The organism is Sphingobacterium sp. CZ-2, assembly GCF_004526235.1.
GTDB classification, from domain to species: Bacteria; Bacteroidota; Bacteroidia; order Sphingobacteriales; family Sphingobacteriaceae; genus Sphingobacterium; species Sphingobacterium tenebrionis.
On the sequence record NZ_CP038159.1, the window covers coordinates 3,806,319 to 3,863,989 of the forward strand.

Consider the following 57,671-nt stretch of genomic DNA (forward strand, 5'->3'; position numbering starts at 1 on the left):
CGTACATTGGTGATGATTCCCTGCTTTCTAAGGTATTCAGCGAATTGATCGATCTTATCAGCTTCGGCATTTAAGAAGTCTGCCAAGGCGATGGGGTTGTATTCAATGATATTCACCTTACAAGGAACATGTTTACAGAATTTCGCTAACTCTTTGGCATCTTCCAGTTCATCGTTAAAATTGTTGAAAACGATATATTCAAAAGTGATAGGGTTTTTGGTCTTCGCATAGAAGTACTTGAGTGCATCTGCCAACGCTGCCAAACTGTTCTGCTCGTTGATCGGCATGATCTCGTTGCGTTTCTTATCGTTGGCCGCATGTAGGGAGAGCGCCAAATTGAAGCGTACTTCATCATCGCCCAACTTCTTGATCATCTTGGCTATTCCCGCTGTGGATACGGTAATGCGTTTAGCTGCCATGTTCAGCCCATCGGGAGCTGTAATACGCTCTACCGACTTCATCATATTGCTGTAATTCAACAATGGTTCGCCCATTCCCATATACACGATGTTCGTCAATGGGTGGTTATATTTCTCCTGCGCTTGTTTAGCAATCAATACCACCTGATCGTAAATTTCATCTGCATTGAGGTTTCTTTTGCGATCCATATACCCCGTAGCGCAGAATTTGCAGGTTAAGCTACAGCCTACTTGGGAGCTCACACAGGCGGTCATCCGATCGTCTGCAGGAATAAGGACCCCTTCGATAACATTGTTATCATACAAAGTAAAGCTGCTTTTAATGGTTTTATCAGAACTGATTTGTGATTGGCGTACTTTTACGGCATTGATGGCGAATCGTTCCTTCAATTTATCCCGCAAAGGCTTGCTCAAATTGCTCATGTCATCAAAATCGGTACAGGATTTTTGCCAAAGCCATTCATAAATCTGCTTTGCACGAAAGCCCTGCTCGCCCATTTCTACCAGTGCATCTTTGAGTTGTGCCAAACTCAAACTTCTAATATCTACCAATTTAATTGCTTTTTCCACGCTACAAAGATACGTCAAAAATTATTCCTTATTCAAAAACTTGTTTTTTCTGTTCTTGCGGAACTTTTTTATCAAGGCAACGGCTAAACCAACAACGATTAAGACCGGCCATAATCCTACGATACCCAAAGCCAAGGTTTCGATCAGATTCCATCCAAAAACAAAGGAATCCTTCAATCTCGACCAGAAAGAGTTGCTACCCATTGGCAGATTGGCATTATATTCAAATAGATTGATGTTGATGCTGGAATAATCCACCTGACCACTCAGATTCCTTAATAAACCTTCCGAGCTATCGATCTCTTCTTGTAACAAACGGATCTGCTCCTGTATTTCTAACAGGTCCTTCACGGACTTTGCCGATGCTACCATTCCTTGGTACCGCGCTAGGTATGCCCTTTTGCTTTTCAAGCGGGATTCCACATCATAATACTGGATAGAAACATCCTCAGAGGTCATGCTCTTGGAGGTGATTTTGTCCTTCCCATTTTCCAGGTTGCCCATAAAGGCATCCAATTGTTTGGAAGGAACGCGGATCACCAGGTTATATGTGGTCAATTCATCCCGGTTGGATGTGGAGGATTCCTGCTCATAATAGCCACCCATCTTCTTCAACAAAACATCCAGGTTCTTTTTACTTGCTTGAATATCTTTGGATTCTATGGATAGATCACCTCTACGGATGATTTTAAGCTGTTGGTTCACGGGGTTTACAGGGTTTGCTGCAGCATCTACCGCTGCTCCTGCAGCAACATCAGCGGCAGCAACTTCTGGAGCTTCTGCATAATCAGCCTGTTTACTGGTCGATACCTCCGAAACGAGCGCCTCTTCCGAATGCTCCATGCTTCTATTACAGCCTACTGCAAACAGCAACATGCTCAAGGGTAAGATTAAAAATATTTTTTTCATGGCTATGAGTTTAGGCTAGGATGCGTTTCTTCCAACAATTCCATAAAGAATTCTAAAATAAAAAAGCCCTCTAGTCATTTTCATCCTAGAGGGCATTGTTATAACAATGTGATTTGTTTATTTATTTACCGCAGCTCTAACCTTTGGTGCAATCTGATTGCCATAGAATTCGATGGCTTTCATCATTTTGCTATGGTCAGGGCTACCCACATCCATATGGGCAGAAAACCTGGTCAAACCGAAGGTTTCCTGCATCTGAAGGATTTTCTCCACCGATTCATTCACATCGCCTACGATCAGGTGGCCATGTCTTGAACGACCATAATCATACTGCGATTTTTGGTAAGCAGGCCATCCCCTAGAAGCTCCGATCCTATTCATCTGAGCGGAATAGAATGGGTAATACCAATCGGCAATCTCCTTGCTGTCTTCTCCAAAGAAAGAATGCATATGCACACCTACTTGGAAATTCGCCATATCGTGGCCATTATCCTGATAAGCTTGTTCATACACTTCAAACAAAGGTTTGAAATTGATCGGCGAACCACCGATGATGGCAAACATAACAGGTAGACCTAAGCGTCCGGCACGAATAACAGATTCAGTTGTGCCACCTACAGCCACCCAGATTGGCATGCTGTTGTTCACTGGTCTTGGGTATATGGTCTGGTTCACCAGGCTTGCGCGATGTTTTCCGGTCCAATTAACCGTTTCCGATTTATTCAGACGGAGCAAAAGCTCCAATTTTTCTTCAAACAGGGAACTGTAATCTTTCAGATCATAGCCGTAAAGCGGAAAAGATTCGATAAAAGATCCGCGTCCTGCCATGATTTCAGCACGTCCATTGGAGATCAGATCCACTGTTGCGAAATCCTGGAATAATTTCACCGGATCCGCTGAGCTCAATACCGAAACAGCACTTCCCAATTTGATTTTTTTGGTCACGGAAGCTGCCGCTGCCAAAATGATTTCGGGAGATGCCACCGCATAATCGGCACGGTGATGCTCGCCCATTCCAAAGAAATCCAAACCAACCTCATCCATCAATTTGATCTCTTCGATTATTTCCTGCATGCGATCTTGCGCAGCTTGTATTTTTCCTGTCTGTGGATCTATTTGCAAATCCCCAAACATTCCTATTCCTAATTCTAACATAATTTGCTCCTATTTTATACTACAAAAATAGGGAGTATAAACTCCCTATTCCTTGATGTATGATAAGAAAGAATATCCATGGGTAATAAAGATTACCCGTGGATATATTCTTTGGTTCCATAAGATTGGATCAGCTCCCCTTCGAAATCCAACCATTCCTTCCAACGTTTGTCCACATCAACATCCGTGCTGTATTTACGGGCAAAGTTGAGGAAGGTGGTGTAATGATTGGCTTCGGATACCATCAGGTCATGGTAGAAGGTTGCCAATTCCTGGTCTTCAATATTTTTGGACAACACCCGGAACCTTTCGCAGCTGCGCGCTTCGATCATGGCGGCAAACAATAACCGATCGATAAAAGCCATGTTTCTGGATCCATCCTTTTTAGCAAATTTCATCAGTTGACCTACATAATCGTCCTTGCGCTCGCGGCCCAAGGTATAGCCCCTGGCTTTGATGATTTCGATCACCATTTTGAAATGTTCCATTTCTTCGATGGCAATCGCGGTCAGTTCATGCACCAGATCTTCAAATTCAGGGTTCTGGGTGATCAGGGTGATGGCATTTGAGGCCGCCTTTTGTTCACACCAAGCATGATCTGTCAATATTTCGCATAGATTGGATTCTGCAATATTTGCCCAACGGGGATCTGTTAATAGTTTAAGTCCTAACATAGCCTGTTCAATATAAATTACAAAGGTAGTAAATTAAGCTTTATAGAATTAATTTACTCATTTTTGTAGAATGGAAAATCGTTTGCTCGTTATTGGTCTGGTATGGCCAGAACCAGAATCTTCCGCCGCTGGTTGGAGGATCCTCCAATTGATCGAAATATTCCGGGAGCAGGGATTTGAGATCCATTTTGCCTCGGCGGCCAGTAAAAGCGAACATTCCTATCCATTGGAAAAACTGGGAATACAAAAACAGGCGATCCTCTTGAACGACGACTCCTTTGATGCGTATGTACGAGATTTGAAACCTGATTACGTGATGTTCGATCGATTTATGGTGGAAGAACAGTACAGCTGGCGAGTTCGGGAAAATTGTCCGCAAGCGATCCATATCCTGGATACGGAAGATCTCCACTTTTTGAGGCAGGCGAGGCAGGATGCCTTCAAAAAGGAGATGGAATTGAATGAGCTTTCCTTATATTCCGATCTTGCCAAGCGAGAGATCGCAAGCATCTATCGTTCGGATCTTACCATTATCATTTCAGCATACGAAATGAACTTGTTGATTAAGCAGTTTCATATTCAGGAATCCCTATTGGTCTATCTTCCATTATTAAACCGGGATTACATCCCTGACAATGAACTCCCATCTTTCGAGGAAAGGAAGGATTTTATGTTTATTGGGAATTTCATTCATGAGCCGAATTGGCGGACGATTTTGGAATTAAAGCGGATCTGGCCATCGATCAGGAAAAGACTTCCTCAGGCAGAATTGCATATCTATGGGGCGTATCCCAGCCAAAAGGTTTGGGAACTAAATAAACCTTCTTCCGGTTTTATTATTAAGGGAAGGGCAGAATCTGCTTTGGAAACCATGAAAGGTTATCGGGTCTTGTTAGCTCCGATTCCCTTTGGGGCCGGGCAAAAAGGTAAGTTCATGGATGCACTGGCTACCCAGACGCCCATTGTTACGAGTGCGGTTGGTGCGGAAGGCATGCTTATCGAGGGAAATTGGCCAGGGTTTATCTGTGAGGAAGATGATGAATTTGTAGAACGATCCATTGAATTGTATAATCAGGAAGATATTTGGAGAAGTTCGCAGGATCGAGGACAGCATTTAAGTGAGCTATGGAAAGCAAAGCAAGAGAAAAAACAATTGCTAAATGTTTTGCTTCCTATCAAGGATAATCTAGAAATACATCGCGCAAGGAATTTTGTAGGGCAGATACTATGGAGCAATCAATTTGCTGCCAGCAAATACATGTCTCTTTGGATCGAAGCCAAAAATGGGAAGAAAAAATGAAGCCGTATCATTTTAAAATGATACGGCTTACGTTCTCATATTAAGTTTAATCTTAACGTCTTTTAAATTCGTATCTCGTGGTTTTACCATTCGTTACGTTTTCCATGCTGAATTTCACAATGGTAGTGATAATATTTTCCTTGATGGTATAAGTAACGCCATCAAAAATCATAGTTTTCGAGTTTGGCATTTCATATGGATAAGATTTCGCTCCATCTTGACCCATCATGATGTAGGTATACCCATCCTTATTGAAATTCATATACTGTGGATCTTTTACCAAGGTATCTCTAAAGACCTCTTTACCGTCCACAAATTCTGTTCTTACCACATCCTCCCATTGGTTGGAACGGATGATGTTCTGAGCGGTATCTCGGCCGATATTATCAATAGTATCTTCACTACAAGAAGCTAAACCGAAAGCCACTAAACCCAATATCATTAACTTTTTCATAATTATGCTGCTATTTTCTAACATTTATCTATTACTCCAAGCCATACTTTCCAATCATTATGCCAATAAATGTTAAAACGGGAAAATAATCTCTTAATGGAGCTTGCCGAAGGTTACCCGCATTTTTATTATATTTAAACTAATGAAGCCAATAAGATGGCATTAATCACCTTTCTATGGAAAAACTCCTGCATTATTTCATTGTTCTGGTTTGGTTAATCAATGGTCTATATTGTAAAATATTTAACCAGGTGCCACGACATCAGGAGATCGTTGGAGAGATCCTATCAAAGGAACATGCAAGGACTTTAACCATTATTATTGGCTTTATGGAAATCCTATTGGGTATTTGGATTTTTTTCAGAAGATATCCTAAACCTACAGCCATCTTTCAGATCATTTTAGTTCTCGGTATGAATGTAATTGAATTTTTCCTAGCGCCGAATTTGTTGCTATGGGGTAGGTTCAATTTAGTTTTTGCCATACTTTTTGCATGTTTGATATTTTTGGAAGCGTTTGTACTATCGTCTTCCCCACATCAGAAAGGCTATGGGAAACTTCAATAATCAGCAAATTGCCATGCAGGCCAATTTGGAACAGACCCTTGTGCTCACCTTTTCCGTTCCGGCCGAAGAGCTACTTAACTATGTTCCAGAACCGCTGACTTTGGAGATTTACGATAATAAATGGGCTTTTTTGGCGGTTGCTTTAGTAAGGACCAAGCACTTAAGACCAAAGGGATTTCCAAAATTCCTTGGAAGGAATTTTATCTTAGTAGGGTATCGAATTTTTGTCCGGTATACCACGCAAAAGAGGAAAAATCTTAGAGGGCTTTATATCCTTGGATCAGCGACAGATAGCCGCTTAATGGAAATCATGGGAAACGTATTGACCAATTACCATTATAAGCACATGGACATACAATGGGAAGAACAAGCGCATCAAACGCTTGTACAATCCTCAAAACATCGTCTACAGATCGAATTTCCAACGCATATCCATGATCCGAAGCTACCTGTGGATTCTCCCTTCCCAGATTGGAAAACAGCAAGACGCTATGCCGGGCCCCTACCCTTTACTTTTTATATAAACAAAGAAAATAAGGAGATCCATATCGTAGAAGGAAAAAGAACAGATTGGATTCCGAACCCCATCCACATCCAGCATTATCAAATTGGATTTCTAGATGATTACATTTCCGGAAAAAAGATATTGGCCAGTGCGTTCAGCATTACCAATATCCCCTATTATTGGAAGAAAGGAAGGGTTGAAAAATGGGGCTAGAAAGAGGACGATTTCAAGGGATCAAAAACATCATTTATTTCAATTGGCACTTTTATATTATTTTCCTGCTGATAGTATTAGGTGGAATAAATATCCTGCTCATCATACCATTTCCTTACGCGGTCTATTTAAAGGTTTTTTTATGGATATCCACCTTATCCACTTTGGTATCATTGATTGTTTCTTGGTTGCTGTATGACCAATCTGATCTCTATCGATTCCATTTTGTAAAAGATCTGACGGGTCTCCAAGTTTTAAATATCCATGCAGGTTTTGATGAAAGCAGTGCTATCATAAAAGAAAAATCTCCCTCATTATTAGCCATTGCTGATTTTTATGACCCCCAAAAACATACCGAAATCTCTATTAAAAGAGCTCGAAAAATGTATCCAAACAGGGAAGATTGTATTCCAATAAAAAGCAACCACCTTCCCTTCGAAAACAATTATTTTGATCGGGTATTTTTAATATTTTCAGCGCATGAAATCCGGAATCGGGAAGAAAGGAAAACATTTTTAAAAGAACTCCTACGCATTCTACATCCTGATGGCGAAGTTCTCCTCGTGGAACATCGTAGAGATTGGAAGAACTTTTTGGTTTATAACATAGGTTTCTTTCATTTCTATTCGGAAAAAGAATGGCTAAACAACTTTAAGCAAGCAGGATTTAAGGTCGAAGAGAAGCAAGGAATCCATCAATTGATTACTGCTTATAAATTTAAAAAAAATGGAAGTACAGCTTAAAATAGTTGGGATAGTTCAAATCCTATTGGCCATTATCCATCTTTTTTTTCCTAGGAAATTCGATTGGAAAAATGAGCTACATAAATTAAGTCTTTTGAACCAACAGATGATGCAGGTGCATACTTTTTTTATCGCATTGACTGTTTTTTTGATGGGCATACTCAATCTTAGTTCTGCCGAACTGCTGATCAACACAGAGCTTGGAAAACGGATCTGTTTAGGTATGGGCATCTTTTGGTTATTCAGACTAGGGATACAATTTTTTGGTTATTCTTCCTTGTTATGGCGAGGAAAACGAGTAGAAACCGGTATTCATATCCTATTTATTTTCACCTGGATATATTTTACGTATGTGAATTTTAACGTCTTTTTTAAGGCTCTTTAATTGCATTAGCTGTTTGACCATATGCCCTTAATTAAATTTTAAAAAATTAGGTTGAAATATTTCTAAAAATATTCTTATGTTAGCATTATATTGTAGCTAAGTAGCCACAAGTTCGACAAGCTTCAATAGCCAAACCATTATCGGCAACATCCATGAAACAGCTAAGTTTAAGAGCAAACTCTCTAGGGGAGTTAATTAAAAAGCGGAAATTCTTACAAATGATCTTATTGATCGGTGCCTTGGTATTGACCTTGATGTTGACCATTCTTCACCTTTACTTTTTCAAAAGTGACATGATCGGTTTTCCGGTCATGTTAGCAGCAGCTCTTTTTACGCTTCTGCCAGCATATATGCGCTTGGGCGAGATCAATACGGAAATTAAATCACGCACGGACGCGCGTAGAATCTAGAACTAGGGCTATTAAAATCGTTACTCGATACCTTTAAAATAAAGGACCATATCTTTTTTATTGAGGCCTTTTGGATCGTCAAGTTGATTCAAAGTCAATACCCGATGTGCACAATCAAAGCTATATCGGTATAATTTTCCAGATATACCCCAAATCAGGAAATTTGGAATATCTTTCGACAATTTAATACGCAGGATATTATTGTCCTTAAAATCAAACTCCGCTTCAACATCTCCGTTGACCAATGCTTTATTACCGACCCTATTCACTGAAAAAGATGGCCCTGCATCCATGGTTTCGAAAACCTCATTGATAATTTCTGCACGTTGAAAAGTCTGCTCACGGATTTCGTTGGATTTCTTTCCGAAAAGCGGGAAACCCCTTAAATTTTCTTTCAGTCGCAGATCCGCACCATTCCCTTCAAAAATTTCCATCCCTTTGGGATCCATATTCACCTCAAATGAAAAAGGTTCATTGACCTCAAAATGTAAATGATCGCCTTCTTGTTTCGACTTCCCCTTTAACACCTTCATGTTCTGGTCCGTGATAATGGAAAACTTATTTTCTTCATAAAAAATCCCCATGGCCCAGAGATCATGCTCATCCGTATAATTCATTCGGATACTCGAGGATAGTTTATTACCCTCTACGGACCAGGACACCTCCTTATTGCTAAAGGCATCCGTTTCTGCCACCCACTTCACCTCCTTATCCTTGATCTTTAAATAATCAGGATTTTTCAGAACGTCAGATTCCATATCCGTGGAAATCATTCCAATCTGGTCAATCTGTACGGTCTTTTTTATCGGATCAACGGTTACCACCGCTTTAGGTGCAAAAAGGCTTGGTTGCTCCAACATAAAGAAGCTCCCAATCAACAAGAATATCAGTTTAATCTCAATCATATTGCGATGCCAGGAACTGTTGCCAGCTTTCCATTAATCGATTCGCTTCCTCCATCTCCTGAGCGTCCACTTCCCCGATTCGATGGGCAGTAGTTAACTTTGCTTCTTTATCCTGATAATTCACCTCGAACATAAGTTCCAGCCTATCCCACATAAAATCATATAAAATGGCCAATCCCTTTGCATTTGGCTCGAGGTAATTGGCCAGATCTTTCAACATGGATATCATCGGAATAATTTCATGATAGTTCTCACTGAACTGCAAAACCATGAAATACCAGGTCTTGGTTTGTTCATCATATGTTTCCTGTGCGCCTGTAAACCTTTCATCAATGATTTCTTCAATCACTTGACCATAGCTCTCTGCATGGTAAGATTGAACCACCTGTAAGGGCTGTTTATTGTACATTTCACGGGAATCCCACCAATTTGTCCAATTGCTGTTCAGGGCAGGTGCTACTGGGCGACTTTTCTTGAACTTCTGCAATTGTTCTTTACTGATGGGAACTTTGACATATAAGGAACTTAATTCTGACATAACCTGTTGTTTATTAAGATTGATCTTAGCTTTTAATCACGATCCAAAAAGCTAAACGAGCTGTTAAAATAATTTCCGATTACCGGTAGTACCGCCATCTTGTTATTTGCTGCATTGATAATCCCTATGATCATCAGCACCAAAAATAATAGACCAACAATGTTTCCAACAAAGGCCAAAGAAGGAATTATACTTACAATAATCCCGATGGCGATAGAAAAGATGATCGATGTGACGATCAATCCCAACCCTTGTTTAAGGTGGAAGCGACTGAACTGATCTCTATTATCCTTTCCTACGAAATAAGCAACTAGCCATAAAATCCCTAAATAGCTTAAGATTGATTGAACTTTTGAATCCATAATATGTTTTTTATTAGTTTATGATTTGTTTAATATCTTGATTCTAATCATCACACATCTTATACCATAATTATTTTTAGGCATTCTATGTTACATATACAGAATGTCTACATTTTTCGTATATGACTGATAATCAGTATTTAGCAATCTTGTAGGTTAACAGAATTATATACATAAATTAACATAGGATTAGCATAAAATAAGAATTGCTCATAAATTAGGATTCGAACGCAGTATACTATGAAGAACGCAATTGTATTGATCTTATTATTATTTAGCCTATTTCGCGCCCAAGGTAATTCGAAGGAAATAGACCCTTCTATCAAAAGTATTCTCTTAAAGATAGAGAAAATGGTCTTAAATTCCCAAAATGAGGAGGCGATTGATCTATTGATGGGCGAGGTCAATAAAACGAAGTCGGCAGATGCGCTTGCTATTTATTATGGTCAGTTGAGTTCCATATATTTAAGCAAGGATAGTCTACAACAAGGCAAAAAATTCAATGATCTCAGTGTTGCCCAAAGGAGTTCAGCTTTGAATCCCGAAGCCTTGGCTGCTACCTATCGTTCTTCGGCCTACCTGAAAAGTTTTCTGAACCTATCTGATGAGGTCGTAAAAGAAGCGAATGAAGGGTTAAACATACTCCAACAAGTTCCAGAAGCCTATTCCCTGAAATATGCCCTTTATTATCTGTTGTATTCCACCTATAGTGGCTGGAACGATAGTGAAAAAATGGAGGAGAACATTAGGAAATGTGAGTTGAATGCCAATTTGGGAAAGAATTATAACCAGCAATCCAATGTACAGATCGGTTATTCCAGTCTTTACCTTGCCCGATATAGGAAACACAAAAAGAGGGCTGATCTGGATAGTAGCTATCATCATCTCCTACAATCCTATAGCATACATGAAATACATCCCGAGCAGATCAGTGGAAATACGAAGGTGGTCACCGCGGTCAATCTGGCAAATTATTATTTGGAATTTGCGGAAGGTCCAGTCTTAGAAAGAAAAAAGAAGGCTTATGGTTATCTGGAAAAGGCGGAGGAAGAGCTAAAGAATAACAAAGGCCAATTTGGAAGGTGGGTCAATATTTATGGTATCAAGAGCTCTTTTGCGCAATTGGAAGGGAATATTCCGCTCGCTGAACAATATCTTATCGCTGCCAGCAACCTATTGAATGACCGAAAAGATAATAGTCTGTTAAAATTGGAATATAAACTGTATCAGGAATTATCTTCGCTGTCTGAAAAAAAGAACGATCTAGCTTCCGCCCTGGCCTATCACAAAAAAGCGGAAATGGTACTGAAACAGAATTTCGATCAGGTACAGCTGTTCAATACCCAAAAATTGGATATCCAATATGAAACGGAAAGAAAGGATCAACAACTGAAACTTTTGGAGGAGACCGCAGCGCTGCAGAAGAAGTTGAATTACGTGTATGGTGGAGCGGCCATTCTTGTGGTACTGGTATTGATTTTTATGTTAAGATCATACAAGTTCAAGCTGCAATACGCTAAATCACGAGAAATTCAATTGGCCAAACAGAAAGAGGCGGAACAGGAAATCATGGAACTAAAACATCAACAGCTGCAGAAGGAGGCTTTGGTAAATAACCTGATCATTGAGCATAAAAACGACATGCTCAAACAGATCAAATCCAAAATTCAAGAAGGCGATTCTTCACAACTGAAAAAACTGTTGAAGGAGGAAAATCTATTGAGTGCAGATTTTGAAGATATTAAATGGCAGATCCAGCAGTTACATCCTAATTTCTTTCAGCAATTAATGGATAAATCCACCCAGAAACTGACCCAATTGGATCTTAAATACTGTGCATATATCTATCTGCAGCTTTCGACAAAACAGATAGCGCAGGTCTTGCATGTGGAACCCCAATCGGTACGTATGTTCAAATATCGACTGAAACAGAAGTTTGGTCTGCCGAAAGAATCCGACATGGAAAACTTCCTTCAGGAGCTTGTTTGATTCGAGGTTTAAGTGGGGTTTAAGTGACATGTAAGTGAGGTGTAAGTGCCTTTTCACACTTACACCACACTTAAAATCCGGCTTCACTTTGGTCCCATCACCTACACAATATGTTGAAATTATGGGACACTAATCTTTCGAGTTGCAATGGGTAACTAGATCTAGGCAAATCGACCAATGTTATCACATCATTTAAAGCCGACTGCAGATAGTAAGTACCAACGTATTTCTTATTCTCCAGATACGAAATCATTTCCTGTAGATCCTCCAAGCTCAATAATTCCGAATGTACAGTCGTTCGAACCTCAAAAGGAATTTTATTCGCCTGTAAGAGCGCATATGTTTCTTCAAATCCGCCAAACAAATTGCTTACCGTAATATGTTTAAATCGTTCGCCCAATCCTTTGAAATCCAAGGCGACATAATCCAATAAATTTCGTCGAATTAATTCCATCATAATAGCTGGTCGACTGCCGTTGGTGTCGACCTTTACCAGATACCCCATCGCCTTAGCTTCCTGTGCCAATGGCAACAACGCGGGGTGCATTGTGCATTCACCGCCACTGAAAACCACTGCCTGCAATAGGTTCTTCCTTTTCCGAAGAAAATGCAGCGCATCTTCTATACTCATCTTACCTTTTCCCAGTACGATATCGGGATTATAGCAGTACAAACAACGCATGTTACAGCCTGTAAACCAAAGGATACAGGCTGATTTATTCGGATAATCTAATAAAGTAAATGGGCTGATATCATAGATCGGTTTTGTCATTTCTTTCCTTAAAAAGCGTTCGCTGCTTATGTTCTCCCTGCTTTCCAATATTGAAACTCTCAATTGGCCGATGATACCCCATCACACGGGTATACACCAAACATTTACTTCTATCCTGCTGATGTTGCTCCAACACCTGCAAGGTTTCATTTTTACATGTTTCCATCTGCATTTGTTAATTTATGATTCATAAGGATTTCTTCGTCACATTTTGGGCAATATTCATGCTCGCCATTCAAATAGCCATGTTTCGGACAGATACTGAAAACGGGGGTTACGGTAATATAGGGCAACCTGAAATTGGAGATCACCGTTTTCACAAATTCCTTGCAGGCTTCGGCAGTGCTGATCTTTTCGCGCATATATAAGTGCAGGACCGTTCCGCCGGTATATTTACACTGCAATTTATCCTGCAAGAGCAGGGCCTCAAAAGGGTCTTCCGTGTGGTCCACCGGAATCTGGGAACTATTGGTATAATAGATCTTATCGTCTATACCGGCCTGTAAAATATCAGGGAACCTTTTTTTATCCTCTTTCGCAAATCGATAGGTGGTCCCTTCTGCCGGAGTCGCTTCCAGGTTATAAAGATTTCCGGTTTCCTCCTGAAATGTTCTTAACCGTGTCCGGATAAAATCCAGGATTTCACTCGCAAAAGAAATCCCCCAATCGCTGATGATGGTTTCCTCATCCGCGGTATAATTCCGGATCATTTCGTTCATGCCATTTACGCCAATCGTAGAAAAATGGTTTCTGAAATGCGGTAAATACCGTTTTGTATAAGGATAAAGCCCATTATCATACATGGTCTGGATGAATTTTCTTTTCTTTTCCAAGGTGGATTTTGCCAAAAGCAGCAATTCATCGATCCGTTCGAAAAGACCGGCCTTATTTCCTCGGAACAGATAGCCCAGACGCGCCATATTCAAAGTCACCACACCAATACTTCCAGTCATTTCTGCGCTGCCGAACAAGCCATTGCCTCTTTTGAGCAATTCCCTTAGATCGAGCTGAAGCCGACAGCACATACTCCGAACCGCATTCGGTTTGTAAGCATCCGGATTTTCCACCCTATTTCCCTCCGCATCGATCAGGTATTGGCTGCCCACAAAATTCTGAAAGTAGGATGACCCTATCTTGGCGGTATTCTCAAAAAGCACTTCTACATTTTCGCCATCCCAATCAAAATCCTCGGTAATATTCACCGTCGGAATGGGAAAGGTAAAAGGTTGCCCGTTCGCATCCGCTTCTGTCATCACCTCATAATAGGCCTTATTGATCATGTTCATCTCCTTTTGGAAATGCTTATAACACAGATCCAACAAGGACGCTACGCCTCTTTCCTTAGCAAGGTCTTCGAGAATCGGACTGGAAAGCCCCTTGAAAAGATGTTGACTGGCTTTGGTAGGGATCTGGTCCTGAAGATCCTGGGGAACATTCCAGTCCAAGGTGATATTGGTGAATGGCGACTGCCCCCATCGAGCCGGTACATTCAAATTATAAACAAAACTTCGAATGGCTTTTTTAACTTCTACAGCAGATAGTTGGTCTTTGAACACATAGGGCGCCAGGTAGGTATCAAAGGAACTGAATGCTTGTGCACCGGCCCATTCACTCTGCAAAATGCCCAAGAAATTGGCCATCTGCCCAAGTGCTTCCCTGAAATGCGATGGAGGTCGGCTATCAACCCTTCCTCGGACCCCATTGAACCCTTCATCCAATAAAACACGTAGGCTCCAACCGGCACAATAACCGGTCAGGCAGTCAAGGTCATGGATATGGATATCGGCATTTCGGTGGGCATGTCCCTCCAAGCGGTTATATACTTTGTCCAGCCAATAATTGGCAATGATCTTTCCGGCGGTATTATTCACCAATCCGGCATTTGAAAAGGAATTGTTCGCATTGGCTTGGATCCGCCAATCGTTCTGGTAGATGTATTCTTCAACCGCGTGGCTACTGTCTACATAAGTACCGGAATCTATGAACCGATCAATGTGTTCCCGTTGGAGTTTTCGGGTATGCCTAAATAACATGAAAGATCGCATCACCTGGAAATGTCCTCGGGAATAGAGTTTTGTTTCGATCAGATCTTGGATATCCTCCACATCGATTAGACTGCTCGAATCGATTTCTGCAAGGACTGATTCCAGGATACTTTCATCATAAGGGAGACTGACACTTTGAAAAGCTTTCCGGATCGCATCTTCAATTTTGAAGGCTTGAAAGGCCGTAACCAGCCCATCACGTTTAATCACATTTATCATAGCTTTAGAAATTACTTATTATTTGATTTTTAAGGAATTACCTAAAGCTATGAACTAAAAAACGAATATTTTATGAGGCTAAACATAAGCCTAAATAAATTAAAAAATATTAAAAAGAAATGTTCAGTTGCGCTATAAAATTCCGTCCAGGGCGTGCAATTTTCATGATGTCCTGATGCCTGTAATAATAGCTGTCGAGCATATTCTCAACACGCATATTAGCTGTGATGCGATTCTTTTTGAAAAGAAAGCTTTTTCGGATGCCAGCATGGAGCAGGGTAGCAGATCCCGTCTTCGTATCTCCATAAACCTCCGGACTTACATGCTGCTGCTCGGCATAATAAGCGACTTCCATTTGTGCAACCCAATCCTTTATTTTCCAAAGGAAAGTGTTGTTATTCGTAAATGGTGCGATCAATGGCAGCGCATTTCCCCATTTGTCCTGACCATAGGTATAGGAACTTGTACTGATCCATTCGAGGTTTTTCAAAGCTTGGATCCTGAAGGACAGTTCTGCTCCCGAAAGCTGTGCATCCGGAATGTTCTGGTATTGCTTGACACCAGTTGCTCCGATGGTCATCACTTGGTAATCGGGGAGAATGGAGCCTACAATATAGTCTTTGAAGGCATAATGATAGGCTGTGGCCTCCAATCGCAGCCATTCTTTCTGGAAACTCAAACCTAAACTGGCCTGTAGGGATTTTTCGGTTTGAAGATCCATATTACCCAGATAGTCGTAATTATCCATTCTATTGAACAGGTAAAAACCATAATATTCCTGCAGACTAGCGGCTCGGTTTGCATACCCTATTTTGGCCATAACATGCCAATTGCTACTTGGGTGATAATGTCCTGTCAGGTTCACATTCCCCAAATGATTATTCCTGTTGAAGTGAGCTCTTTGAAAACTGGAAAGCTGTTCCTTTCCTTCGGTACTAAATACATTAGATTGGGAAAGACTATACGTCCCCATCACATCCAAGCCCCATCTTTCGTTGAATACGTAGCGATCGGAAATATCCAAGCTGTAAAAATGGCGCTGTACATCGGGCAGGGTATACATGAACATGGGATTTGCATCCTTTGGATACATGGTCATATTGGCTGTTAATCGGTTCAGATAAGCACTGACCCTGGCCTGAAAGAAATGATTCCCTTTGGATAATCCTGTTTCAGAATAGAGACCCGCTGTCCATGACAACCCGGGCATATCCATATGCATAGGCACGGTTTCTATGGGTCTTTTGGTATCATCCATGGCATGGTCGATATGGTTGAAATAGACCTTCGAGCGGATGGGGGACATCTCGGGAATAGCAGAAGTATAGGTATGTGTAAGGGAAGCAATATTGGCATTCGCGAATGCCACATCCATGGTCAAAGCCGGATAACCAATATCCTGCCCATAATCGGCCAGGTATTGGGCAAGCAAGGTGTTTTTGTCATTCAGCTTGTAATGGAAAGCCGCGGATGCATTCCATTTCTGGAATTGGGAATTGGAAATGATAGCCTGGTTTCCTGCCCTATAATTTCCTGATTTTCGGAAGATCCCGTTGATCAACAAACCATATCTATCGGTCGTGTATTGTAAGGATCCTAAAGTCTGTAGCGCCTTTGCATTGGTTTCATATCCAGTTCCAAGCATACCCTTAAAGCTTGATTGATCGGTAAAATCCGGAACAGCCAGTTTGAAGTCTATTCCTCCGGCCATTCCACCACCATAGTTTTGGAAGGAGGACCCCAAATTCACATTGATCTGTTGCAGGTTGCTCGGTTCGATATACGAACTGATGGGATCCATCCGATCGGTGCAAGCACCGAAAATGGCCATTCCGTCTATACTCAGGTTGATCTGGGCGGCATTTAAACTACGGATACTGGGTTCCCAGGCGTAGTTACCGCGACGGATCATTTGCACGCCTGCTACCCGATCCAGAATCTGGTCGATATTGGCCTGCTTGGAAGCACGTTGTTCCTTTTCTACCTGTTTATTGATCCCAACTTGGCTGACCACGACAACCTCTTCGATTTCTACATTCCGAAGGGTATCGTGGTTTTCATGATGTTGTGCAAAACCGGAATGCCCAAGAAAGATGGCAGCCAGTCCCAAACCTATTGCTACAGCTTTCATATGCTACCTATATTAAAAAAGTAAATCCAAATAGATGTCTTTCGCTATTTCATTTTCTCCCAATTTCAAATCAAAGAACAAGCGCCAATCGCCCGTCATGGTAAAATTCACCTTGCCTTGATATTGGCCCTTGCCGATGGAAACAGGAACTACATTATTTGGGGAACCATGGTTCATCGAAGTCATCTCCGGGTGGAAACCTAAGGCTAATCCTTCTACCGGTGAAAAAGAGAACATGTTTTCCCGCAAAAAGACCATCAGCACTAAATCATTCATGCCCATCTTTGGTTTGGAAGGTTCTACTAAAGCCAACACATATTTCTTACCATCATTTCCAGAAATGGTTTTTACTGGGGTATTTCCAGTAGCCGCTGCTGTTACGTCTACAGGGATTTCCACCTCTTTTCCTTGGTAGGTTACTTTTAAGCTCCAAGTTCCAGATTCTCCTGAAGGCATGGTAAATACGACAAAACCTTGGTAGGCTTCTAAATTGGATTGATAGGTCAGGTTTCCTGATGGCGCCCCGTGGGCCATGCTGCCCATATCCATGATTGGCGCAAAAGTTAATGGCTGATCTTTCACCGCTAACCCATTCTTTTTGACCTGAAAATATAGGTTCTGATAGCCTACTTGTAAAGCTTTATCAGCAAAAACACTAAGCTGTTCTCCAGTAGGCAAACTTGTTTCTGCCAATTTAATCTTTCCATCCATCGGCAAATCCAATACTTCATCTTTTTGACATGATCCCATGAACAGCATTCCGATGCTCATCATGAGGAGGTATAACATCTTTTTCATGATTTTTTTGATTTGATTTTCACATATTCAATTGTGCTCTTCCTTCATCGCTCATTTTGTCTATCGACCAAAAAGGTTCCCAAACCAAGTTTATTTCGATTTTCAGCGCTGGAAAAGCGGTTAACAGTCTATTTTCAACTCCCTGTATAATAGCATCGCCCATCGGGCAATTTGGGGTTGAAAGCGTCATTTCTACCTTTATTTTGGTCGGTTCGGAAAAATCCAGGTCGTAGACCAAACCCATATCTATAATATTGATCCCTAATTCAGGATCGATAACCTGCGATAAAGCCTGTAGCGCTTTGATCTTTTCAGCCGCATATGGATCGCTTAGGTTAATCTGCATCACTCCTCCTTCTTTTATAGAAGACCACCATCAAGACATTCCATAGGTAAAGGATGGACAATAAGGTCCATAGGTAGGTAGCTCCTTCCAGTAACCAAGAAATCTTCAAGCTGATACCCAATAAGGATAATAGGAGATTGCCAATGAAAAGGAAGAATTGACCTTTTAGTAATTGCTGGCTATACATACCCTTGGGCATGGGAATCTTTTCTTTCCCATTCAGATCCTTGAATTTTAAGTTCCAAATGATAAATGGCAAGGTTTTAAAGGTCATCCCAAGCACAATTCCAGTGATCCAACCCATAAAAATGAGGAAGGCATATAGGCTGATCACATTTCCAGCGGGAGTTTGTACGACGATTGGCAGCATAGCAAAGGCCATGAGCGAGCAGATAAAAGATAATAGCGCATGCTTCATGGGTATGTCTATTTTTTTCCTTGCCCTGTTCTTTATACAATCTAGGATATAGATTGCCCAAGAAATAAACCCTAAGAAAATTAAACTAGCGCTCCAAAGGGAGTTCAACCCTACACTATTCAGATAGCCATCTGCTAAGAATACACAAAGACCCAGATTAATTAAAACAACCGCGGCATACAGGAATCTGGTTTTATTGCTCTTTCCCAACAGGAACATAGGCAGCATCTTAGCGCCAGCACCTAGGATCAATTGCAGAAACCAACCTACAATTCCGGCATGTGCATGAAGTTTTAGGATATCCAAATGGTTTTTAGATAAGAAACCATGGTAAAGATTGATCGCCAAGAGCAAGCCAATGGTCGTGGTGAAACAGAACCAGAAAGCAGAAAACGAAAAGAACAGATTCAGTTCAAAACCATGCGAAACATCTTTAATGGTCATCCAAAGGTTGAGGAAGTACAAGTAGGAGCTCAGACAGACCAGTGACCCAGCGATGATCATCCAATGATCGGTTTTGAAATGCCAAAAACAATAGATCAATAGCAAAGAGCCCATCATCAACAGCAGGTAACTCCCGAAAGCCATCGGAGGCGAAAAGAGTTTCTTTCCAAAGATGACGGGAACCAACTGGTAGGCCGCGCCTAAAATAATCATGCTTCCCCAACCTAAGGCAAGTGTATGCACGATGGCCAACACCTTGGGTTGGAAATAATGTCCCAGGATCTCTTTACCGGTAATCCCCAACAAAATAGAAGCAAGCACAAAGAACAGTGCAGCAGTTACATAACATGGAACGACCACATAGGCTTCTGGCGCTTTATTTATTTCTATTCTGGACATTTTCGCTTTATTTTAGATAAAATAATATCCTTACATCTCCTTCTCCGACTTCTGCAATCCGCATGGTATATCTTTCCTTTTCCAATTCCTCCATCAGATACAGGGGCACCTTATGGTGTTGTACATACAATATTTCAGCTTTTTGGAGATCATTCAGTTTCATCAGGATCTGTTCCATGGGTTGAGGCATGGGTAACCCACGTACATCAAGAAAAAGGATCTTTTCCGAGGGATAATTTTCTAATATTTCCTCCAATTCATGGATAGCGATAAAAGAAATGGGTTCAGCCAACTCTTGCACGGGCTCCTCTTTCAAAAAAAAACAATGGTAGACAGGATTCTCTCTCGTTTCCATTTCTTCCACAAAACATTGAGCCCCTTTCTTTTCCAGTATAGGTATCAATGGATAGGGTATAAAGGAATTGATAAGCAAGAAAACCGAGCCTGATGGCACTTGATGATAGGCCTGAAGGATTTCTTTCAATGGATCCTGCCCACCCAATAAAATAGGACGGACATCCAATTCTTTACCAATGATTGCATGCTCTAACCAAGCTGGTTTTTCGGGTTTATTGACTTCCTGTTGTGTATTTTCAGCAAACTCATCCTCTTCCCAAATAAAACCAAGAGGCACCAACACACGTTTGAAATCCTGCACTTCACAACCCGCGATACTGGCTGCTTCGACTATAGATACCCTTGGGGTTAAGAATTTACGCAATAACGGGATTTTTATTTTACGCAAAGGCTTGGCTATAGATGCGATAGCATCAATGCTAGATTCGTTGGCTTTTATTAGCGCGGATATCTTTGTATGTTGGTTTATCCTCATGGCCACATTTAAAAACAGCACTCGATATGCTCATTTGAAAAATATCTCTTTATAAATCTTTTTTCCGGAAATGCCTTACGGATAACCAAAGGGGGATCAGACACCACAGCAACATCACACCCAAGGTAATCCCCATTCCTAATCCTGTTCCGAAAAAATCCCTGAAAATTGCTCCGGTATAACCCATCATGGCGGAGAGATCCAGCTGCAAGAGGATCAATATCCTACTGATATCAATGGGATTGAACATGGATAAGGCCACCATCATGTTCTCGATCGGATAATCGGAGAACTGGAACAAGAGGAACAAGACCAATGCATCGAACAATAAGCCGAAATACAGCCATAATAAGATGGCAAGCCCAATTCCTTTGGACTTATCCCGGATCAATACCGAGGTCCACATGGCGATGGAAACAAAGATCAGGGACAGCAATAGACCGCATCCGATCAAGATCAGGCCCGAATTACTGAACGCATACATCAATGTAGGCACACCTACACCGATAAAAAATGAAAGACTCAAGGGACCGGCCAGCCCAGCAAAAAGGCTTAACCAGATATTGGTCCTTTTGAGTGGTTGGCTCACCAATAGGTTGATGAATTCCGAACTGTTATACAGGTATATGCTTGAAAACACGATACTCATCAAAGGCACCACAAAAAGGACGATATTTAATAAGCTGATCAAGCCCTTTTCATAGTTATCTTCCATGCTATAAACACTAATGGAAAGTGCAAATAGGAGAATGGTATAGCATATGATGGTTTTGTTCCTTAACAAATCTGCCAGGACATATCTTATTACTTTATTCATGGGAACCTTATTTAGAAGGACTGGAAACAGACATGATATGGGCTATCGCTTTCGAGAGCTTATCTGTTCCGGTATCCATTTTTAATTGATGAAGTGATTTATGAAAGATCAGATTTCCATCTTGTAGATAAATGATCTGGGAAACCATGTCGTCCAAATCACTGAGTACATGGGAGCTGATGATGATCAATTTATTGTTCCCCATTTCTTTCTTGATCTTATCTTTTAAGATCTCGGTGGACAAGGGATCAAGCCCGGCTGTTGGTTCATCCAATATAAGAGCTTTAGGATTGAACATGAATGCCAAACAGGCACTCACCTTTTGTCTGGTCCCACCCGATAGGGTTCCCATTCTTTTTTCCAATAAAGCGGGTAGATTAAATGAATGGAAAAGATCGAGGTCCAGCGTATCCTCCGGCATCTTACGGATGTCCTTCATCATATCCAACACCTGACCGATGGTCATGTTTTCAGGATATTGCCCAATCTGTGGCATATATCCGATCTCGTTCCTGTAGGTCCATTTCTGTTGGATGTTTTTTCCATCGAACAGGATATCACCAGCTGTTGGAACGACCATGCCTAAGATCGATTTGATCAAGGTGGTTTTACCGCTTCCATTTGGCCCGATCAAGGCAATACATTCCCCGCCCTGCAAATCTAGATTGATATCTTTTAGCACTTTGAACTTGCCAAAGTCTTTGGAAATATGTTGAATCTGGATCATACCTTCACTGATTTCATGCGAGGTTGCTCATCTTTGAGCCCCTCTGGTGTTAAACTTGGTAATAACTTCTCCGAACGGTCAAATAAGGTGACCATAAAACTCCTGAACAGTAACATCACGGAAGGATATCGTTCTACCAACATGGAAAACAAGCTGACCGGTCTGAACGGCACATCGCCAATTCCATCCCTGTCCAGATCATACCCTTCATATTTATCCCAATAATTCTGGGTGAAATTGTTCAGGGTCAAGGTTCCATTAGTGGCTACATCAAAGGTATTCTGCATAAAATTATTGTCCCTGAATGTATTGTCCATACAACTTGCCTGGATTTTGATCCCCCAACCATTTCCTATGAAATTGTTGTTGTCTATATGTATCCTATTGGATCCTTCCATAAAGATCCCCGTGGTGTTTCGATCAAATTTATTGTTGATGATCTGGCTATCTGAAATGTCCTTCAAAAGAATTCCGTAGGAGGCATCGCCCCAGTTTTCTTCGAACAGGTTGTTTTCCATATGTACATTTTTGGTGTACATGACGGCCACCCCTGCTCCATTTGCACGGAAGGTATTGCCTACATAACTGTTATCATGTGAGAACATAAAATGTAGACCATAGCGAAGGTTTTTTTCAGAGATGGTATTCAACACATGGGTATGGGTTACAAACTCCAGGTAGATGCCATCCCGATGGCCAGTGACCGTATTTCTCTCAATATGCAGACTATCTGATTTCCAACCATGTATTCCATTGCCGATCAATTGTTCCGCCGTTCCATAAGCCTCGATTTTATTATCCAGGATTTCCAGGTGCTTGGAGTTCTGCGAATAGATCCCAAAGAAATTATCAATCAGTATATTATCGATCACTTTGACATGATGGGTATTGTAGATTTTTATACCCGCAATATCGTTAATGGAAGAATGACCGGAATTCTTGATCTCAAAACCTTTAATGGTTACGTGTGGGGATTTTACAGATAGGGGTTCATGCTTTTTCTCGGCTTCTAACGTTGGTCTGCCTTCGCCCAACAGGGTTATGGCTTTATCCACGATGATGTTACCTTCTTTGTACAATCCTGCTTTGACCAAAACGGTATCTCCGGCCTTTGCCATCTCGATACCTTGTTTGATGGTTTTTACAGCTTGGTCTTTGCCTATTTTAATGGTAGTGGCATGTAGCATGTCCACTACCATAAATAAACAAATCATTGTACCAACTATATTCAAAGCTGAGCTTCTCATAATGTTCAGATTATTTCCACAAATCATCCCATGTAAGGATCTTTCCTCCCAAGGATGCTTTCGTTTTCTCTAAATCTGCTTTGTTGCCAAATGCAGCGACATTACCACGCATTGGACTTTTCAATTCCTCGCTTTTGAGGTAGAACATTTTTTCTGCAGGCATCAATTTATTATTGGTATAATCCGGCAGGTAATAACTGGCCACCTCTTCCTTCTTCACCTTACTCTCTTTCACATAGGCTACCATACAGGATACATCATCAAAATTATATACCCTTCCTTTTTTGGTTTGCAATTGGGTTCCAAACCGTTGATCGCTGACGGTCATCTTACAATATGCACATTGATCAGTCCCGTATTTGATCGGTTTTGGTCCATTGTTTCCTTGACAAGCTTGCAATCCTAACATCATGAGCATCAAACTGCTCAGGCAAATACATATTATTCTAAAATTTTTCATGATTATCGAGTTTGTTTTTTTGATTATTGTTTGGCTTTCCGCCATTCTTGAACAGCGCAGTAGGCTAACAGGATCCCGCATCCTATAAAAATCCAACCGCCAATATCAGGAATGGAATATGCCCCGAAATTTAAAAGTTGTTTGTAACCAATCAATGGTGGCTGATAGGCCATTCCCGGCACTTTGATCGGAGCGTTGGGGTCAAGGTTGTGACCATAATCGTATTCCCAAATGTAGAAATCGACCATCGCTACGATTCCAAAAAGCAGGAAAGCTCCGAACAGTACATACACCCATTTTGGCTTATTGGCCAATCCTACGGCTAAAAAGGCCAAGGCAAAAAAACCAATGATATAGGGCAGCACGGTAAATTCAACGAAATCGTCTGCATGCAAGGTTTTCATACCGATATAGTGGTTAAGACCGTTGATGATCTCCACTTGACCGGCCAGTTTATGGCTGTATATCTGCAATTCCAACCCTTCGGGGTATTGAGCTGCATCCAGCTCAATACGCCAAATAGGAAGGAAGATGACGGCTACTAAAGCCAGGCTACAAAGAACCAATAAAACTCTGTGTAAGGCTGACATTTTGTTTGTAGTTTCCATCTTTATGGTGTTTAGTTAGTACCTTCTTTAGGTAAGTTTGTTCCAACACTGTAAGAAATAGGCACATTGCTTCCTTTCTTAGAGATGCGGATATATCCCTGCATTTCTTGGTGCAACGCACTACAGAAGTCTGTACAATAGAATGGGAACACGCCTATACGATCCGGCACCCATTTCAATGTTTGGGTTTCACCTGGCATGATCAACAGCTCACCATTTCTGGCACCTTTCACTGCAAAACCATGCGGCATATCCCAATCCTGTTCGATGTTGGTAACGTGGAAGTAAACCTCATCGCCCAATTGTACACCTTCGATATTGTCTGGAGCAAAGTGAGAACGGATGGATGTTAAATACACATGTACCTGATTTCCTTTACGTTCTACGCGTGCATCTTTTTCACCTTTGGTAGCATAAGGGTTGGTGTTTTCTTCGATCTTGAAGATTTTCACACTCTTATCCTTCACCTTTTCTGCGCGGATCGCTTGTGCATAGTGCGGCTCACCAATGGTTGGGAAGTCAAGGATCAGTTGCATCTTATCACCAGAGATGTCGAAGATCTGCGCACTTTGAGATAGTTCTGGTCCAGTTGGCAAGAAACGGTCTTTTGTAATCTTGTTATATGCCACTACGTATTTTCCGTCTGGGCTCTTGGTATCACCACCTGGGATCATTAAGTGTCCAGTAGAGTAATAGGTAGGAACGCGGTCAAGTACTTTTAAGTCTTTGATGTTCCATTTCACCAATTCAGAAGAAACGAAGAAGGAAGTAATCGCATTTCCTTTACCGTCAAACTCGGTGTGCAATGGTCCTAAACCTGGTTTTTCAACTTCACCATACAAGGCAGCATCGTATTTAATGATTGGAATACCACCAAATTTTCCTTCAAATTGTTTCCCTTCGATCGCTTTTTGAATTTTGCTGAAAGAGAATACCGGAATCAATGCGGCCAGTTTTCCTGAACCTACGATGTATTCACCTGAAGGGTCGACATCCACGCCGTGTGGAGATTTAGGACATGGGATGTAATAACATAATCCTTCTAACTCTTCGGCATTCAACACAATGGTTTCTGTTTTGAATTCGGTTTTTGAGGTATGCGATTTCTCGTCGTATTTATTGTGGGCATACTTCAATCCGGTTACTTTCTTACCCTTTCCAGCTTTCAGGTATTCTTCTGCTTTTTTCCAGTTTACCGCCAAGACAAAGTCTTTGTCGTTTTTGGAAGCATTTACCTCTAATAAAGTATTTGCCTGTTCGGTATTGTAGGTAGAGAAGAAGAACCAACCGTGGGAAACCCCTTTACCAGCGCGACTTAAGTCGTAATTGACACCTGGTGTTTCAATTTGGAAGGCTAAATCCATATTTCCATTCTCCTTATTCACACTCACAAAACTCAATGTACCACGGAAGTTTTGTTTGTAGGTATTGATCGGCACATCACCAGACTCTCCGTCTACAGGCACGGAGAAGCGGGTTCCAGCCACCACATATTCGGTGTTCTCTGTAATGAAAGGTGAGGAGTGGTTACCACCGCTGTTTGGAAGTTCTAAGATCTCCGCTGTACGGAAGGTGGTCAGATCCACACGCGCTAAACGCGGGGTGTTGTTTGCATTGACAAATACCCATTTACCATCGTATTCACCATCTGTTTTAGATAATTGCACGTGGTGCAAATCATCCCATGGCACATTACCATGTGAAGTTTCCAACATCGGTTTTGTTTCTTCACTGAAACCCCATCCTTTTTCAGGGTCAAGGGAGAAAACCGGAATTACCCGAAGCAATCTACCTGAAGGCAATCCGTAGACAGATAACTGACCACTAAATCCTCCAGAAACGAAATTGTAGAATTCGTCGTATTTTCCAGGAGCAACGTATGCCTTCTCGGCAGCACCACCGCTCACGGCTTCACCTGCGCCTTTTGGCTTACAGGCTTGGAAAGTTGATAACAGCGTTGCGGCTGCTAAACCTGTTAATAAATATTTTTTTAATTCCATTGTTTTATGATTTTTGAGGTTAATAAAACACTCGTTTGATATTATTTTACACCATCATTCTGGCGCATGTATTCATAGATTTTGCGAGCATCGTCATCGGTCAGGTTTTGATTAGGCATACGCACAAGACATATTTCCAATTGTGCCTGCAATTCCGGATCCTTATCGATCATGGCGTCTGGATTCGTGATGAAATTCATGATCCATTCTGGTTTTCTACGCTCTGACACGCCTTTCCAGCCTGGACCTACCAATTTCTCATCGGTCATCTTATGGCAGGAAGCACATTTCAGATCGGCAATCACTTTTCCGTCATTGGCCATAGACACGTCCAGTTTTTCGCCCACTTCTACTTTATCAAACTTTCCTTCACCTCGGTGTGGATCATATGTACTGGCATCACTTGCTGCTGGAGCACTCTCTTCGGCGTAAGTACGCTCTTCTTTTTTCTCGTTGTTGTTTGATGAACATGCATACATGAACAAGCTCATCAAACAGAATACAATTAGTTTTTTCATAGCTTCGTTAGTTTTTGTTTTTACAATGTTTGTGTATTTTGTTTTCCACAAAGTTATCCTCAAGTTCCGCCAGGATTTTATGCGTGGAATCATAAAACGGATTTGGCTTCTTTCAAAATCTCGTTTTTTATATCGCAATCGTCTTTATTTCAATATCTTATGAATTAAATTGATTTTAATCACTATTTGGGGTGACCAATGTCAGTAGGGGAACGACATATTGTGGATAAATTTGTCTTAATATGAATTTTACCTAATAAGATATTTATGATCCCAGTGGAACTATTAATCGAAAAAGGAGCCAGCAGCAAAAAATGGAACGCTGGGGAGATTATTTATCGGGAGAACAGTCCTTCCAATTATTACTACCAATTGGAGAGTGGTCGAGTTCGGATCAGTAACTTTTTGGAGGATGGAAAAGAAGTCCTACACAAAATCGTTTGTGCCAATGAGGGTTTTGGGGAGGTGGCCATTCTGGACGAAGGAGTGCATGTGGTTACCGCCATTGCAGATAGCAGCTGCACTATTTTAAAGATCAGTACCGCGGCATTTTTAGAGATATTAAATGAGTATGGAAGTATTCAGCTTATGATTACCAAACAGATTGCTAAGGATCTTCGATTTAAACATTTTATTACCAAACTGATCTGTAACCATAGCCCAGAAGAAATCATCTCGGGATTATTAGAGAAGTTGAACGAGGAGAGGAGATTGATCTGCCCAGAATGTAACCGCTTAATGTTGACCCGACAGCAATTGGCCAACATGACCGGCTTAAGGGTGGAAACCATCATAAGAACCATGAAAATCATGGAAAAGGAAGAAAAGTTGAATATCGTGCGGGGGAAAGTCTTTGTATGTTAAAAGCTTTGGGTAATATGAGTTTTAGAAATTGGATACAATGGAGTGTATTCAATTTTTTGATCGTAGGATTATGGGGTTTTATGATGCGCATGAAATTTCTTTTTCCCTTGCCTTGGATCGATCAGAAAAACATCATGCATGCGCATTCCCATTTTGCTTTTGCGGGTTGGGTTTCTCAAGCATTGATGGTTTTTTTGGTTCTAGCTGTACTTGGCTTAGGATCCACCGATAAGGTTCCTAAAAAATACCAGTCTGTTTTATGGCTTAACCTGTTAAGTTCCTTCTGTATGTTGATTGCTTTTTCAATCACAGGATATGCCTTCTTTTCAATTGCCTTTTCCTTTTTGGTAGTCTTAGCTTCTTATGGATTTTGTTACATGCTCTGGAAGGATCTTCGATCAAGTAGCCTAACAAAACCGATCATTATCCTTGTAAAAGCCGCCCTGCTGTTTCATGTACTCAGTTCGATAGGCACCTATGCTTTAGTCTATCTGAAGGTGACCGATCAACTGGATCCCTTGAAACAATTGGCCTCTGTGTATTTCTATTTACATTTTCAGTATAATGGCTGGTTTTTCTTTGGCTGTTTTGCCTTGATCAATCAGTGGCTTTCTGAAAGGGTAGGAAAAAACATCATCTCTGAACGATTTGCCTTAATATATAGTATAACGGTGGTTCCGGCCTATTTTCTTTCCGTTTTATGGTGGAAAGGTTTTCCGGCTTGGTTATACGGGCTATTGATTGTAACTGTTATTGTACAACTGTTCTTATGGCTTTCCTTTATAATTCGGGCCATAAAAGTAAAAGCTAAGCCGGGAGAGGCAGGTATCGGAAAAGAAGTACGGGTAATTTGGACTTGTGTGGCCTTAGCGGTTTGTATGAAATTGGTCTTGCAGGCCGTTTCCATCATCCCATCCTTAAGCCAATTGGTTTATGGTTTTAGGCCTATTGTTATTGCCTATCTTCACCTCGTCCTTTTGGTGATCATTTCGCTATTTATTTTGGCCTATGCCTTTCAAAAAGGTCTGTTGCTGATCAGAAAACATATTCAACTCGGCATTTATGGACTGCTTTTGGGTATCTTTTTGAATGAATTCCTATTAATGTTGCAGGGAATAGGCGGCCTGATTCGACATGCCTATCCCTACACACATGAAGGACTGTTTTTAGCATCGGGCATTATGGTGCTCAGCCTGCTGCAGATACTTAGAAAGCAACTGAGTAATTAAAGCTTATAGGCCTTCCTTCTGGCCTTTTCCAGTTCAAGCTCTAATTTTTTGATCTTCAGCATTTCTTTCGAAATTTTATTCATCGCTTTTTCCTGTTCCGTATCAGGCACTTCCCCTTTACGGTCTAATTTTTCCAATTTCTCTCCGATCTTCTCGATGTTTTTGTGGGTTTTGCTTAATTTCTCCTCCAGATCGGCCACATTTTTCAAAGCCTTTTCTTTCTCTCTCTTAGCTTTGGCTATTTTCTTCTCTTCCTTCTTTATCTTTTCTAAACGCTTCAACGCATCCTTTTCCGCCTTGATTCTTTTCTTTTCCGCTTTTTCAGCAGCTTTAATCATCTTAGCTTCTTCTTTTGCCTTTGCAGCAGCCGCTTTTAATTCCGCAGCATTTTCTGTAGTTATTCCGGCATTGTTGGTTGATTTTACTGTTTGATTGGAGGCAGGTTTTTGCATTTGGGCATGAACCTGTAAGGTGCAGATAGCAAAAAACAGCATAGCTACTGCAGATTTCATTCCTTTTTTCATTGTTTGAGTTAATAAATGATCTGTTAAATAATGATCAATATTAACATTTTGCCGAAACTCAATAAAGTTAATTGGTAAGAATTTTAGCTATTTGTAGATGGAATACGATGCCTCCAAGGCAACCCTATGCTTATAAACCCAAAAAAGGCGCCTTTCCCAGAAGGAAAAAACGCCTAATTCACCTATACTATTAAACTTATTCTATTGTTTATCCCACCAGACCCTACCGGTCAGGTTATCCCCTCCTGGAATGGCGGCTCCAGCGGCTTTGTAATATTCTGCATTGGAGTTTGCAGCTTCAGAAACGGGATATGGGAAGCGTCTAGGGATCTGACCCTGTGTATCGCTTGTGGAGTATACGATCGGAACCAGTTCTGGAAATCCAGTCCTGCGCCAATTTGCCCATGATTCATAAAAATTTAAGGCTGTATTTTGATGCACCCAATACTGTATGCCGATCTGTTTTAGTCCTTCGGTTAAAGGATGTGCATTGGCATACGCTTCTGCCGCTGCATCGGTAATCGCCAAGGCAGGATCATATTGTCCGAGAAAGGTAATTCCCGATTTTATGCCGTTTTTATAGTAGGTGCTCGCCGCGGCACCTATTCCCCAACGTTGGGAAGCTTCGGCAGACAAGAGCTCCGATTCACTATAGGTTAGGATAAACGTTATTCCATTTCTTTTGATCATACCCGGATGCGGGGAAGAGTAATCTGGCATGGTTGTATAAGAAGGGTGTGAACCAATTCGATAGGCTGGATTATTCCCCAAATCCTTACCATTGGGCATTCCTTTTTGTTGGGCCGGATCGCTTACATAATTCGGGTTCATCTCTTTCACCCCATCGCTCATCCATAACTTGCTCACAGCAACATTGATACGCGGGTCGTTTTTGCTTTTGAGTGCATTGATAAAGGTATCGGACCATTTTACGTAATAATGCTCTTGCCCACCATCACCCAATAATACCTGACTATTTCTATTCTGGGTAACACGGGCACCGGATTCATCATGCTTTAAAAAAGCATTTTCACCATTGCCCTGTAAGGTTTTTCCGATGACCTTGGTTGCATATGCCTTGGCAGTCGCCTCATCCACTTTGGTCAATCGCATGGCCAATCGTAGGATCAGCGAGTTTCCAAAACGCTTCCATTTGTCTAGATTGCCATCATAGATTACATCGCCACTTACCTGATCAGCTGCTGCATCCAATTTAGAAACCGCATCTTCCAGTTCCTTGAGCATATCCATATAGATATCCTGTTGCTTATCATACTTTGTGGACAAGTTTTTCATGTAGTAGCCTTGTCCAGCCTCTGAATAGGGAATATCTCCATATAGATCTGTCAAACGGGCAAAGACCAACGCCTTCCAGATACGCGCAACCTGATGTAGGTTTTTATATTTTGGATTGGTCTTGGTGACTTCCACCACATCGACTATGGGCTTGACCTGTTCGGCATAAGCTCTTTCCCAATAAGCGGAAGTATACCAAGGGGTATTGAGGTATTTATCGCCTGCCCAATAACTCACCACCGAAGATAGTCCCTGCATCATCGTCCCGGCATAGATTAGGTTTGCCCGCCAGGTTTCGTATGCAAAATCTATACTCCCGGTATAGGTCAATTGCGCGGTGCTAAAGGTAAAATTAGGATCGAAATTGGTTGGACCATAAGCCACTGGATCCGTATTTATCTGTTCAAAATCCTTCGTACAGCTCTGGAATATCGCAGCACCTGCAAACAGGATTAGGCCCATTATTTTTAGTGATTTCGTTTTCATTTTCATTCAGGAATTAAAATTTAACATTGAGGTTAAGGCCGAAGGTTCTTGCCGGAGGCATCCCTCCGAGCTCAAGACCAGGGAAAGTAGCATTGTAACTCGATTCAGGGTCGATATTATCTGTTTTCTTCATCAGAATAAACAGGTTCCTCCCCACGAAACTAACATTCAATGCTTTGATCCGGTCATTGAACAACTTTCCAGGAAAACTATATCCTAAGGTCAATTGCCTAAATTTGATGAAACTAGCATCATTGACAAATAAATGGGAAGCATTATTGGCGGTATTCTCATAGAATTTTGGTGCAAGGTTGCCCAATTCTTCCCTGTTTTCCAGGGTTGCTTTGTGCAATCCCTTGATATAACCCAAGTAATCTGTTCCGGAGAATAATTTACCTCCGAATTTACCATCGATCAAAAATCCAAGGTTTATATTTTTATAACTGAATTCATTGTTCCATCCGGCAAACCACTTGTTATAGGCAGACCCAAAAGCCTTCAAATCGCCCTGTTTTGGCGTTCCATCAGCATTTTTTACGATCTGTCCTTGATCATCATAAGCATAATCAAAGGCGACGATCTGTCCCATGGCCATTCCTGGAATATTCTTTAGGAACCCAACCCCTGAACGGGAGGTGGCTACCAATTGTTCATCCAAACCATCTGCCAAAGAGATCACTTTATTATCATTGAAGGTCATGTTCAAGGAACTGGTCCACGAAAATTGGTCGTTCTTAATAGGAGTCCCCGTAATCAATGCTTCAACACCTTTGTTTTCGATGGATCCGGAATTCAAAACGGATTGGGCATAGCCCACAGAAGTAGGGATCGTGACCCGGATAATCTCATCTTCAGAGCGTTTTTTATACCAGGTCAAGTCCAGACTTAAACGATCATTAAAGAAACGAATATCCGTTCCGATTTCCAGCTCTGATGCTTTGGAAGGTTTTAAACTGGAATTTGGGATGTAATCATAAGAGATCTGACCAAGAGGCGCTCCGTTTAAAGATTCGCTTTTGAAATTATAGGTCAACGCGGTTTGATAGGGATCTGTAGCTTGACCTACAACCGCATATCCCGCACGAAGTTTCCCAAAACTGATCGAGTTGGACTCCAATAATTCGGAGAATACAAATGATCCACTTAAAGATGGGTAAACCACGTTCAGTTTATTGTTCAACCCAGGGGCAGCCAAGGTAGAGAACCAATCAGACCGGACACTTCCTGTTAAATACAGGTAATCTTTATAGGCCAATTCCATCGTCCCATAAACGGATTGCATTTCCTGCTCGGATTCTGCATAGGCAACCGATTTATTCTTTAAGCCTACAATGGTATGTACACCTGGAACCAAGAAACGCGTACCTTGGTTGGTGGTGATGTCTGATTTGGTATTGCGGTAACTCGCACCTATATTAGGTGTTAAGCCAAAATCTTCTGCCAAGGAGAAGGATTTACCGATCAACATATCCGCATTGACATCGGAGAAACGCATCTTTTGTGACACAAGATTGTTCGGCGCCGAATAGGCCAATCCTTCCGGGAACACACTAAAATAACTGTTGGTATAGTAGTCCTGTCCTGCACGTCCTTGGATGAACAGTCCATTAGCCAGGGTATAACGGGCAGAAAGGGAACTGATCAGACGGTTTCTGTCGGTATTATTCACGATCTCATAGGCCGCGAAATAGGGATTGGTATCCCAAGGGTTTCCTTTATTATAAGGTATTTCTTGTCCTGCATCAGTTTTCCAAGGTTTCAGATCGCGGATATCCACGCTGGTTGGTAAAAATACCGCATTATAATTGGCACTACCTGCCCCATCGGAAAGCATCGGGCGGTTTTTGGCATCTTCGATGATATAGTTGGCCCGAGCATCTATCTTCAATCGGTTGATGGGTTCAAAAGTGCCGGTCAAACTATAGGATTGTCTATCCAAGCCTGAATTTGGCATGATGGACTTATTCCTCAGGTCACTAATGGACAAGCGCAAGGCTCCTCCTTCAAAGGATTTATTCAGGGCCAATGAATTGGTCCAGGTATGCCCATTGTCATAGAAATTTTCAATATTGTCTTTTTGGGCGATGTAGGGTCTGGAAATACCATCAAACTGCGGGACACTGGAACCATCCAGTCTGGCTCCCCAACTTGATCCGCCAACTTGGGCTGCTGCTGCGCCATCCGCCGGTTTTTCTCCATTGGTTCCCTGGCCATACACATATTGCCAATCCGTGCGGTCCATCACTTGCTCCAGAACGAAGTTACTGCTGAACTCGATGCCAGATCCTTTGCCAGACTTGGTGGTGATCAAAATTACCCCCGCTTTTGCGCGTGAGCCATATAATGCGGATGCCGCTGCGCCTTTCAGTACAGAAATGCTTTCAATATCATCGGGGTTGATATTCCCGATGGCATCTCCCATATCCGGTGCATTATCCCATTGGCTACCTTTATTGCCATTCGGATTGGTATTGATGATGCCGGATGGAGAGTTCTCCATAGGCACTCCATTGATTACATATAAGGGTTGATTGGTTTGGCTTAAACTGGATGCGCCCCGGATGATCACACTGGTCGCCGAGCCCACTCCACCAGCGGTAGAGGTAACATCCAATCCCGCAACTTTACCAACCAAGGCGTTTGCCACGTTGTTTTCACGAGCCTGGGTCAGGCTTTCCCCGTTTACCTGGGTTACAGAATAACCCAATGTTCTTTTCTCGCGGGTGATACCCAATGCCGTCACCACCACTTCGTTCAACATCATCTGATCTGGAACCAATTCAATTTTTAAGTTGGTCTCAGCACCCAGAGTAATCTCTTTAGAGGTAAATCCGGTATAGGAAATCACCAAAACAGCTCCTGAAGTAGCCTCCATTTCAAACTGTCCGTTCAGGTCCGTTGCTTTTGCAATGGAAGATCCTTTCAAGCGGATGGTTGCTCCAGCCAATGGATGACCTTCCAGATCTGTTACCAAACCCTTTACCGTCTGCAGTTTTTGCTGATTGACAACGACCAAACCCGATTCGGAGACACTGAAAGCCAATCCATTCTTTTTGAACAGTTGAGGCAGCAGGTCCAACACCAGTTCATTTTCCACGGAAAGGCTCATTTCTTTGGAGAAATTCTTAATTCCCGGGTTGAAAACGAAGTAATAGTCGCTCTGATCCTCAATTAATTTGAGGATTCGGCTCAGTTTTGTTTTCTGTACATCGAGGGTTACTTTCTGCTGGGAATATACATTCCCTTTCACATTGAGCAGAAACAATAAAATCATAATCAAGGTTAGTTTCATTCGGATAATGAATCTAAAGTACAAGCGCCGGTTAGAATGCACTTGCAACAAGTCATTTTTAATCATATTTTAGTACTTGGTTAATTTTATACTTGGCAGACACATGGTCAGATGTGGCTGCCTACTTTAATCGATTCAAAGGATAGTGTTAGCGCACTATCCTTTCTTAGTTTTCTGAAATAGTTATTTTCTTACCATAAATCTTGAAATTAAAAGGTTGAACATCTTGCAATGCTTTTAAAGCTTCCTGAATACTTTCGTTGCTGAAGGTGGCGGTGAAACGATAGTCTTTGATTTTCTCACCAGCCAATTCAATTTCCACATCATACCATCTTTCCAACATATATTTTACCTCTTCAAAATCTTGATCGGCCATCACCAATCGCCCGTTCTTCCAGGCAATGTCGTTGATCTCCTCCGCAGCAAGATCTTCCACCAGTTCATGGATGACGATCTCTTTTGCACCTTGCTGTTTTGGGGAAGATAACTTTTGCTCTTCCATCGGAATTAATTTGGAGGACCGTTGGATGGATACCCTTTGATTCGGTCTGATCAAAATGGCATTGCCATTTTTACCTTTACTGTGCATCTCAATCAACCCTTCCAACAGAAAAGCTTCGGATTCACTGGCTTCTGGATAGGTTTTCACATTGAATACGGTACCTAATACCTTAATATCAAAATCTTCCGTTTCCACCAGGAATGGTTTTTCGGCATCCTTCTGCACCTCAAAAAAACCTTCACCAATTAATTTTACCCGACGTTCATGTTGATTGAAATCTTCGGAAAGCTGCAATTGGCTCGCTGCATTTAATTTAACAACCGTTCCATCGGGCAATGTAAATTCCTTTTTCTCGCCTTTCTTAGTGCTGAGGTTTTGCTGACTAAATACGACTGCAGTAGAAACTGTCCCATCTTTTTCCAGATTTAGAAAATAATAACCAACACTTAATACCGCCAGGAGAACAGCAGCTATGGATGCCCATTTCCAATAGTTAATGATTGGTGTCGGTTTTTGATATGTGGTTTTATCTGTTACTGTTTGCTTAAATTGATGAAGCTGTTTTTGGATTGGTCTACGGTTGGCACTTAATATCTGATAAAGGCGTTTGGCCCTATCTATGGTTTCCGCTTGGTGGGGATTGTTTTTCAGGTAATTTTCCCAATATTGAATGCTAAGATCATTCTCTTCTCCACAATACTGCTGGAAAATAGGATCTATCAAGAAATCTTCGATCTCCACAAATTTATGTTCTTTCATTCTTTAGGCGTTTACTATATAGTACCGGAAAAGCATCGTATTGCCTAAGAGAAATTTAAAGTTTTTTTATCATGGCTGAATATCAGACACTTAACTTATTAAAAAACTGGATTTTAGAACATCAATAGTCATAGAATTCCTGTCGCATGATCTTTAGGGCATCATACAAGGTATTATAACAGGTCTTGACGGACATATTCGTTATTTCAGCAATCTTTTCATAGCCCAGATTCTCAAAAAACTTTAATTGAACAACCTGCTTTTGTCGAAAGGTGAGCTTAGCGAGGGCAGCTTTCAATTTTAATTGTACGATTTCATCCGATTGTACCCGAATAATAAATTCATCGTAGGGCATTTCTGTCCACTCATCCTGCTCGACCAATAATTTTACGGCATTGGAAAGTTTCTCCTGGCGTTCCAAGAGGCGGATAATCTTTCTTTTCAGGATGGTAATCAGGTAGGACGGAACGTTCTCCACTCGATCTAGGTGATCTCTTCGTTCCCAGATAGAGAGAAAAACATCATCTGTGGCATCGTTGGCCAGTTCCGAATCACCAAAAGTTTTAATGGCAAATCGAACCAATTCGGGGTACAGTTTTGCATAGAGATCAAAATACGCTTCCTCTTCTCCAGAACGTATTCTTTCCCACATAAGCTTATACTGCATATTTTCCCTCATTATTGGTTTATATATGATTTGGTCCTCTATATTATGTTGTGCAACCGCCTAAGTTGGTTAATTTTTACGAATTTCCATAAGCTTCTGGCATTTTTTATCTTGAAATGACCTCCTTCGATTTATTCTTATCCTAAGCCTTTATTTTTCTTTCTTTTTGTTACTTATTTCCGTGTTTATACCAAAAAATCGATAAATATTAAAATTAAATTAACGTTTTTTAAAATATTTAATATAACTTTAATATAAACATAATAAAACCTAAATACCCTTTAGAGGGGGATTCAATAGCTTTGCGAAGTATTTTAAGAAACTAAAAACGGCTTTCTGACCCGTTTTCGATGTTAACATACCTTACATTGTGTTTCTTTTTTTACAGAAATATGAATAACATAAACTATAAGCGAAATGAATTGTTTACTTACTTATTAACTGACCAAATTATGAAACTTCTACCTGTATTAACAGTCTCCCTGTGCTCCTTATTGCTTTTCACAGGCTGTAAAGACGAGGAGACACTCAAAAAGAGTGATCATGATCCCAGCAAACCAATCTTGCTAAAATCATTCTTCCCTTTAGAAGGGGGGGCAAGGACCAAGATTCTCTTAGATGGGGAAAACTTCGGTTCTGATCCATCAAAAATCAAAGTTTATTTCAATAATGCCTTGGCATCGGTAGTTTCCAGTAGCGGCGAACGAATCTATGCTATTGTTCCGCGTTTACCTGGAGAGGACCCGAAAATATCTGTGGTCATTGGCCAAGATTCCATGGTGTATGAGAACAGTTTTGTCTACCATACGCAAGCCCAAGTCAGTACAGTAACGGGAAATGGAAAGAAAAACTTCAAACCAGGAGTGCTTTCTGAGGCAGAAGTTTATGGAAAGTACCTGGAACTGGATGCTGAAGGGAACATTTTCATGTCCTGGCGTGATGGTGGTTCACCAGCAACATTCGGTGTGGCACGTATCAATGAAAAGGAGAACATCGTAACGCCATTGATCGAAGCAGAATCGTCTACCCGGATCCTTTATGCAAATGGATTGACAGTAGACCGTGCGACAGGTATGCTTACAGCTGCCCATGAGTCCACTAAAGAGGTAATCTTTACTTTCGATCCGCGGGAGGCTTGGTACCCTCGACAACGTAACGTGAAATATTCAACTGCAGATCTTAACTCCATTGTGGATGCAGATCGTTATAAGAACTTCGTGACCTTCTGCCCTTATGATGGTCACTTATACACCCGGTACCGCGATGGGAAGATCGCAAAAATCAATCCGGAAACAATGGAAGCAAAAATCGTTCATCAAGGTCCATATGGATCTCAGTATGGACAGGCGATCAACCCTAAAAAACCATGGTTATTATACATCACTTTACACTCCAATGCCTCTCCAACGGAATTTAGACAGGGGATATCGGTATTAGACCTACGCGACCCGAATGGTTCAGGAGGTTTTAAAAGAATGAATGCGCCTGGAGGAAGCGGTTTCCGTGATGGCCCAATTGCTGATGCCCTATTCAATTTTCCAAAGGACATCAAATTTGATAACGATGGGAACATGTTTGTTGCCGATTATGGAAACCATTGTATTCGTATGGTATCTGCGGACAACATCGTAACTACAGTTGCCGGGCAACCTGGAACTGCTGGCTACAAAGATGGTGGACCCGTAGAATCCATGTTCAATCAACCTTGGGGCGTTGCAGTAAACGAACAGGGCGATATTTATATCGCAGACTGGAGTAATGCGCGCATCCGAAAACTGGTGATCGAATAATTAGGCAAATCAACCTTTCCAACAAATTTATACTAGCTTAAATTAAAATGAAGATATTTCAAACGATCTGTTTGCTGTTTCTATGCCTTACTTTTCCTTCGGCATACGCACAGGAAACAAAAGAATTGACCATTGCCGGAACAGTGGTTAATGAACAGGGCAACCCCATGCCAAGTGTAACAATTTTTATCAAAGACCGCCCATCTGCAGGTACATCTACCGATGCTGATGGTAAGTTCAACATCCAAGCGATATATGGGGATAAGATTGTATTCAGTCATACGGGATATGAGAATGTAGAACATGTTGCTGTGGAATCTACGACAGCCCTACGCATTCAAATCGCTGAGAAAAGTGCCGACATCGATGAAGTCATAGTGGTTGGACTTGGAAATACCCAGCGTAAGATTAGCTCTGTAGGAGCTATCACCACCGTTGATGTGAAATCGCTACAGACACCGGCACCTTCCATGGCCAATCTATTGGGTGGTCGTGCTGCTGGGGTTATCTCTTTGCAGTCAAGCGGTGAACCGGGGAAAAACATTTCCGAATTCTGGGTTCGTGGTATCGGTACATTCGGTGCTAATAGTAGCGCCCTGGTATTGATCGACGGTCTAGAAGGTGACCTGAACACCATTGACCCTGCCGATGTGGAAAGCTTTTCCATCCTAAAAGATGCTTCAGCCACTGCAGTTTACGGGGTAAGGGGTGCAAATGGTGTGGTATTGGTAACCACGAAAAGGGGGTTGGTAGACCGGATCCAGATCACGGCCAGAGCCAACTCTACCTTATCGGTCCTGAATAAATTACCTAACTACTTAGGTGCTTATGAATATGCGCAATTAGCGAATGAAGCAACTGCCGTTCGCGGACAAAGCCCATTGTACGATCAAACAGAAATGGGGATCATCCGGGATGGATTAGACCCAGATATGTATCCGGATGTGAATTGGCAAAATGAAATCCTGAACAAAAACTATTGGAGGCAGAGTTATTATGTTTCCGGTAGAGGTGGTTCAGAGGTAGCTCGCTACTTCTTAAGTTTGGGAGGTAAGAGTGAAACTGCTGCTTATAAGGTAGACAAGAATAGTGTATATAGTTCGAATGTGGGATTTGACACGTATAACTACCGCATCAACCTGGATCTGAACCTGACCAAGACCACGAAAGTCTTCTTGGGATCCGATGGTTTCCTTTCTAAATTAGACCAACCTGGTGTGGCCAATACGGAATACATCTGGAGAACACAATCCAGATTGACGCCATTGTCCATTCCTACACAATATTCGAACGGCATGCTTCCGGGAATCGGAGGCGACGACCGTTCATCGCCGTATGTGATGATCAACCGCACGGGTAGAGCATCCGATCAAGCCTTTAAAGGAAAGGTTACATTGGCGTTGAACCAAGACCTGAACCCTTTGGTGAAAGGTTTGAAATTCCGCGCGCAAGGAGCTTACGATATCCACAGTTTCTTTAATGAAAGAAGAAGGGTACAACCGGCATTACATAAAGCATTGAGCCGTGCGGCTGATGGTTCATTGGTGATGCAAGAAGTGGTACAGGAGCAAAAGGCTACTTATACCAAAGGCATCAGCCAATACCGTAAGTTCCACTTGGAATCGGTCCTTAATTACGACCAGCAATTTGGAACGGATCATCGTACTTCCGCTCTGGTATACTACTACATCAGTGATGCGAAGAATACCGTTGATGCAACGGGCAACTTAGAGGCGATTCCTTTGCGCTATCAAGGGGTATCCAGTCGATTGACCTACGGATTCCGGGATACTTATCTATTGGATGTGAACTTCGGGTACACCGGTTCTGAAAACTTCCAGCCGGGCAGACAATATGGATTTTTCCCATCAGTTGCTTTAGGATGGGTTCCAACAAGCTATAAATTCATGCAGGAATCAGCTCCTTGGTTGAACTACTTCAAGATCAGGGCATCCTACGGTTCCGTGGGTAATGACCGTATATCCAGCATTCGATTCCCCTATTTGACGAAAGTGGATGTTAAAGATGATGATGTATGGGGTGTTGGAGGCATTGAAACCATTATGGAAACCCGTATTGGAGCAGATAATTTGGCCTGGGAAAGAGCTGTGAAGTCTAACATTGGTTTTGAAGGAAAGCTCTTCAACAATAAAATCGACTTTGTAATCGATTTCTTTAGCGATCAGCGGAACGGTATTTTCCAACAACGTGTTCAGGTTCCTGAATATGTGGGGGTAATTTCGAATCCATTTGCCAATGTAGGCCGCATGAAGAGTTCGGGTATCGATGGAAACTTGAGCTACACCACCAACCTGTCCAAAGATTTTGGAATCACCTTAAGAGGTAATTTCACCTATTCTAAAAACGTTGTTCAAAACTGGGAGCAGGCTTATTTAGAATATCCATATTTAGAATTCAATGGCTTTCCATACAACTCCATTCGGGGTTATCAAGCCTTGGGACTATTCAAGAACGAGGAGGAAATCAAATATAGCCCTAAACAAACTTTTGGCACCGTACTTCCTGGCGACATCAAATACAAAGATGTGAATGGTGACGGTACGATCGATAAATTGGATATGGTTCCTTTAACCCACAGTAACTATCCATTAACGATGTTTGGTTTCGGAGGAGAATTCCGCTATAAGGCACTAACCTTAGGTGTATTGTTCAAAGGGACTGGAAGAACGAATTTCTTCTATGTAGGACAGCGTATGCAAGTGAATAATGTTTGGGAAACCAATGGAATGGGCTATATGCCGTTCTTTGAAGGGAACCTAGGGAATGTTCTGGATATTGCCGCTGATCCCGCAAACCGTTGGATACCGATGGACTATGCCATAGCAAATGGCATCGATCCTTCCTTGGCTGAAAATCCGAATGCAAGATTCCCACGTTTACAATATGGAAATAACCAGAACAACAGCCAGATCTCCAATTTCTGGCAAGGTGATTCCCGCTATATCCGTTTGGAAGAGATCACCTTGAACTACAATGTGAACCCTAATTTCATGAAGCGTATCGGGGTATCTTCAATGGACATCCAATTTGTAGGAAACAACCTGTACGTTTGGGATAAGGTCAAAATTTTTGATCCCGAGCAAGCCGCATGGAATGGCCGTAAATATCCAATTCCATCAACTTATTCTGTACAGTTGTACTTGAACTTCTAACCCTTAACCGTAAAGACAATGAAAAAACAACTCATAAAAAGGATCGTGCAAGCAGGGCTTTTGGTTACTACGGTATTCATGAGCAGCTCTTGTAAAGACTATCTAAATATCGACAATTATTTCGATGACGAATTCAATATTGATTCTGCCTTCAGTAACACCCGTAATATAGAGGCCTTCATGTGGGGTGCAGCATCGATGTTCCCAGATGAATCCAATACCGTAAGGTTTGGCTTCACTCCTGGACCAATGGCAACCGATGAAGGATTCAATGGATTGACCGGAACCGGAACCACCAACGTGTATTACGGGATGGATTTTGTAACTGGGAACATCACGCCAGATTATTACGGAGCAGGTGCTGGAGCCAACGATTACAACTTGAATCAGTGGAATCGCTATTACAAGATCATCCGTAAAGCAAATAGTATCTTGGCCAATCTGGATGTACCAAGAGATCTAACGAATGCCGATCGATTACGTATCGAGGGGTATACCCGCTTTATCCGAGCTTATGCTTATTATAACATCATAGTGGATTACGGTCCGGCCATTTTATTGGGCGATGAGGTGGTTAACACGAATGAGCCGATCGAATATTACGACCGCCCTAGAGCAACCTATGATGAGACCATGGAATACACCTGTGCGGAATTTGAAAAAGCCGCTGCATTGATGCCGAAAGAAATCTCCATTCTGGATTTCGGTCGTCCGAGCCAGGGCGCTGCCTATGCCTTGATCGCTCGCTTGAGATTGATCCATGCATCTCCATTGTTCAATGGTGGACCAGTAGCCAATTCCTATTTTGGAAACTGGACACGTAAAACAGATAATGTACATTATGTTTCCCAACAATATGATGAGAAACGATGGGCGGTAGCCGCTGCAGCCGCCAAACGCGTGATGGAAATGGGGAAATACAAACTCTATACCGTTGTTGCTGATGCAAATACGCCTGAGTTACCAAAAAATGTCACTTCCGACCCCAACTTCTATAGTGCCTTCCCGAATGGAGCAGGTGGTATTGATGCCTTCAAATCCTACTCGGATATCTTTACCGGAGAAGCAGTACCTGGAATCAATCCGGAGGTTATCTGGGGAAGAAACACAGAATACCTGAATGCTTATATCAATTTAGGTTCCTTTCCACCTTCCTTAGGCGGTTGGGGTAGGTTCTGTGTTACCCAAAAGGTAGTTGATGCTTATTTAATGGATGATGGTCGCACGAAAGAAGAAGCTTCGGTAGATGGCTATTATTCAGAGACAGGTTTTACCACATCTCCTAAAAGATTCTCAGGTTATCCATTGAATTCTGGTGTTTACAATATGTACAACAATCGCGAAATGCGTTTCTATGCATCGGTCGGATTCAACGAAGCCGTTTGGCAAGCAGGATCAAGTACGACCTTGAACAATTATACCGCGAAATATTATTACCAAGATGCAGATGGTCGTGGCGGAGTTACTGCCACTTCACCTAACTATCCGATCACAGGTTATGTGATCAAGAAATACAACCACCCTATGGATGCATTTCAAGGTACGGGTGCACGTAGGATCAAAAAAGCATACTCGATTATCCGGTATGCCGAAATCCTGTTATCCTATGCAGAAGCGTTGAATAACATCACGGGTAGTCACTCTGTTCAATTAGGCGATAAAACCTATACCATCAGCCGTGATGCGGAAGAGATCCAGAAAGCATTCAACCAGGTTCGTTATAGAGCAGGACTTCCAGGGTTGACAAGTTCACAAACAGGAAGCAGAGCTGAAATTCAGAAACAGATTGAACGCGAACGTATGGTAGAATTCCTTTGGGAAAACAGACGCTATTATGATGTTCGACGCTGGGGAATCATGGAAGAAACCGAACGTGAACCTATCCGTGGTATGAACCCGGATGGTGCTACGAAGGAGACCTATTACCAACGCGTAATCCCTGGTACTTCCTCTTTCTTAACCCGTGTAGTGGACAAAAAACTGGTTTGGGTTCCGATTCCACGTACAGAAATGAGAAGATTGCCTTCTTTGGATCAAAACCCAGGTTATTAGGAAATTTAAAATAGAGCAACATGAAACGTAAATATATAGCGATGTTGGCACTTCCCTTGGTGCTGACTTCATGCAAGGACAACGAGATTTTTGAAAAGGAAATGTATAAAAATGTGGTGGCCTTGATCAGCAGCAGTTACCATAATACTTTTCAGGAAGTAGTCCCTTTAACCGGTGAGGAATATACCGGGTATATCGCAGCTTCCTCTGGCGGTACAGATGTTCCGGCAAGCAATATGGTCATCCAATTGGAGGAAGACCAAGCTGCCTTGGATAAATACAATAGGGCCCTTTATGATGCGGATGAAAAACTCTATGCAAAGCTTCTTCCTCGCGACAAGTATGTGATCGAAGATTATAAGATCCAGATCAATGCTGGCGAACGCACAGGAAGGACCATGGTTAAATTACGTGCTGATGGTCTTTCTCCTGATTCGACTTATTTTATTTCCCTAAAAGCCACGGAAACCCCTGGGGTGGAACTTAACACACTAAAGAGCACTATTCTTTACCAGATCCAGATAAGGAATGATTATGCATCTCAGGCGACGAACTCCCTTTACACCATGACCGGAGCTGCAAATGAAATAGTCACTGCAGGAAACAAAAAAATGTTCCCTCTAGCCAAAAACACCGTAAGATTAATTACCGGAACGGAAGCCTTTGAAAACAATCTGGAGCACATCAATAAAACTTCCATGGTTTTAGAGGTGGACGAAGATAAAAAAGTAACCATCAAACCCTTTAAAGATCTTCAGATCAAACAGCTCGATGGGGACAGTAGATATCCTAACACGTATACTTTAGAGGAGATTTATGGAAGAAAGTTCCATGTTTTTCTGTTGAGTTATGAGTATACCATCAACAAAAAAACAATCCACATGCAAGAGGAACTCCGGATGGAAATCACCAATTAAAATTTATAAAAGCGACCCTCGGGTCGCTTTCTTTTATTTGATGAAGGCTTTACAAGCCAATTTTGCAATTAGCAGAACTTTCCCTTCCCCACTTTGTTATAATAGAAAGAGCGATCATGAGCAAACAGGAAAAAGCCCCATACAGAGAATCAGAACAAATCAAGGAAACGGAGAAAAACAGGAAATATCCCACTCCAGAGGAAAAGAAAACCAACGTGGAAGACAATACAGGAAAAAGGCCAGAAAAGGACACTAATCCCCTGCCTCCAAACCCAAATAAAGTAGATGACCACGATTAAAGCAGTCGTTTCCTATTAGTTAATACAATTAAAACAGTTTTAATAGCCCCTTCTATCCAATAAATGTTGTTGATTTTAGTTTTTCTTAGCTTTAAACAAGAAAGGCATGATCGCAATCTTGAAATAATACGCATAAACCGATCATTTAAAATAATGTTTTTCAAATTTGCGGATTCTCATTGGATTCAATTATATTTTCGGAAATTAAGGGCATGACAGAGAAAAACAACTACTTGATCTATATACGTGTTATTGCAACTATCTTTGTAGTTTTGATACATGCCTCGACAGGCTTTCTTTACCGGATCAATACAGCGGGATTTGATTGGAATTACGCCAATTGGATCAATGCTGCCACCAGATGTTCTGTACCTATTTTTATTATCATTTCCGGGTTTTTGCTGATCCCTAAGGATGAAGACACCTGGACTTTCTACAAAAAACGTATTCCGAAGTTACTTTATCCTTTTGCCTTCTGGACCCTTGTCTACTTGATCTATTATTTCTACCGGTATACCAATTTTGAGTCACTATCCACAGAAAAAATATGGTCCATTAGTTTTGATAAGATTCTACATGGAGCCAATGCCCACCTATGGTATCTATATATGATCATAGGGCTTTACCTGGCGATCCCCTTTCTAAGAAAATTACTGATACGATCTTCCACCAGTGAAATGGAAGTGTTTTTGGTTCTGTGGTTATTATCGATGTGCTTCAGCAATAAATCATTGTACAAAGTCATGCCCAAATTTGATCTGACCTTTTTTTCGGGTTATGTTGGTTACTTGGTTTTGGGATACTACTTAAGCGTTAAAAACTTTGATTTTAAAAAGAGCTGGTTTGTATTTGCTTTTCTTTATTTATTGATGGTTGTCATCGGCGCCGTCGGCACGAACATCCTTAACCAAGGAGCTAAAAGGCTGGATCCCTTCTTTTATAATTATGTTTTTGTAACCACTACCATCGCCGCCGGATCACTCTTTCTTTGGGTTAAGGAATGGACCCAGAATCTTCAAGTTCCAGCTTGGATAGCAACAATTGACAAATATAGCTTTGGGATTTACCTTTGCCATATTATTCCGTTGAACTTCTTGCATCCACTGATTTCCAAATTTTTCAGCACAGCTTGGGTTATCCCTCTAGCAACCATCAGCACGATCATAGTTTCCATAGGTATTACGTTTTTAATTCGAAAGCTGCCCTATGGAAAATATGCCAGTGGCTAGAAAAGAATTGCTAACAAGACTGATGAATTCGCACTTCTTGCGGCTTCATATGAAAATATACAAAATACACCTTGACGAAATGATGCCAATATTTAAAACCGGTCAAGAAAGCAATCTCCTTGATTTCTAATTCAGAGTTTAAAAGAAGATCTTTTGCACGCTTTAATTTTTGCTTTCGGATATAGCTGAAAACCGTATCGCCAAATATATCCTTGAACGCATTTTTCAATTTATATTCATTGATTCCAAATTTACGCATTATTGTTTTTAAATGTAATCCTCATGAAAATGTTCATTTAAATACCTACTTATACTAAGAATAGTTTCCACATCATGCTGAGACCATTTTTTAACGGTCAGCTGATTGCTCGCACCAGCAAAAACAGTAATGATCAATTCTAATGCCTTTGTTCTAATAAACTGTTTGGCAAATTCTGATTGATAGGAGTGATTCAACAATTCCTCGATTAAACTTTTTTGATATTCATTGATCAGGGCTGCATCCCGGTAAAAGGTATAATTCTTTAATAAAAAATGTTCCTTTAGTTGTTTTTCGGAATAACCCTGTGTTTTAAGCAATTCAAATAAAAAATCCTCCTCAATGTGAATATCTAAAACCTTTCTAGAACTGGTATACTCAATAAATCCATTAGTTTTAGGGATATTGATAAATTGATAATGATTTCCTGGAATAACAATAGCCATTTTATTGACACTTTCAAAATTGGAATTCCCTTCTATTTCCATATTTCTAAAGTTCCATTGCTATTGTTAAAAGGCTTCTTACGTCCAAGATCCTCACTCTCCAAACAAATGGGGATTGGAAGAATGAAGGAATAGCATGGCCGTTTTTGTCTCTCGAAAAGAGTAGAGGGGTATGTTGTTAGGTTATTGGCCGAGCTAATTAACCTGCCAATGGTATATCCTAACTTATATCTGGATAAGCATATAACAATATAACTATATATCCATACATTGGTATAGATCACATCCGGATACATAAATACATATGTATGTACATACACGGATTAATAGATATTCGGATACGTTTATATCGTGGTATGCAGATATATTGGATGGTATTGTGTTCGGAATGTTGTCCATCCGTCCCATCCTTAACCTCCCTTCCTGCCTTTGATAGGTCCTCCCGGATTGTCCGATCCAATAGAATACTTTTTGGCCTATTCTATGGGAAATCAAAATCCCAGCTTTTTCCCAATAGTGAGTGTTGGAATATTCCCCCCAACAATTTTCTGGTTTCTGACCTTGTTCTGTATCCTATCCTTTCGGTGTCAGGATTTACTTTTGCTATTGGATTACCATCAATGGGTTCCCTGACAGCCTTTTGATATTCTCGAATAGAAGTTCCTTAAACTCTGAATCCGAATAACTTGAGAATATCTGTGCCATACTGAATACGTTTGAATAGCACAATGTTCGACGAGACTCACTGAGGGACTGTTCACTAATTCGAATTTAATTTTGATTTGTAGGATCAATAGTTTGTCTTCTGTATGTTGGTTTGGATATCGAAATAATATCATAGTGTACAGAGACTGACCTTTTTTTAACCAGTTTTTTTACAAGTATTTGTATTCAATATATTTCAAAAATCTGTTAAGATGGTGGACCATGAAATATCGAGACTTTTTCTAACTATACTATTTAAAGTCAAAGCAGCTTATGGCTTTTTTTCAAATTCGATACTAAGCAATTCGGGGGTGGGGTGAAAAGACCATTTGGAAATTAAGCAACAAAGAGAACAGATTTGGATTTTTTTCAATTATCTGTAACATTATGAGTAGTTCTGTATTTATCAAAGTATAATGGAAATCTATCGTAATGGAATTCGAACATCTATATAAAGAATACTCTAGTAAAATATTCAGGGTCTGCTTTGGCTATTTCAATGATACAGAAATGGCCAAGGACGTGATGCAGGATACTTTTATTACGGTTTTTACCAACCTGAAAGAGATCAAACATCAAGAAAATATAGCCGGATGGATCTACAGAATCGCAAGTAACAAATGCCTGAGACAAATCGAGAATGAAAAGAAAAAACAACTTGGTAGTGAATATAGTTTTTTAAATCATGAGGAAACAGATCACCGTGTGGAAGACGCAAACTTTGTCAGGCTACACCGGTGCATTGCTGAACTTCCGGATATGGACAGACTGATCATCGGCTTTTATCTGGAAGATCTAAAGCAGGATAAAATCGCTGAAATATTAGGACTGAGCCACTCCAACGTACGGGTTCGTATCCATAGAATAAAAGAAGTACTATCAAAAAAAATGAAGGAAGATGAATAATTTTTTGGACTTAAAAAAAACCTGGCAATCATTGGAGGTGGACGCGGACGAATCGTTCAATGAATTTAGCCAAACCCTGCAACAATGGAGAAAAAGGAAAAGGATGGCTATTCTCCTTTGGTTCATTGCCGCTATATTTTTTTCGGCAATATGCTTTGCCTACGTTATACATACAGATGAACTGAACAGCATTTATAAAAGCATTTCAGAAATCATCCTGCTCGTGATTTCGGTTCATCTGTTCGGATATTCCTGGGGCAGGATTACCGGAGAACGGAAAGAATATCTGTCGAACAGTACCGATTTTATACGGACTCTTCCGGATATCTATTTGAAGCAAGGGCAACGTGACCTGATGATGTTCTGTATTGTAACCACATTCTTGCTTATTTCGGTTTATCTACATTTTTTAGATTCAATGTTTAAATCTCCTGCCGGCGTTATGCTTTCATCAACACTTTTATTGACCCTTATAAGCATTGTATGGATAATTTTGAAACCCATCCTCTCGAAAAGGATAAAAAGAAAGAACCAAAGACTATCATCCAAAATAGTAGAAATCTTCCAATATGATTAAAAATATTATTTTCCTTTTGCTTGTTTGTAAACCGATTTTCGTGTTTGGCCAAACAAAAAGCATCTTGGTCAATGGAGTTAACAGGAAATACATTATTTATACTCCGAAAGATTACTCCGTTGACAAATCTTACCCGGTAGTCTTCAATTTTCATGGCGGAGGAATGACGCCTGCCGAGCAGATGCTCTACACAGGTATGAACAGAACGGCTGATAGGCATGGATTTATCGTTGTCTATCCAAAGGGAGTAAACGAAGATTGGAATGTAGGTTATGGAATGTCCTACAAAGACGGGACTGACGATATAGGTTTCGTGGACAGCCTTCTCTCGCATATCGAAAAGGAACATAACATTATAAAGAATAAAGTTTTTGCTACCGGACTGTCACGTGGAGGATTTTTCTGCCATAGGATTGCATCGGAACTGCCACATCGGTTTTCTGCAATCGCAAGCATCGGGGCAAATCTTCCCGATTCGGTAGCCTACCACCATAAGCCGGAAAACCCGATTTCTGTCCTGATGGTGAACGGAAAGGCAGATCAGATTGTCAAATATGATGGAAAAAAAGGTGGCTATTTTTCTGCTCTGGATACCTATAGTTTTTGGAAAACGAACCTCTTTACTATTGAAAAAATTAAACCTCTTTATACAGACAGAAAAACAGAAAATGGAAAATCGATAACGATTTTGGAAACAAAAAATACAGATCGAATCCTGACATTGATCACGATCGAAGACGGGGGCCACACCTGGCCAGGAGCGGATGACTTCAACATAGGCCTGCCGATCGGACCTACATCGAAGGAACTTGATATCAATGAATATATGTGGAATTTTTTCAATCAAAAGTAATGATCTTAAAATACCTGTCGCGTAAAATTTCACTTTTGGAGAAGCCGGTTAACTTTTGGAAGGTAACGAGTTATATCGTGTTATGTTTACTTCAGCCTTCAGTTGCAGCCGCTCAATCGTTACAGGAAATAGATGTTCTTCTAAAAAAGGAAAATCTTTCAGGGGCTGTTTATTCGGTTGTTAATAACGGACAGATTACTTCGTATAGTTCCGGACTCAAAAACAGGCGTACGGGCGACCCAATGCTTAGGGATGATAAGGTACATGTCGGTTCCTTAACCAAGACCTTCCTTGCAATGGGGATCTTGCGATTGGCTACCCAGAATATGCTCAATCTGGATGACCCGATAAAGAAATATTTGAAAGACCTGCCTATGGACAACCCTTGGGAAAATTCAAACCCTGTTACGATTCGGCATCTGCTCGACCATACTTCTGGCATGTCCGACATTCGACTGTGGCACTTCTTCAGTACGGGCTCAACCGCCCAAACACCATTAAAAGAGTTTTACGAAAGGAATCCCGAGCTACTGGATATACATGTTAAGCCCGGATCATTATTTTCTTATTCCAATATGGGGTATACGCTGCTTGGCATGCTGATAGAAGCTTTCGTAAAGGAACCATACGAAGATTATCTCGACAGAAACCTTCTCCGGCCCATTGGTCTTAAGAACAGCACTTTCCATTTCAGATCCCAGCAAAAAGACAAAAAGCTGGCCATGGGGCATTTTGACAATGGAGATCCTGCCTTTGCAATGCCGATATATGTGCGTCCAGCAGGCCAGTTTACAACTACAGCTGAGGATATGGGAAAATTTTTGCAGTTTTTGCTCAACGGTGGGCGATTAAATGACCAGGAATTCATCAGAAAGGAGTTCATCGATCAAATGGGAAGACCGGTAAATACCATTGCCGCAAAAAATGGACTGAGATTGGGCTATGCTCTGGGAGCTCTCTCCAGAGATCGCCATGGTGTTGTCGGGGTAGCCCATACGGGAAACACGATTGGCTTCCGGGCGATGTATTACCTCTTTCCAAAAGAAAAAAAAGCATTTTTCATAGCGCATAATATGGACAGCGAAACGGCCGATTATGAACTGTTCAATAAAGCCTTAATTGATCATCTGGATATGGATACTTTACAATTGCATGTCGGTTCCGTAAAGAGGTCGTCGGTTGTACAGGATTCCGAATGGGAAGGTTATTATGTCCCTGTCTTTACAAAGATTCATCCCATGGAACTCATTGATGTCATCTGCGGATATACTGTTGTGAAAAATATCGGAAACGATATTTCTATCCGACCCTTTCAAAAGAAAGAAATTTTTGCAAAGACAATAGGTAACGCGCTGTTTGTTGCACAGGCTAGAACAGCAGCTTCCTATTTGTTCTATAATGATGGATCGGGCGAAACATTTCTCACCACCGGCGCAATGACCTTAAAAAAGATAGGCGGCTGGAAAATTTACCTGACCACCATTAGTGTTGTTCTTGGGGTCGTAGCGGCATTATTCCTCATCCTTGGTTTCATCATTAATTTATTCAGGAGAAAATGGAAATATTTCAGATCAACGTCTATGTTCTGTATTTCGACGTTGATATTGTTCACGTTATCCTTACTATTTGTATCAAGTATTGATATGATAAGAATAGGAAATAAATCCCCTCCTACTATGCTGATCTATGCGTGTACCTTTTTACTTCCGGCTGGTTGTTTTATATCTCTGATAAATTATGGATCAACGTTAAGTAAAAGTATAAAACGCATTGATTTTTGGCTGATGGTTTTGGTTTCACAATTCGTTATAACACTCTGGTCATATAATCTGATACCCTTTGCAGCATGGGACTGATGAAATCAATTAACAGATCGCGGTTTATTCTGAAACATTTGGTTTAACATTAATTAATAATAAACATAGTAAAGTATGAAAAAGACAAATTTTAAAATTAGATTTTGCAAGACTTTAGTTTTGATGGTTGCACTCATAAACTTTGTGGGTTGCAGCAAAGATGATGATAACCCCAATCAGGGAACAGGTTCAATTGACGTTGCAGTAGGTACATATAAGGGCGCCTATAGAATTGATGGTGTCAATTATTTTAATGCTGTATTAATTGTTTCGAAAGTAGATGATAATCGCCTAAAATTCGATGCTAAAGCTGGAGAACCATATTCACATGCAGCTTCCAGGACCATTCGGGCAAAAGCTGATGTTCCAGGGCTTGTCAATGGAGATGATGCCCAAGGGCTATTTGGTTACAAGATTGCGGAGAAAAAATTAACTTTGGTTGTGAATACACTGGAAATCCCATATAGCTTTGAGGGAGAAAAACAGTAGTTTTAGAATTGGTACCAAAGACCGGTCTAACTGAAGAATTTGGGATGTGATGCATTTTACATCCTAAGTCCTTTTTCTTGTGATTTGCTGATCAAGGCTATATCGCTGCAGTTTGATGATGGGCTTTTGGACTGAAAGATTGTTTATTTCGATGCTCAGGTGTTCCGATATGTTATCAGGGAATAAGGTCCAGCTCTCTGCGTGAGCTTTTGGTCCTAGGCATGAAAGTCGCTGAGATCGTTCTTGTATTGATCCTATAGTTGCTTACAGTCCATTTAGAAGAACAGACCTACCAACTGGGCCCTTACTGGATGGTTATCCAAATATCTTCTTTAAAAAAAGCCCGAATTCCGTAGTCATTCAAGCACCCTCACTCACCAGGATCCAATCCCTTGTGATGATCTGTCCGGTATCCAGGACCGTCCAGCGACGACGACGGATATGTAAGTATCTGTTTCATACGAAATACGTTTGTATAGCACAATGTTCAGAGGGATTCATAATGGGATTGGTCACTATCTATTCTTTTGGGTTTTTTCACAAGGTCTATACCATTAGGTTTTTACACATTTTCAATAGATTTCCTTATATCTAGAGAAGCTTGGGACCATCATCGATTATTTTTTCAGATATTTTTGGATTTTTAATCATTGACTTGATCTAAGGAAAATTAGCGTTGATAATAGATTATAAAACGCTTTATGAATCACAAAAAGGGAAACAACTCAATAATTGCGACCATTTAAAAGTTTTTATAGGTTTACTAATCTGATTGCTCTTCTCTTTGCACCCTTCGAAGGTCATATGTTGAATGTCTTTTAGACAAATCAGTTCATTGGTCAAGCCAATGAACGATATTAAGCAGAAACTGTGCATTTTGGTAAGCAGAAGGATGATTCATTCCTCTTTTTTCACTTTTGATGCCATGGAGTTGTGCCGAAAAAGGTGCGCCATCCCCGAAGATCACAATCCTCCCTTTCCCAAAGCGGAGATAAGCACCGTTTGCAAACCCTTTGCCCGACAATCGGGGAATATTGTCTGGAATAGGCCTTTTTATCTGATCCGCATCATTAGGTAGAAAAATTTCATATTCTTCGTTCAACAGAGAAATAATATATGCGGTCGTTGGGACTATAAATCCCGTTCCACTCCAGCACATGATACTGTCTATTTCCTTACCTGGTACCGTAGTTATTTCGTTGGATAACAGTGTTTCTCTATGCTTTGAAAATATTTCCGGACGTCCATTCTTAGGTAACGCAAAACCGTTCACGATATGAATGCCAAATGCCTCACCAAGAGTTTGCACTGAGCCTCCACATGGCATATGGTCGGTGACTAGAAATAGGCTTCCGCCATCAGATACCCATTGCCGGAGAGTTTCTATCTCCTGATCGGTAAAGGCTGAATATGTGGGTAAATTCCAGTTTTCCAGATTATATAAGGCATTTATGCTGATATAGATTTTCACCTCCTTTAATTGATCGTAAGAGATTTTTTCCTTCGCACTTTGGAGACGATATCCGTCAGCTTGCAGGAGATCTGAAAATGGTGCGTAAGCTCCTCTCAAAGTAACTGGATTGTTGTGTGCCTCGTCAAATAGGAGTATCGGTCCATCACCTATCCGGTGCCGCGGATCGGTGATGGGATAATGGAACTGTTCATCTGCTATCTGTTGTGCACTAAGCTGAGCTGTACCCACCAGCAGTAGGAACAAACTGGAAATAAATCTGTTCATATTATTTTTTTGAGTAGGATTATTGGTCAGTTTTTATCCAAACATCATTTTCGAAACACTGCATCTGCTCTATTTTTCCATTGGCAACAGAAAATGTCAATGGAAATGTGCCATCATCATTGAGGAAGAAAAATTCCGAGCGAGGAGTAAATAAAATTGTTATGTTATCCCACAATTGTGTAAGCGTTAAGCCTGTTGAGGAGGGGTCTATTTGAATCTTAAAGTTGTAGTCATTTACCTTTAGGTAAGTTCCGGCAAGCTGTTTCAGTTGAGATGTGGTTAAACTCGCAATTTTATTGGGGTCAAATGGCACGCGCTCACAGATAATTCTACCCAGGATCTTGGTTTGGCTAAAATCACCTGAGCTATTTTTTAAAAACTCAATTGAATATCCTTCATTTTTGGATTCAAAATGTGTATCATCTTTACGGACCAGCCGATATCTTTTTTTCTGATCCCACAGCTGTGTGGCATAAAGGTTATTATCTTGCTCTTCAAAAGCAATGAAAGCCACTTTATTGGGTAGCTGGTAGTAGCCCTGAAATGATTTTAGCGGAACAAGCTGTTGTTGCTGGGAGGCATCTTTAGGGGCGGTCTGTGCGAATGTATCGATCGAAGAAAAAAGGCAACATGCTCCCACCAGAAGACCATATGTTGCTGTGCAAAATTGGCGGATCGCTTTCGAGCTCCCGCTTGGTTTGATGTATTGTATCATAATTCTTTTTGTTGATATGATGCAAGAGTAGGTCTTTTTGATCGGCTAACAGTCCGAATGGATGCAATCGAACAAACTTCATTGTGCACCGTTAATTTGATTGTTTACTATGGACTTTCATATATTCTGTTGGCGTGATACCGGTTATTTTTTTGAAGCTGCTATAAAAAGTTGTTCTTGAATTGAAACCTGCCCTTATTGCGATTCCAAACATATCAAGTTGTTTGGCCTCTTCGGATAATAAAAGTTTTTTCGCTCTCTCCGTCCTAAGCTCGTTGATAAACTGGTAAAAATTTTTTTCCAATCCATTGTTTATGATATAGGAAAGATCATGCGGATTGATTCCGATATGGTCCGCAAGGGATGATAGTGTTAATCCAGGATCGAGATATAGCTTTTCAGCTGTTGTTTTCTGCAATAATTTTTCTTTTAATGTGTCTACCTGTTGTGCTGTCAGCCGCTCTTCGGCCTTGACCTTTTTATGCTCCGTTTCGTTGATCAGGTTTTCTGTAGACTCAATTGTGTAAATTGACCGTTGTGTTAGCGTTGCGTACCCAAGCGCCACTGAGCCCATAAAATATAGAATTGGAGCCACTGAGCTAAAAACTAAATTTACCATAGCCAGCAGACGGGCAACAATCATAAATAATAGTGCGATCAATAGATATTTCAGCCAGGCCATGTTTATCTTTTCTGTATAGGAAGATAGCTGGCGAATGTTTTTCTGGTGTATTTTGAAAAGGATATAGCAGGCGACCCAATAAAAGATACATTGTGCGAAGAAGAAATATTTGATAGCCAAGATGATCAACTGCGGTAACGGTAGCGGATGGATGTACATATTAAAAAGTCCGGGTATTAAATAGATGATGGAGAAGAAAAGGAAAGCGAGGAACGGAACAAAATGTAGTCCCCAATACCGAATTGTTGCTGTTGGTTTGACCATGTAATGAACGGCCAGGTAGAAACAGGGGAGGGTAGCCCATCTTGGGAGTTCCAGCATAAGGATCAATCCTTCGCTCTCGATATGAAAACCTTCGAGAAAAAGTTGGGTAAATAAGCATCCCATCAAATAATACCATGTTCCTAACCACCGGTCTACTTGGGAAGAAGTGTGGTTCACACCCAAAGAGATTAAGGTGCCGAGCAGCAGAAATGCACCTGCTGAAAAAGCATGAAAGGTATACAGTATATTGATCATGGGCAGTAACAAGTTATCATTGTAATGTGAATTTAAACATAATTGATCAAAGGGAGCTACATCATCCATATAGGTACTCCGATCCAACCATTTATGGTTAGAAGGGCGACGAGATAGCATAAAAAGAAATTATTGAAGGCTAAAAACAGCCGAAGCCATAAGGTGCTCAGTCGAGACCAACGGAAATAAAGCAGCAAGCTGCTGAGGGCAATCAAAACAGCAAATAGGAGCATACCCAGAAAAATGGAGAAACTTGTTTCATTAAAAGAGACAAATAACTCTTTATGGCTGGCGTCTGTTTGTCCCATAAGTCGATAAGCAGCGAGAAAACAGCATGTTCCTACTATTGGCAATAAAGGAATGGCCAGGTCTATCAGTTTCATTTTTCGAAAGAGCGTAAGAAATATTCCGATAAAGCTATAGATGAGATAAATTAAAATAGCCATAAGTCCAAGATAGATAGGCAACTTTTGGATTAAAACAGAAGCCCGAGATACTTTACGATAGAAACTATTGCCATAACCTTGAAAGAAGGGCTGGCCGTTGGGATCTTTGGCTAACACAAAAGCCGGGAGAATATCATCTTTTAGCCGGAAGATGCCATTGCCCATATGGACAAGAGAATCGAGCTGTCCGTTTTCTTTTCTTACGACGAGTCTATCTTTGCTGACCGCCGTTAGTTCAATGCCGCCAAAGATGCGTCTGTAAAATTCCCAGCGTTCGTTTCTGGGATTCATAAATTGATAGTATCCGAGTAGTGGTTTAATTTTTTGTTCATCTATCGGTACACTGACTGGTTTTGGAGCAGATATGCCCTTTGTCAAAAATTCTTCAATAGCCTGTGAGATTGGCCAAAGATTGACAACACTATTCGCTGCTATTGCATAGGCTATACCAGCTTCACGGTTAAAGAATAACCAGGATACAAAGCCTTCCCCTTTACCATTGTGGCCCCTTAAACAGACCTTTTTATTATTCGGAAATAGATCATTGCCGAGGGCATATCCCGTTTGTAATCCAGCTTGGCTGGCTAAGGTACTGTGAATGGTCTCCATTTCCTTCAGGCCGGCATTATCCAATAACCTGATGTCGGCACTACCATTGAGCAGGTAAAGCATGAATTTTGCCATGTCATCAGCATTGGATACCAACGCGCTTCCGGCCCCATTTCCGCTCGGACGATAGAATGGCATTGGCCTGTATTCTCCCTTTTGAAAGTCATAGCCTGTGGCAAAGCTGGGTCTATGAGTTCCATCAAGATCAAATAAGCTGTTTTGCATGTTCAATGGTAAAAAAATCTGTTCTTTTAAATACCTATCCCAAGGCATGCCCGAAACTTTTTCAATTATATAGCCGAGTACATTATAACCTGGGTTGGAATACGACATCATGGTTCCCGGCCGCCAGCGCACCGTAAGTGAATTGCTAACAGCTTTAATGGCATCGATACCAGCAAGTGCATTTTTTTTTCTTGTATCCACCATGCTGTTGAGTTGAACATCGTCAAAGCCCGCGGTATGTTCGAGCAAGTGAACTACCCGTACCGGATCTGTAGCTTCCCAATGATTGTCAAAAGGTATTTCAGGCGCTATATCACGAATACGGTCATTGAGCTTTAGCTTCCTGTTAGCAACTAATTGTTGTATACCCATTGCCACGAAAAATTTGGTGACGGAAGCAAAGTGAAATTGTGTCTGATTTTCTACTGGAAGACGTTGTTTCAGATGTGCATACCCCAGTCCACCAGAATATAGTATACTGTCTTTTTTTACAATAGCAACCAGTAGACCTGGAATATGTTCCTGCTGAATGACAGTGTCTAAACGATTGTACAATTGATTGATATTGCTATTGGATATTGTGGCTGTGCTTACCTGTGCTGACGCGGTAAAATAACTTGCCACAATGAGCATTGCGAGATAGAAAGTTTTTGAGTTGATCATAAGTTCATTCTTTTATGCAAATTAGC

General features: G+C 41.1%; 54 protein-coding genes (1 of these 54 only partly in view). 20 read left to right on the forward strand and 34 right to left on the reverse strand.

Annotated features, from left to right (window positions below; genetic code table 11):
- The 4 genes from rlmN to E3D81_RS16580 form a co-directional block, all read right to left on the reverse strand.
- Nucleotides 1-989, reverse strand: partial view of a 23S rRNA (adenine(2503)-C(2))-methyltransferase RlmN gene (gene rlmN / locus E3D81_RS16565; protein WP_134778279.1) — the 5' portion only. Its footprint begins 88 nt before the window's first position; 989 of the gene's 1,077 nt are visible here — the first part of the coding sequence; its start codon is at nucleotides 987-989; the stop codon falls past the left edge of the window.
- A gap of 21 nt (nucleotides 990-1,010) precedes the next feature.
- Nucleotides 1,011-1,898 carry a DUF4349 domain-containing protein gene (locus E3D81_RS16570; protein ID WP_134778280.1) on the reverse strand — a complete coding sequence of 296 codons (888 nt, stop codon included), beginning with the start codon at nucleotides 1,896-1,898 and terminating at the stop codon, nucleotides 1,011-1,013.
- A 117-nt stretch (nucleotides 1,899-2,015) separates the two neighbouring features.
- Nucleotides 2,016-3,053, reverse strand: coding sequence for an Atu2307/SP_0267 family LLM class monooxygenase (locus E3D81_RS16575; RefSeq protein ID WP_134778281.1), 1,038 nt, complete (start codon nucleotides 3,051-3,053; stop codon nucleotides 2,016-2,018).
- Between the two features lie 92 nt (nucleotides 3,054-3,145).
- Nucleotides 3,146-3,727 carry a tRNA-(ms[2]io[6]A)-hydroxylase gene (locus E3D81_RS16580; RefSeq protein ID WP_099365048.1) on the reverse strand — a complete coding sequence of 194 codons (582 nt, stop codon included), beginning with the start codon at nucleotides 3,725-3,727 and terminating at the stop codon, nucleotides 3,146-3,148.
- Between the two features lie 70 nt (nucleotides 3,728-3,797).
- Between E3D81_RS16580 and E3D81_RS16585 the strand changes: the two genes are divergently transcribed.
- On the forward strand, nucleotides 3,798-5,027 hold the full coding sequence (locus tag E3D81_RS16585; RefSeq protein WP_134778282.1) for a glycosyltransferase: 1,230 nt from the start codon (nucleotides 3,798-3,800) through the stop codon (nucleotides 5,025-5,027).
- A 52-nt stretch (nucleotides 5,028-5,079) separates the two neighbouring features.
- Here the strand turns inward: E3D81_RS16585 and E3D81_RS16590 are convergent, their stop codons facing one another.
- Nucleotides 5,080-5,481 (reverse strand): hypothetical protein, encoded by a 402-nt coding sequence (locus E3D81_RS16590; protein ID WP_134778283.1) that lies wholly within the window; start codon nucleotides 5,479-5,481, stop codon nucleotides 5,080-5,082.
- A 176-nt stretch (nucleotides 5,482-5,657) separates the two neighbouring features.
- On the opposite strand from E3D81_RS16590, the gene E3D81_RS16595 reads away from it, so the two are divergent.
- From E3D81_RS16595 to E3D81_RS16615, 5 genes are all read left to right on the forward strand, one after another.
- Nucleotides 5,658-6,047 carry a DoxX-like family protein gene (locus E3D81_RS16595; RefSeq protein ID WP_099365051.1) on the forward strand — a complete coding sequence of 130 codons (390 nt, stop codon included), beginning with the start codon at nucleotides 5,658-5,660 and terminating at the stop codon, nucleotides 6,045-6,047.
- On the forward strand, nucleotides 6,031-6,765 hold the full coding sequence (locus E3D81_RS16600) for a DUF2071 domain-containing protein (RefSeq protein WP_099365052.1): 735 nt from the start codon (nucleotides 6,031-6,033) through the stop codon (nucleotides 6,763-6,765). The genes E3D81_RS16595 and E3D81_RS16600 overlap by 17 nt, the downstream gene beginning before the upstream one ends.
- The gene (locus E3D81_RS16605; RefSeq protein WP_099365053.1) at nucleotides 6,756-7,508 is read left to right on the forward strand and encodes a class I SAM-dependent methyltransferase; all 753 of its coding nucleotides are present in this window, start codon (nucleotides 6,756-6,758) and stop codon (nucleotides 7,506-7,508) included. The genes E3D81_RS16600 and E3D81_RS16605 overlap by 10 nt, the downstream gene beginning before the upstream one ends.
- A complete protein-coding gene (locus E3D81_RS16610; RefSeq protein ID WP_099365054.1) occupies nucleotides 7,492-7,893 on the forward strand; it encodes a hypothetical protein in 402 nt (133 codons plus the stop codon). Before E3D81_RS16605 ends, E3D81_RS16610 begins: the two co-directional genes overlap by 17 nt.
- 152 nt (nucleotides 7,894-8,045) lie before the next feature.
- On the forward strand, nucleotides 8,046-8,303 hold the full coding sequence (locus E3D81_RS16615; protein ID WP_099365055.1) for a hypothetical protein: 258 nt from the start codon (nucleotides 8,046-8,048) through the stop codon (nucleotides 8,301-8,303).
- A 20-nt stretch (nucleotides 8,304-8,323) separates the two neighbouring features.
- Here the strand turns inward: E3D81_RS16615 and E3D81_RS16620 are convergent, their stop codons facing one another.
- Genes E3D81_RS16620 through E3D81_RS16630 form a run of 3 tightly spaced genes read right to left on the reverse strand, consistent with a single transcriptional unit; the run spans nucleotide 8,324 to nucleotide 10,108 of the window.
- Complete coding sequence (locus E3D81_RS16620) at nucleotides 8,324-9,208, reverse strand: hypothetical protein (RefSeq protein ID WP_134778284.1); 885 nt, start codon at nucleotides 9,206-9,208, stop codon at nucleotides 8,324-8,326.
- Entirely contained in the window at nucleotides 9,201-9,746 is a 546-nt protein-coding gene (locus E3D81_RS16625) for a hypothetical protein (protein WP_099365057.1), read from the reverse strand. Before E3D81_RS16625 ends, E3D81_RS16620 begins: the two co-directional genes overlap by 8 nt.
- Before the next feature lie 32 nt (nucleotides 9,747-9,778).
- Entirely contained in the window at nucleotides 9,779-10,108 is a 330-nt protein-coding gene (locus tag E3D81_RS16630; RefSeq protein WP_134778285.1) for a DUF4870 domain-containing protein, read from the reverse strand.
- A gap of 240 nt (nucleotides 10,109-10,348) precedes the next feature.
- Between E3D81_RS16630 and E3D81_RS16635 the strand changes: the two genes are divergently transcribed.
- Nucleotides 10,349-12,097, forward strand: a complete 1,749-nt coding sequence (locus E3D81_RS16635) for a helix-turn-helix transcriptional regulator (protein ID WP_134778286.1) — start codon at nucleotides 10,349-10,351, stop codon at nucleotides 12,095-12,097.
- Between the two features lie 97 nt (nucleotides 12,098-12,194).
- Here the strand turns inward: E3D81_RS16635 and E3D81_RS16640 are convergent, their stop codons facing one another.
- The 15 genes from E3D81_RS16640 to E3D81_RS16710 all read right to left on the reverse strand — a co-directional run bounded on the left by E3D81_RS16640 (nucleotide 12,195) and on the right by E3D81_RS16710 (nucleotide 26,878).
- The gene (locus E3D81_RS16640) at nucleotides 12,195-12,869 is read right to left on the reverse strand and encodes an anaerobic ribonucleoside-triphosphate reductase activating protein (RefSeq protein WP_134778287.1); all 675 of its coding nucleotides are present in this window, start codon (nucleotides 12,867-12,869) and stop codon (nucleotides 12,195-12,197) included.
- Complete coding sequence (gene nrdD / locus E3D81_RS16645) at nucleotides 12,850-13,035, reverse strand: anaerobic ribonucleoside-triphosphate reductase (protein ID WP_167554358.1); 186 nt, start codon at nucleotides 13,033-13,035, stop codon at nucleotides 12,850-12,852. The genes E3D81_RS16640 and nrdD overlap by 20 nt, the downstream gene beginning before the upstream one ends.
- Nucleotides 13,022-15,133, reverse strand: coding sequence for a ribonucleoside triphosphate reductase (locus E3D81_RS16650; RefSeq protein WP_134778288.1), 2,112 nt, complete (start codon nucleotides 15,131-15,133; stop codon nucleotides 13,022-13,024). Before E3D81_RS16650 ends, nrdD begins: the two co-directional genes overlap by 14 nt.
- Before the next feature lie 109 nt (nucleotides 15,134-15,242).
- Nucleotides 15,243-17,264 (reverse strand): TonB-dependent receptor, encoded by a 2,022-nt coding sequence (locus tag E3D81_RS16655; protein WP_099365063.1) that lies wholly within the window; start codon nucleotides 17,262-17,264, stop codon nucleotides 15,243-15,245.
- 12 nt (nucleotides 17,265-17,276) lie between these two features.
- Entirely contained in the window at nucleotides 17,277-18,062 is a 786-nt protein-coding gene (locus E3D81_RS16660; RefSeq protein ID WP_134778289.1) for a FixH family protein, read from the reverse strand.
- 19 nt (nucleotides 18,063-18,081) lie between these two features.
- On the reverse strand, nucleotides 18,082-18,408 hold the full coding sequence (locus E3D81_RS16665) for a metal-sulfur cluster assembly factor (RefSeq protein WP_099365065.1): 327 nt from the start codon (nucleotides 18,406-18,408) through the stop codon (nucleotides 18,082-18,084).
- The gene (locus E3D81_RS16670; RefSeq protein WP_134778290.1) at nucleotides 18,398-19,669 is read right to left on the reverse strand and encodes a hypothetical protein; all 1,272 of its coding nucleotides are present in this window, start codon (nucleotides 19,667-19,669) and stop codon (nucleotides 18,398-18,400) included. Before E3D81_RS16670 ends, E3D81_RS16665 begins: the two co-directional genes overlap by 11 nt.
- A gap of 7 nt (nucleotides 19,670-19,676) precedes the next feature.
- A complete protein-coding gene (locus tag E3D81_RS16675; protein ID WP_134778291.1) occupies nucleotides 19,677-20,501 on the reverse strand; it encodes a DUF2249 domain-containing protein in 825 nt (274 codons plus the stop codon).
- Between the two features lie 49 nt (nucleotides 20,502-20,550).
- Entirely contained in the window at nucleotides 20,551-21,318 is a 768-nt protein-coding gene (locus tag E3D81_RS16680; RefSeq protein WP_134778292.1) for an ABC transporter permease subunit, read from the reverse strand.
- A gap of 7 nt (nucleotides 21,319-21,325) precedes the next feature.
- Complete coding sequence (locus tag E3D81_RS16685) at nucleotides 21,326-22,045, reverse strand: ABC transporter ATP-binding protein (RefSeq protein ID WP_134778293.1); 720 nt, start codon at nucleotides 22,043-22,045, stop codon at nucleotides 21,326-21,328.
- Complete coding sequence (locus tag E3D81_RS16690) at nucleotides 22,042-23,292, reverse strand: nitrous oxide reductase family maturation protein NosD (protein ID WP_134778294.1); 1,251 nt, start codon at nucleotides 23,290-23,292, stop codon at nucleotides 22,042-22,044. Before E3D81_RS16690 ends, E3D81_RS16685 begins: the two co-directional genes overlap by 4 nt.
- Nucleotides 23,293-23,302: 10 nt before the next feature.
- Nucleotides 23,303-23,752, reverse strand: coding sequence for a nitrous oxide reductase accessory protein NosL (locus E3D81_RS16695; RefSeq protein WP_167554359.1), 450 nt, complete (start codon nucleotides 23,750-23,752; stop codon nucleotides 23,303-23,305).
- 23 nt (nucleotides 23,753-23,775) lie between these two features.
- Complete coding sequence (locus E3D81_RS16700) at nucleotides 23,776-24,360, reverse strand: hypothetical protein (protein WP_134778296.1); 585 nt, start codon at nucleotides 24,358-24,360, stop codon at nucleotides 23,776-23,778.
- A gap of 11 nt (nucleotides 24,361-24,371) precedes the next feature.
- The gene (gene nosZ / locus E3D81_RS16705; RefSeq protein ID WP_134778297.1) at nucleotides 24,372-26,360 is read right to left on the reverse strand and encodes a Sec-dependent nitrous-oxide reductase; all 1,989 of its coding nucleotides are present in this window, start codon (nucleotides 26,358-26,360) and stop codon (nucleotides 24,372-24,374) included.
- A 41-nt stretch (nucleotides 26,361-26,401) separates the two neighbouring features.
- Nucleotides 26,402-26,878 (reverse strand): c-type cytochrome, encoded by a 477-nt coding sequence (locus E3D81_RS16710; RefSeq protein ID WP_099365151.1) that lies wholly within the window; start codon nucleotides 26,876-26,878, stop codon nucleotides 26,402-26,404.
- A gap of 267 nt (nucleotides 26,879-27,145) precedes the next feature.
- Between E3D81_RS16710 and E3D81_RS16715 the strand changes: the two genes are divergently transcribed.
- Complete coding sequence (locus E3D81_RS16715; protein WP_134778298.1) at nucleotides 27,146-27,742, forward strand: Crp/Fnr family transcriptional regulator; 597 nt, start codon at nucleotides 27,146-27,148, stop codon at nucleotides 27,740-27,742.
- Between the two features lie 14 nt (nucleotides 27,743-27,756).
- Complete coding sequence (locus tag E3D81_RS16720) at nucleotides 27,757-28,971, forward strand: hypothetical protein (RefSeq protein ID WP_134778299.1); 1,215 nt, start codon at nucleotides 27,757-27,759, stop codon at nucleotides 28,969-28,971.
- Here E3D81_RS16720 and E3D81_RS16725 read toward each other — a convergent pair.
- The 5 genes from E3D81_RS16725 to E3D81_RS16745 form a co-directional block, all read right to left on the reverse strand.
- Nucleotides 28,968-29,495, reverse strand: coding sequence for a hypothetical protein (locus E3D81_RS16725; protein WP_099365074.1), 528 nt, complete (start codon nucleotides 29,493-29,495; stop codon nucleotides 28,968-28,970). The genes E3D81_RS16720 and E3D81_RS16725 overlap by 4 nt on opposite strands.
- A 201-nt stretch (nucleotides 29,496-29,696) precedes the next feature.
- Entirely contained in the window at nucleotides 29,697-31,277 is a 1,581-nt protein-coding gene (locus E3D81_RS16730) for a SusD/RagB family nutrient-binding outer membrane lipoprotein (RefSeq protein WP_134778300.1), read from the reverse strand.
- A gap of 13 nt (nucleotides 31,278-31,290) precedes the next feature.
- A complete protein-coding gene (locus tag E3D81_RS16735; protein ID WP_245153242.1) occupies nucleotides 31,291-34,551 on the reverse strand; it encodes a SusC/RagA family TonB-linked outer membrane protein in 3,261 nt (1,086 codons plus the stop codon).
- 184 nt (nucleotides 34,552-34,735) lie between these two features.
- Nucleotides 34,736-35,830, reverse strand: a complete 1,095-nt coding sequence (locus E3D81_RS16740) for a FecR family protein (RefSeq protein WP_134778301.1) — start codon at nucleotides 35,828-35,830, stop codon at nucleotides 34,736-34,738.
- A gap of 121 nt (nucleotides 35,831-35,951) precedes the next feature.
- The gene (locus E3D81_RS16745; protein WP_245153243.1) at nucleotides 35,952-36,497 is read right to left on the reverse strand and encodes an RNA polymerase sigma factor; all 546 of its coding nucleotides are present in this window, start codon (nucleotides 36,495-36,497) and stop codon (nucleotides 35,952-35,954) included.
- 452 nt (nucleotides 36,498-36,949) lie between these two features.
- On the opposite strand from E3D81_RS16745, the gene E3D81_RS16750 reads away from it, so the two are divergent.
- The 6 genes from E3D81_RS16750 to E3D81_RS16775 all read left to right on the forward strand — a co-directional run bounded on the left by E3D81_RS16750 (nucleotide 36,950) and on the right by E3D81_RS16775 (nucleotide 45,957).
- Nucleotides 36,950-38,287 (forward strand): IPT/TIG domain-containing protein, encoded by a 1,338-nt coding sequence (locus tag E3D81_RS16750; RefSeq protein WP_134778303.1) that lies wholly within the window; start codon nucleotides 36,950-36,952, stop codon nucleotides 38,285-38,287.
- A 47-nt stretch (nucleotides 38,288-38,334) separates the two neighbouring features.
- Nucleotides 38,335-41,460 carry a SusC/RagA family TonB-linked outer membrane protein gene (locus tag E3D81_RS16755; RefSeq protein ID WP_134778304.1) on the forward strand — a complete coding sequence of 1,042 codons (3,126 nt, stop codon included), beginning with the start codon at nucleotides 38,335-38,337 and terminating at the stop codon, nucleotides 41,458-41,460.
- Nucleotides 41,461-41,478: 18 nt separating this feature from the next.
- Nucleotides 41,479-43,512, forward strand: coding sequence for a RagB/SusD family nutrient uptake outer membrane protein (locus E3D81_RS16760; RefSeq protein ID WP_134778305.1), 2,034 nt, complete (start codon nucleotides 41,479-41,481; stop codon nucleotides 43,510-43,512).
- A 20-nt stretch (nucleotides 43,513-43,532) separates the two neighbouring features.
- Nucleotides 43,533-44,429: a BT_3044 domain-containing protein gene (locus E3D81_RS16765; RefSeq protein ID WP_134778306.1), complete on the forward strand. Its 897-nt coding sequence runs from the start codon at nucleotides 43,533-43,535 to the stop codon at nucleotides 44,427-44,429.
- Nucleotides 44,430-44,545: 116 nt separating this feature from the next.
- The gene (locus E3D81_RS16770; protein WP_099365081.1) at nucleotides 44,546-44,728 is read left to right on the forward strand and encodes a hypothetical protein; all 183 of its coding nucleotides are present in this window, start codon (nucleotides 44,546-44,548) and stop codon (nucleotides 44,726-44,728) included.
- Nucleotides 44,729-44,940: 212 nt separating this feature from the next.
- Nucleotides 44,941-45,957, forward strand: a complete 1,017-nt coding sequence (locus tag E3D81_RS16775) for an acyltransferase (RefSeq protein WP_134778307.1) — start codon at nucleotides 44,941-44,943, stop codon at nucleotides 45,955-45,957.
- 10 nt (nucleotides 45,958-45,967) lie between these two features.
- On the opposite strand, the gene E3D81_RS16780 is transcribed toward E3D81_RS16775, so the two are convergent.
- Nucleotides 45,968-46,216, reverse strand: a complete 249-nt coding sequence (locus E3D81_RS16780) for a helix-turn-helix domain-containing protein (protein ID WP_134778308.1) — start codon at nucleotides 46,214-46,216, stop codon at nucleotides 45,968-45,970.
- Between the two features lie 8 nt (nucleotides 46,217-46,224).
- Nucleotides 46,225-46,704, reverse strand: a complete 480-nt coding sequence (locus tag E3D81_RS16785; protein ID WP_134778309.1) for a hypothetical protein — start codon at nucleotides 46,702-46,704, stop codon at nucleotides 46,225-46,227.
- Between the two features lie 1,095 nt (nucleotides 46,705-47,799).
- On the opposite strand from E3D81_RS16785, the gene E3D81_RS16790 reads away from it, so the two are divergent.
- The 5 genes from E3D81_RS16790 (at nucleotide 47,800) to E3D81_RS16810 (ending at nucleotide 52,048) form a co-directional block, all read left to right on the forward strand.
- Nucleotides 47,800-48,273, forward strand: a complete 474-nt coding sequence (locus E3D81_RS16790; RefSeq protein WP_099365084.1) for an RNA polymerase sigma factor — start codon at nucleotides 47,800-47,802, stop codon at nucleotides 48,271-48,273.
- Nucleotides 48,266-48,850 (forward strand): hypothetical protein, encoded by a 585-nt coding sequence (locus E3D81_RS16795; RefSeq protein ID WP_134778310.1) that lies wholly within the window; start codon nucleotides 48,266-48,268, stop codon nucleotides 48,848-48,850. Before E3D81_RS16790 ends, E3D81_RS16795 begins: the two co-directional genes overlap by 8 nt.
- Nucleotides 48,843-49,703: an alpha/beta hydrolase family esterase gene (locus E3D81_RS16800; protein WP_134778311.1), complete on the forward strand. Its 861-nt coding sequence runs from the start codon at nucleotides 48,843-48,845 to the stop codon at nucleotides 49,701-49,703. Before E3D81_RS16795 ends, E3D81_RS16800 begins: the two co-directional genes overlap by 8 nt.
- Nucleotides 49,679-51,559, forward strand: coding sequence for a serine hydrolase domain-containing protein (locus tag E3D81_RS16805; protein WP_167554360.1), 1,881 nt, complete (start codon nucleotides 49,679-49,681; stop codon nucleotides 51,557-51,559). Before E3D81_RS16800 ends, E3D81_RS16805 begins: the two co-directional genes overlap by 25 nt.
- 75 nt (nucleotides 51,560-51,634) lie before the next feature.
- Nucleotides 51,635-52,048 (forward strand): hypothetical protein, encoded by a 414-nt coding sequence (locus tag E3D81_RS16810; protein ID WP_134778313.1) that lies wholly within the window; start codon nucleotides 51,635-51,637, stop codon nucleotides 52,046-52,048.
- An 832-nt stretch (nucleotides 52,049-52,880) separates the two neighbouring features.
- Here E3D81_RS16810 and E3D81_RS16825 read toward each other — a convergent pair.
- From E3D81_RS16825 to E3D81_RS16840, 4 genes are all read right to left on the reverse strand, one after another.
- Nucleotides 52,881-53,786 (reverse strand): hypothetical protein, encoded by a 906-nt coding sequence (locus E3D81_RS16825; RefSeq protein WP_134778314.1) that lies wholly within the window; start codon nucleotides 53,784-53,786, stop codon nucleotides 52,881-52,883.
- Nucleotides 53,787-53,805: 19 nt separating this feature from the next.
- A complete protein-coding gene (locus E3D81_RS16830) occupies nucleotides 53,806-54,501 on the reverse strand; it encodes a hypothetical protein (RefSeq protein WP_134778315.1) in 696 nt (231 codons plus the stop codon).
- Between the two features lie 91 nt (nucleotides 54,502-54,592).
- Entirely contained in the window at nucleotides 54,593-55,702 is a 1,110-nt protein-coding gene (locus E3D81_RS16835) for an AraC family transcriptional regulator (RefSeq protein ID WP_167554361.1), read from the reverse strand.
- 56 nt (nucleotides 55,703-55,758) lie between these two features.
- Nucleotides 55,759-57,645, reverse strand: a complete 1,887-nt coding sequence (locus tag E3D81_RS16840; protein ID WP_134778317.1) for a serine hydrolase domain-containing protein — start codon at nucleotides 57,643-57,645, stop codon at nucleotides 55,759-55,761.
- Between the last annotated feature and the right edge of the window lie 26 nt (nucleotides 57,646-57,671).

What these genes read in the sequence shown, in the direction of transcription:
- E3D81_RS16660 (WP_134778289.1), bottom strand. Translation starts at nt 18,062, where the DNA reads ATGAAAAAGATGTTATACCTCCTCATGATGAGCATCGGAATGCTGTTC.
- E3D81_RS16745 (WP_245153243.1), bottom strand. Translation starts at nt 36,497, where the DNA reads ATGCAGTATAAGCTTATGTGGGAAAGAATACGTTCTGGAGAAGAGGAA.
- E3D81_RS16830 (WP_134778315.1), bottom strand. Translation starts at nt 54,501, where the DNA reads ATGATACAATACATCAAACCAAGCGGGAGCTCGAAAGCGATCCGCCAA.
- E3D81_RS16650 (WP_134778288.1), bottom strand. Translation starts at nt 15,133, where the DNA reads ATGATAAATGTGATTAAACGTGATGGGCTGGTTACGGCCTTTCAAGCC.
- E3D81_RS16790 (WP_099365084.1), top strand. Translation starts at nt 47,800, where the DNA reads ATGGAATTCGAACATCTATATAAAGAATACTCTAGTAAAATATTCAGG.
- E3D81_RS16585 (WP_134778282.1), top strand. Translation starts at nt 3,798, where the DNA reads ATGGAAAATCGTTTGCTCGTTATTGGTCTGGTATGGCCAGAACCAGAA.
- E3D81_RS16760 (WP_134778305.1), top strand. Translation starts at nt 41,479, where the DNA reads ATGAAAAAACAACTCATAAAAAGGATCGTGCAAGCAGGGCTTTTGGTT.
- E3D81_RS16595 (WP_099365051.1), top strand. Translation starts at nt 5,658, where the DNA reads ATGGAAAAACTCCTGCATTATTTCATTGTTCTGGTTTGGTTAATCAAT.
- E3D81_RS16840 (WP_134778317.1), bottom strand. Translation starts at nt 57,645, where the DNA reads ATGATCAACTCAAAAACTTTCTATCTCGCAATGCTCATTGTGGCAAGT.
- E3D81_RS16605 (WP_099365053.1), top strand. Translation starts at nt 6,756, where the DNA reads ATGGGGCTAGAAAGAGGACGATTTCAAGGGATCAAAAACATCATTTAT.
- E3D81_RS16715 (WP_134778298.1), top strand. Translation starts at nt 27,146, where the DNA reads ATGATCCCAGTGGAACTATTAATCGAAAAAGGAGCCAGCAGCAAAAAA.
- E3D81_RS16740 (WP_134778301.1), bottom strand. Translation starts at nt 35,830, where the DNA reads ATGAAAGAACATAAATTTGTGGAGATCGAAGATTTCTTGATAGATCCT.
- nosZ (WP_134778297.1), bottom strand. Translation starts at nt 26,360, where the DNA reads ATGGAATTAAAAAAATATTTATTAACAGGTTTAGCAGCCGCAACGCTG.
- E3D81_RS16615 (WP_099365055.1), top strand. Translation starts at nt 8,046, where the DNA reads ATGAAACAGCTAAGTTTAAGAGCAAACTCTCTAGGGGAGTTAATTAAA.
- E3D81_RS16825 (WP_134778314.1), bottom strand. Translation starts at nt 53,786, where the DNA reads ATGAACAGATTTATTTCCAGTTTGTTCCTACTGCTGGTGGGTACAGCT.
- E3D81_RS16575 (WP_134778281.1), bottom strand. Translation starts at nt 3,053, where the DNA reads ATGTTAGAATTAGGAATAGGAATGTTTGGGGATTTGCAAATAGATCCA.
- E3D81_RS16685 (WP_134778293.1), bottom strand. Translation starts at nt 22,045, where the DNA reads ATGATCCAGATTCAACATATTTCCAAAGACTTTGGCAAGTTCAAAGTG.
- E3D81_RS16665 (WP_099365065.1), bottom strand. Translation starts at nt 18,408, where the DNA reads ATGCAGATTAACCTAAGCGATCCATATGCGGCTGAAAAGATCAAAGCG.
- E3D81_RS16670 (WP_134778290.1), bottom strand. Translation starts at nt 19,669, where the DNA reads ATGTCCAGAATAGAAATAAATAAAGCGCCAGAAGCCTATGTGGTCGTT.
- E3D81_RS16765 (WP_134778306.1), top strand. Translation starts at nt 43,533, where the DNA reads ATGAAACGTAAATATATAGCGATGTTGGCACTTCCCTTGGTGCTGACT.
- E3D81_RS16635 (WP_134778286.1), top strand. Translation starts at nt 10,349, where the DNA reads ATGAAGAACGCAATTGTATTGATCTTATTATTATTTAGCCTATTTCGC.
- E3D81_RS16630 (WP_134778285.1), bottom strand. Translation starts at nt 10,108, where the DNA reads ATGGATTCAAAAGTTCAATCAATCTTAAGCTATTTAGGGATTTTATGG.
- E3D81_RS16730 (WP_134778300.1), bottom strand. Translation starts at nt 31,277, where the DNA reads ATGAAAACGAAATCACTAAAAATAATGGGCCTAATCCTGTTTGCAGGT.
- E3D81_RS16625 (WP_099365057.1), bottom strand. Translation starts at nt 9,746, where the DNA reads ATGTCAGAATTAAGTTCCTTATATGTCAAAGTTCCCATCAGTAAAGAA.
- E3D81_RS16570 (WP_134778280.1), bottom strand. Translation starts at nt 1,898, where the DNA reads ATGAAAAAAATATTTTTAATCTTACCCTTGAGCATGTTGCTGTTTGCA.
- E3D81_RS16735 (WP_245153242.1), bottom strand. Translation starts at nt 34,551, where the DNA reads ATGATTTTATTGTTTCTGCTCAATGTGAAAGGGAATGTATATTCCCAG.
- E3D81_RS16720 (WP_134778299.1), top strand. Translation starts at nt 27,757, where the DNA reads ATGAGTTTTAGAAATTGGATACAATGGAGTGTATTCAATTTTTTGATC.
- E3D81_RS16725 (WP_099365074.1), bottom strand. Translation starts at nt 29,495, where the DNA reads ATGAAAAAAGGAATGAAATCTGCAGTAGCTATGCTGTTTTTTGCTATC.
- E3D81_RS16785 (WP_134778309.1), bottom strand. Translation starts at nt 46,704, where the DNA reads ATGGAAATAGAAGGGAATTCCAATTTTGAAAGTGTCAATAAAATGGCT.
- E3D81_RS16695 (WP_167554359.1), bottom strand. Translation starts at nt 23,752, where the DNA reads ATGAAAAATTTTAGAATAATATGTATTTGCCTGAGCAGTTTGATGCTC.
- E3D81_RS16800 (WP_134778311.1), top strand. Translation starts at nt 48,843, where the DNA reads ATGATTAAAAATATTATTTTCCTTTTGCTTGTTTGTAAACCGATTTTC.
- E3D81_RS16655 (WP_099365063.1), bottom strand. Translation starts at nt 17,264, where the DNA reads ATGAAAGCTGTAGCAATAGGTTTGGGACTGGCTGCCATCTTTCTTGGG.
- E3D81_RS16770 (WP_099365081.1), top strand. Translation starts at nt 44,546, where the DNA reads ATGAGCAAACAGGAAAAAGCCCCATACAGAGAATCAGAACAAATCAAG.
- E3D81_RS16810 (WP_134778313.1), top strand. Translation starts at nt 51,635, where the DNA reads ATGAAAAAGACAAATTTTAAAATTAGATTTTGCAAGACTTTAGTTTTG.
- E3D81_RS16750 (WP_134778303.1), top strand. Translation starts at nt 36,950, where the DNA reads ATGAAACTTCTACCTGTATTAACAGTCTCCCTGTGCTCCTTATTGCTT.
- E3D81_RS16700 (WP_134778296.1), bottom strand. Translation starts at nt 24,360, where the DNA reads ATGGAAACTACAAACAAAATGTCAGCCTTACACAGAGTTTTATTGGTT.
- E3D81_RS16590 (WP_134778283.1), bottom strand. Translation starts at nt 5,481, where the DNA reads ATGAAAAAGTTAATGATATTGGGTTTAGTGGCTTTCGGTTTAGCTTCT.
- E3D81_RS16835 (WP_167554361.1), bottom strand. Translation starts at nt 55,702, where the DNA reads ATGATCAATATACTGTATACCTTTCATGCTTTTTCAGCAGGTGCATTT.
- E3D81_RS16710 (WP_099365151.1), bottom strand. Translation starts at nt 26,878, where the DNA reads ATGAAAAAACTAATTGTATTCTGTTTGATGAGCTTGTTCATGTATGCA.
- E3D81_RS16610 (WP_099365054.1), top strand. Translation starts at nt 7,492, where the DNA reads ATGGAAGTACAGCTTAAAATAGTTGGGATAGTTCAAATCCTATTGGCC.
- E3D81_RS16755 (WP_134778304.1), top strand. Translation starts at nt 38,335, where the DNA reads ATGAAGATATTTCAAACGATCTGTTTGCTGTTTCTATGCCTTACTTTT.
- E3D81_RS16580 (WP_099365048.1), bottom strand. Translation starts at nt 3,727, where the DNA reads ATGTTAGGACTTAAACTATTAACAGATCCCCGTTGGGCAAATATTGCA.
- E3D81_RS16675 (WP_134778291.1), bottom strand. Translation starts at nt 20,501, where the DNA reads ATGAGGATAAACCAACATACAAAGATATCCGCGCTAATAAAAGCCAAC.
- E3D81_RS16780 (WP_134778308.1), bottom strand. Translation starts at nt 46,216, where the DNA reads ATGCGTAAATTTGGAATCAATGAATATAAATTGAAAAATGCGTTCAAG.
- E3D81_RS16690 (WP_134778294.1), bottom strand. Translation starts at nt 23,292, where the DNA reads ATGAGAAGCTCAGCTTTGAATATAGTTGGTACAATGATTTGTTTATTT.
- E3D81_RS16775 (WP_134778307.1), top strand. Translation starts at nt 44,941, where the DNA reads ATGACAGAGAAAAACAACTACTTGATCTATATACGTGTTATTGCAACT.
- E3D81_RS16620 (WP_134778284.1), bottom strand. Translation starts at nt 9,208, where the DNA reads ATGATTGAGATTAAACTGATATTCTTGTTGATTGGGAGCTTCTTTATG.
- E3D81_RS16795 (WP_134778310.1), top strand. Translation starts at nt 48,266, where the DNA reads ATGAATAATTTTTTGGACTTAAAAAAAACCTGGCAATCATTGGAGGTG.
- E3D81_RS16680 (WP_134778292.1), bottom strand. Translation starts at nt 21,318, where the DNA reads ATGAATAAAGTAATAAGATATGTCCTGGCAGATTTGTTAAGGAACAAA.
- E3D81_RS16600 (WP_099365052.1), top strand. Translation starts at nt 6,031, where the DNA reads ATGGGAAACTTCAATAATCAGCAAATTGCCATGCAGGCCAATTTGGAA.
- E3D81_RS16640 (WP_134778287.1), bottom strand. Translation starts at nt 12,869, where the DNA reads ATGACAAAACCGATCTATGATATCAGCCCATTTACTTTATTAGATTAT.
- nrdD (WP_167554358.1), bottom strand. Translation starts at nt 13,035, where the DNA reads ATGGAAACATGTAAAAATGAAACCTTGCAGGTGTTGGAGCAACATCAG.